The sequence below is a fragment of the Labilithrix sp. genome (assembly GCA_019637155.1).
GTDB lineage: Bacteria > Myxococcota_A > Polyangia > Polyangiales > Polyangiaceae > Labilithrix.
The window spans coordinates 113,427-171,097 of record JAHBWE010000021.1 but is presented as its reverse complement, the minus strand read 5'-3'; the positions used below and the strand labels follow the sequence as shown (position 1 = coordinate 171,097).

Annotated in this window: 52 protein-coding genes (2 of these 52 cut by a window edge); 26 read left to right on the top strand and 26 right to left on the bottom strand. The window is 71.1% G+C overall.

Annotated features, from left to right (window positions below; all coding sequences use genetic code 11):
• The 6 genes in view from KF837_36980 to KF837_36955 are tightly spaced (at most 23 nt apart) and all read left to right on the top strand, a layout consistent with a single transcriptional unit that may run on beyond the window.
• Positions 1–142, top strand: partial view of a hypothetical protein gene (locus tag KF837_36980; protein ID MBX3232978.1) — the end only. Its footprint begins 584 nt before the window's first position; only the last 142 of its 726 coding nucleotides appear in the window; its start codon lies beyond the left edge, outside the window; the stop codon is at positions 140–142.
• Positions 139–531, top strand: a complete 393-nt coding sequence (locus KF837_36975) for a hypothetical protein (protein ID MBX3232977.1) — start codon at positions 139–141, stop codon at positions 529–531. Before KF837_36980 ends, KF837_36975 begins: the two co-directional genes overlap by 4 nt.
• 15 nt (positions 532–546) lie before the next feature.
• Positions 547–2,643: a bifunctional aldolase/short-chain dehydrogenase gene (locus KF837_36970; protein ID MBX3232976.1), complete on the top strand. Its 2,097-nt coding sequence runs from the start codon at positions 547–549 to the stop codon at positions 2,641–2,643.
• A 23-nt stretch (positions 2,644–2,666) separates the two neighbouring features.
• Positions 2,667–4,178: a protein kinase gene (locus KF837_36965; protein ID MBX3232975.1), complete on the top strand. Its 1,512-nt coding sequence runs from the start codon at positions 2,667–2,669 to the stop codon at positions 4,176–4,178.
• Positions 4,175–5,179: a hypothetical protein gene (locus KF837_36960; protein MBX3232974.1), complete on the top strand. Its 1,005-nt coding sequence runs from the start codon at positions 4,175–4,177 to the stop codon at positions 5,177–5,179. Before KF837_36965 ends, KF837_36960 begins: the two co-directional genes overlap by 4 nt.
• A gap of 6 nt (positions 5,180–5,185) precedes the next feature.
• Positions 5,186–6,976, top strand: coding sequence for a hypothetical protein (locus tag KF837_36955; GenBank protein ID MBX3232973.1), 1,791 nt, complete (start codon positions 5,186–5,188; stop codon positions 6,974–6,976).
• Between the two features lie 3 nt (positions 6,977–6,979).
• Here the strand turns inward: KF837_36955 and KF837_36950 are convergent, their stop codons facing one another.
• Genes KF837_36950 through KF837_36935 form a run of 4 tightly spaced genes read right to left on the bottom strand, consistent with a single transcriptional unit; the run spans position 6,980 to position 11,552 of the window.
• On the bottom strand, positions 6,980–8,392 hold the full coding sequence (locus tag KF837_36950; GenBank protein ID MBX3232972.1) for an SUMF1/EgtB/PvdO family nonheme iron enzyme: 1,413 nt from the start codon (positions 8,390–8,392) through the stop codon (positions 6,980–6,982).
• A gap of 44 nt (positions 8,393–8,436) precedes the next feature.
• On the bottom strand, positions 8,437–10,284 hold the full coding sequence (locus tag KF837_36945) for a hypothetical protein (GenBank protein ID MBX3232971.1): 1,848 nt from the start codon (positions 10,282–10,284) through the stop codon (positions 8,437–8,439).
• Positions 10,285–10,293: 9 nt separating this feature from the next.
• Positions 10,294–10,857: a TlpA family protein disulfide reductase gene (locus KF837_36940; GenBank protein MBX3232970.1), complete on the bottom strand. Its 564-nt coding sequence runs from the start codon at positions 10,855–10,857 to the stop codon at positions 10,294–10,296.
• Entirely contained in the window at positions 10,854–11,552 is a 699-nt protein-coding gene (locus KF837_36935) for a hypothetical protein (GenBank protein ID MBX3232969.1), read from the bottom strand. The genes KF837_36940 and KF837_36935 overlap by 4 nt, the downstream gene beginning before the upstream one ends.
• A gap of 123 nt (positions 11,553–11,675) precedes the next feature.
• On the opposite strand from KF837_36935, the gene KF837_36930 reads away from it, so the two are divergent.
• Positions 11,676–12,737 carry a hypothetical protein gene (locus KF837_36930; protein ID MBX3232968.1) on the top strand — a complete coding sequence of 354 codons (1,062 nt, stop codon included), beginning with the start codon at positions 11,676–11,678 and terminating at the stop codon, positions 12,735–12,737.
• On the opposite strand, the gene KF837_36925 is transcribed toward KF837_36930, so the two are convergent.
• The 9 genes from KF837_36925 to KF837_36885 form a co-directional block, all read right to left on the bottom strand.
• A complete protein-coding gene (locus KF837_36925) occupies positions 12,689–13,705 on the bottom strand; it encodes a hypothetical protein (GenBank protein ID MBX3232967.1) in 1,017 nt (338 codons plus the stop codon). The two genes, KF837_36930 and KF837_36925, sit on opposite strands and share 49 nt — an antisense overlap.
• A 25-nt stretch (positions 13,706–13,730) precedes the next feature.
• Positions 13,731–14,372, bottom strand: a complete 642-nt coding sequence (locus KF837_36920) for a hypothetical protein (GenBank protein MBX3232966.1) — start codon at positions 14,370–14,372, stop codon at positions 13,731–13,733.
• Positions 14,372–16,072, bottom strand: a complete 1,701-nt coding sequence (locus KF837_36915) for a hypothetical protein (GenBank protein ID MBX3232965.1) — start codon at positions 16,070–16,072, stop codon at positions 14,372–14,374. Before KF837_36915 ends, KF837_36920 begins: the two co-directional genes overlap by 1 nt.
• A gap of 237 nt (positions 16,073–16,309) precedes the next feature.
• On the bottom strand, positions 16,310–16,942 hold the full coding sequence (locus tag KF837_36910) for a hypothetical protein (GenBank protein MBX3232964.1): 633 nt from the start codon (positions 16,940–16,942) through the stop codon (positions 16,310–16,312).
• 15 nt (positions 16,943–16,957) lie between these two features.
• On the bottom strand, positions 16,958–20,119 hold the full coding sequence (locus KF837_36905; GenBank protein ID MBX3232963.1) for a hypothetical protein: 3,162 nt from the start codon (positions 20,117–20,119) through the stop codon (positions 16,958–16,960).
• Between the two features lie 10 nt (positions 20,120–20,129).
• The gene (locus tag KF837_36900; GenBank protein ID MBX3232962.1) at positions 20,130–21,881 is read right to left on the bottom strand and encodes a TonB C-terminal domain-containing protein; all 1,752 of its coding nucleotides are present in this window, start codon (positions 21,879–21,881) and stop codon (positions 20,130–20,132) included.
• Positions 21,882–22,160: 279 nt separating this feature from the next.
• The gene (locus KF837_36895) at positions 22,161–22,559 is read right to left on the bottom strand and encodes a hypothetical protein (GenBank protein MBX3232961.1); all 399 of its coding nucleotides are present in this window, start codon (positions 22,557–22,559) and stop codon (positions 22,161–22,163) included.
• 40 nt (positions 22,560–22,599) lie between these two features.
• Entirely contained in the window at positions 22,600–23,436 is an 837-nt protein-coding gene (locus KF837_36890) for an ABC transporter ATP-binding protein (protein ID MBX3232960.1), read from the bottom strand.
• Positions 23,433–24,419 carry a zinc ABC transporter substrate-binding protein gene (locus KF837_36885; protein MBX3232959.1) on the bottom strand — a complete coding sequence of 329 codons (987 nt, stop codon included), beginning with the start codon at positions 24,417–24,419 and terminating at the stop codon, positions 23,433–23,435. The genes KF837_36890 and KF837_36885 overlap by 4 nt, the downstream gene beginning before the upstream one ends.
• A 26-nt stretch (positions 24,420–24,445) precedes the next feature.
• Here KF837_36885 and KF837_36880 point away from each other — a divergent pair, with 26 nt between their 5' ends.
• From KF837_36880 to KF837_36855, 6 genes are all read left to right on the top strand, one after another.
• Complete coding sequence (locus KF837_36880; protein MBX3232958.1) at positions 24,446–25,480, top strand: arginine N-succinyltransferase; 1,035 nt, start codon at positions 24,446–24,448, stop codon at positions 25,478–25,480.
• Between the two features lies 1 nt (position 25,481).
• Positions 25,482–26,333, top strand: a complete 852-nt coding sequence (locus KF837_36875) for an alpha/beta fold hydrolase (protein ID MBX3232957.1) — start codon at positions 25,482–25,484, stop codon at positions 26,331–26,333.
• 136 nt (positions 26,334–26,469) lie between these two features.
• Positions 26,470–27,534, top strand: coding sequence for an MBL fold metallo-hydrolase (locus tag KF837_36870; protein ID MBX3232956.1), 1,065 nt, complete (start codon positions 26,470–26,472; stop codon positions 27,532–27,534).
• 54 nt (positions 27,535–27,588) lie between these two features.
• Complete coding sequence (locus tag KF837_36865; GenBank protein MBX3232955.1) at positions 27,589–28,032, top strand: hypothetical protein; 444 nt, start codon at positions 27,589–27,591, stop codon at positions 28,030–28,032.
• 28 nt (positions 28,033–28,060) lie between these two features.
• Positions 28,061–28,594 carry a hypothetical protein gene (locus KF837_36860; GenBank protein MBX3232954.1) on the top strand — a complete coding sequence of 178 codons (534 nt, stop codon included), beginning with the start codon at positions 28,061–28,063 and terminating at the stop codon, positions 28,592–28,594.
• A gap of 73 nt (positions 28,595–28,667) precedes the next feature.
• Entirely contained in the window at positions 28,668–29,951 is a 1,284-nt protein-coding gene (locus tag KF837_36855; GenBank protein MBX3232953.1) for a TlpA family protein disulfide reductase, read from the top strand.
• A gap of 4 nt (positions 29,952–29,955) precedes the next feature.
• On the opposite strand, the gene KF837_36850 is transcribed toward KF837_36855, so the two are convergent.
• From KF837_36850 to KF837_36840, 3 genes are all read right to left on the bottom strand, one after another.
• Positions 29,956–32,595 (bottom strand): hypothetical protein, encoded by a 2,640-nt coding sequence (locus tag KF837_36850; protein ID MBX3232952.1) that lies wholly within the window; start codon positions 32,593–32,595, stop codon positions 29,956–29,958.
• Positions 32,596–32,680: 85 nt separating this feature from the next.
• Positions 32,681–33,067 (bottom strand): response regulator, encoded by a 387-nt coding sequence (locus tag KF837_36845; GenBank protein ID MBX3232951.1) that lies wholly within the window; start codon positions 33,065–33,067, stop codon positions 32,681–32,683.
• A gap of 113 nt (positions 33,068–33,180) precedes the next feature.
• Positions 33,181–34,521 (bottom strand): sigma-54-dependent Fis family transcriptional regulator, encoded by a 1,341-nt coding sequence (locus KF837_36840; protein ID MBX3232950.1) that lies wholly within the window; start codon positions 34,519–34,521, stop codon positions 33,181–33,183.
• 105 nt (positions 34,522–34,626) lie between these two features.
• Between KF837_36840 and KF837_36835 the strand changes: the two genes are divergently transcribed.
• On the top strand, positions 34,627–35,637 hold the full coding sequence (locus KF837_36835) for a HAMP domain-containing histidine kinase (GenBank protein MBX3232949.1): 1,011 nt from the start codon (positions 34,627–34,629) through the stop codon (positions 35,635–35,637).
• Here the strand turns inward: KF837_36835 and KF837_36830 are convergent.
• From KF837_36830 to KF837_36800, 7 genes are all read right to left on the bottom strand, one after another.
• The gene (locus KF837_36830) at positions 35,574–37,115 is read right to left on the bottom strand and encodes a hypothetical protein (GenBank protein MBX3232948.1); all 1,542 of its coding nucleotides are present in this window, start codon (positions 37,113–37,115) and stop codon (positions 35,574–35,576) included. The two genes, KF837_36835 and KF837_36830, sit on opposite strands and share 64 nt — an antisense overlap.
• Positions 37,116–37,146: 31 nt before the next feature.
• Positions 37,147–37,533 carry a response regulator gene (locus KF837_36825; protein ID MBX3232947.1) on the bottom strand — a complete coding sequence of 129 codons (387 nt, stop codon included), beginning with the start codon at positions 37,531–37,533 and terminating at the stop codon, positions 37,147–37,149.
• A 4-nt stretch (positions 37,534–37,537) separates the two neighbouring features.
• On the bottom strand, positions 37,538–39,025 hold the full coding sequence (locus KF837_36820; protein ID MBX3232946.1) for an AAA family ATPase: 1,488 nt from the start codon (positions 39,023–39,025) through the stop codon (positions 37,538–37,540).
• Positions 39,026–39,181: 156 nt separating this feature from the next.
• A complete protein-coding gene (locus KF837_36815) occupies positions 39,182–39,652 on the bottom strand; it encodes a helix-turn-helix domain-containing protein (GenBank protein MBX3232945.1) in 471 nt (156 codons plus the stop codon).
• Positions 39,649–39,984 carry a hypothetical protein gene (locus KF837_36810; GenBank protein MBX3232944.1) on the bottom strand — a complete coding sequence of 112 codons (336 nt, stop codon included), beginning with the start codon at positions 39,982–39,984 and terminating at the stop codon, positions 39,649–39,651. The genes KF837_36815 and KF837_36810 overlap by 4 nt, the downstream gene beginning before the upstream one ends.
• A 98-nt stretch (positions 39,985–40,082) precedes the next feature.
• Positions 40,083–41,798 (bottom strand): response regulator, encoded by a 1,716-nt coding sequence (locus KF837_36805; GenBank protein MBX3232943.1) that lies wholly within the window; start codon positions 41,796–41,798, stop codon positions 40,083–40,085.
• Positions 41,795–42,145: a hypothetical protein gene (locus tag KF837_36800; protein ID MBX3232942.1), complete on the bottom strand. Its 351-nt coding sequence runs from the start codon at positions 42,143–42,145 to the stop codon at positions 41,795–41,797. Before KF837_36800 ends, KF837_36805 begins: the two co-directional genes overlap by 4 nt.
• 295 nt (positions 42,146–42,440) lie before the next feature.
• On the opposite strand from KF837_36800, the gene KF837_36795 reads away from it, so the two are divergent.
• The 3 genes from KF837_36795 to KF837_36785 all read left to right on the top strand — a co-directional run bounded on the left by KF837_36795 (position 42,441) and on the right by KF837_36785 (position 45,086).
• On the top strand, positions 42,441–42,653 hold the full coding sequence (locus KF837_36795; GenBank protein ID MBX3232941.1) for a hypothetical protein: 213 nt from the start codon (positions 42,441–42,443) through the stop codon (positions 42,651–42,653).
• A 40-nt stretch (positions 42,654–42,693) separates the two neighbouring features.
• Positions 42,694–43,401: an SDR family NAD(P)-dependent oxidoreductase gene (locus KF837_36790; protein MBX3232940.1), complete on the top strand. Its 708-nt coding sequence runs from the start codon at positions 42,694–42,696 to the stop codon at positions 43,399–43,401.
• 131 nt (positions 43,402–43,532) lie between these two features.
• Positions 43,533–45,086 (top strand): hypothetical protein, encoded by a 1,554-nt coding sequence (locus KF837_36785; protein ID MBX3232939.1) that lies wholly within the window; start codon positions 43,533–43,535, stop codon positions 45,084–45,086.
• Between the two features lie 90 nt (positions 45,087–45,176).
• On the opposite strand, the gene KF837_36780 is transcribed toward KF837_36785, so the two are convergent.
• Positions 45,177–45,539: a GFA family protein gene (locus KF837_36780; protein MBX3232938.1), complete on the bottom strand. Its 363-nt coding sequence runs from the start codon at positions 45,537–45,539 to the stop codon at positions 45,177–45,179.
• 49 nt (positions 45,540–45,588) lie between these two features.
• On the opposite strand from KF837_36780, the gene KF837_36775 reads away from it, so the two are divergent.
• Positions 45,589–46,386 carry an AraC family transcriptional regulator gene (locus KF837_36775; protein ID MBX3232937.1) on the top strand — a complete coding sequence of 266 codons (798 nt, stop codon included), beginning with the start codon at positions 45,589–45,591 and terminating at the stop codon, positions 46,384–46,386.
• Here KF837_36775 and KF837_36770 read toward each other — a convergent pair.
• Positions 46,370–47,311, bottom strand: a complete 942-nt coding sequence (locus tag KF837_36770) for an endonuclease/exonuclease/phosphatase family protein (GenBank protein ID MBX3232936.1) — start codon at positions 47,309–47,311, stop codon at positions 46,370–46,372. The two genes, KF837_36775 and KF837_36770, sit on opposite strands and share 17 nt — an antisense overlap.
• 32 nt (positions 47,312–47,343) lie before the next feature.
• On the opposite strand from KF837_36770, the gene KF837_36765 reads away from it, so the two are divergent.
• The 7 genes from KF837_36765 (at position 47,344) to KF837_36735 (ending at position 56,473) form a co-directional block, all read left to right on the top strand.
• The gene (locus KF837_36765) at positions 47,344–48,786 is read left to right on the top strand and encodes a serine/threonine protein kinase (GenBank protein MBX3232935.1); all 1,443 of its coding nucleotides are present in this window, start codon (positions 47,344–47,346) and stop codon (positions 48,784–48,786) included.
• Positions 48,787–48,790: 4 nt separating this feature from the next.
• On the top strand, positions 48,791–49,858 hold the full coding sequence (locus KF837_36760) for a hypothetical protein (protein MBX3232934.1): 1,068 nt from the start codon (positions 48,791–48,793) through the stop codon (positions 49,856–49,858).
• The gene (locus KF837_36755; GenBank protein MBX3232933.1) at positions 49,858–50,700 is read left to right on the top strand and encodes a hypothetical protein; all 843 of its coding nucleotides are present in this window, start codon (positions 49,858–49,860) and stop codon (positions 50,698–50,700) included. The genes KF837_36760 and KF837_36755 overlap by 1 nt, the downstream gene beginning before the upstream one ends.
• A gap of 39 nt (positions 50,701–50,739) precedes the next feature.
• Positions 50,740–52,176 carry a PQQ-dependent sugar dehydrogenase gene (locus KF837_36750; protein ID MBX3232932.1) on the top strand — a complete coding sequence of 479 codons (1,437 nt, stop codon included), beginning with the start codon at positions 50,740–50,742 and terminating at the stop codon, positions 52,174–52,176.
• Positions 52,177–52,281: 105 nt separating this feature from the next.
• Positions 52,282–54,258 carry a threonine--tRNA ligase gene (gene thrS / locus KF837_36745; protein MBX3232931.1) on the top strand — a complete coding sequence of 659 codons (1,977 nt, stop codon included), beginning with the start codon at positions 52,282–52,284 and terminating at the stop codon, positions 54,256–54,258.
• Between the two features lie 125 nt (positions 54,259–54,383).
• Positions 54,384–55,730, top strand: a complete 1,347-nt coding sequence (locus KF837_36740) for an AAA family ATPase (GenBank protein MBX3232930.1) — start codon at positions 54,384–54,386, stop codon at positions 55,728–55,730.
• The gene (locus tag KF837_36735; protein MBX3232929.1) at positions 55,727–56,473 is read left to right on the top strand and encodes a hypothetical protein; all 747 of its coding nucleotides are present in this window, start codon (positions 55,727–55,729) and stop codon (positions 56,471–56,473) included. Before KF837_36740 ends, KF837_36735 begins: the two co-directional genes overlap by 4 nt.
• A 2-nt stretch (positions 56,474–56,475) precedes the next feature.
• On the opposite strand, the gene KF837_36730 is transcribed toward KF837_36735, so the two are convergent.
• Entirely contained in the window at positions 56,476–57,435 is a 960-nt protein-coding gene (locus KF837_36730) for an FHA domain-containing protein (protein ID MBX3232928.1), read from the bottom strand.
• A gap of 143 nt (positions 57,436–57,578) precedes the next feature.
• Here KF837_36730 and infC point away from each other — a divergent pair, with 143 nt between their 5' ends.
• On the top strand, positions 57,579–57,671 hold the beginning of the coding sequence (gene infC, locus KF837_36725) for a translation initiation factor IF-3 (protein MBX3232927.1). The gene runs 609 nt beyond the window's last position; the window shows 93 of its 702 coding nt (coding positions 1–93); it begins with the start codon at positions 57,579–57,581; its stop codon lies beyond the right edge, outside the window.

Here is a 57,671-nt window from a genome sequence, read left to right as displayed (position 1 = left end):
GACCGTGACGCCCGACAACGTCGCGCGCATCGAGTCCGTGTCGGACGGCGTCGCGAAGCTCGTCGCGGTCGAGGCCGGCAAGGCCACCCTCGCCGTCGACGCCGGCGGCTTCAACCCGCAGCTGGAGGTCACCGTCGAATGAAACGCCTCGCCTCGCTCTTGCTTACCGCCGCCGTCGCCGCGCTCGCGGCCGGGTGCGACTCGTATCAGCGCACCGACGTCACCGCGGTCGTGAGCTCCATTCAAGGGACCAGCTTCAGCTCGACCGACGCCGTGACGCCCACGAGCGTCCGCATCACCGAGGGCAACATCGTGAAGGCCCACGTCGTCATCTACGACGACGACGACGAGCCGATGCCCCTCACGATGCGCTCGACCCGGCCCGACATCATCGAAGTCGCAGCGGTCCAGTCGCGCGACGACTACACGTTCACCGGGCTCCAGGTGGGAGAGGCCACGATCGAGCTCATCTCCGACGGGGACGTCGTCAACGTCCTCAACGCAACCGTCGTCGCTCAGCCCGCGCCGTAGTAGAACCTCCGGCCGATGAAGAGCCGGTGGGACGACGAGGCGGCCGCGCGCGCGGTGCGGGAACGAGGGGCCGGCGTCAGCGAGGAGCTCGCGCTCCGGACGTACAGCGCGCGGCTCCTCGGCGCGGACGCTGCGCTCGTCCTGCACGGCGGCGGCAACACGAGCGTGAAGGCCGAGGCCACGACCGCGCTCGGCGAGAGCGTGAGCGTGCTCCACGTGAAAGGGTCGGGCTGGGACCTCGCCACGATCGAGCCGCCCGGACACCCCGCCGTGCGGATGGAGCCGCTCATGAAGCTCCTCGCGCGCGAGTCGATGACCGACGAGCAGATGGTCAACGAGCTGCGGCTCGCGCTGCTCGACGCCGGGGCGCCGACGCCGAGCGTGGAGACGCTGCTGCACGCGGCGCTCCCCGCCAAGTTCATCGACCATACCCACGCCGACGCGCTCCTCGCGATCGTCGATCAGGACGACGCGCGGGCGCGGTGCGACGTGCTCTTCGGGGACAAGCTGCTCTTCATCCCCTACGTCATGCCCGGGTTCGGGCTCGCGCGGGCGTGCAAGGTCGCGTGGGACGCGGCGGTGAAGGAGGGGCGCGCGCCGACCGTGATGGTGCTCGAGCGGCACGGCATCTTCACCTTCGGCGACACCGCGAAGGAGAGCTACGAGCGCATGATCGAAGCGGTCACGCGCTGCGAGGAGCGCGCGCCGCTCCTGCCCGTGACGAGCACGAGCACGAGCACGAGCGAGAGCAAGAGCGAGAACGAGAGCGACGGCGCGCTGACGGAGGCCGAGCTCGCCCGCTGCGTCGTCGCGGTGCGCGGCGCGCTCGCCGCCGCCGCGAAAGACGAGCCCGAGCGCGGGCCCATCGTCGCGCTCCGGAGCTCGCCCGCCATCCTCGCGTTCCTCGATCGGCCCGACGCGCACGCGCTCACGCAGCGCGGGTGCGCCACGCCCGATCACGTGATCCGCACGAAGCCGTGGCCGCTCCACCTCCGCGGGCCGGCGGACGATCCGGAGGCCGCGATCGCCGCCTACGCCGCGCGCTACGACGCGTACTTCGACGACGTCACCAAGCGCCGCGGGCTGAGCCGCAAGAAGCTCGATCCGTGGCCGCGGATCGTGCTCGTGCCCAAGGTCGGGATCCTCGGGGTGGGGAAGACGAAGAAGGACGCCGAGATCGCGGCCGACGTCTACGAGCACACCCTCGACGTGATCGCGCGCGCCGAGAACGTCGGCGCCTACGCGCCGGTCGGGCTCGATGACCTCTTCGACGTCGAATACTGGAGCCTCGAGCAGGCGAAGCTGAAGCCGTCGGCCGACCTGCCGCTCGCGCGCACCGTCGCGCTCGTCACCGGCGCCGCGTCGGGGATCGGGCGCGCCACCGCGGCGTGTTTCGTCGAGCTCGGCGCGCACGTGGTGCTGTGCGATCGCGACGAGGGCGCGCTCGCCGACGCGGTGAAGAGCATCGGCAAGAAGGCGCAGACGGCGGCGGTGCGCTGCGACGTCACGAGCGAGAGCGACGTCGCGCACGCGTTCGCGGTCGCCGCGCTCACGTTCGGCGGCGTCGACTGCGTCGTGAGCAACGCCGGCATGGCGGCGGAGGGACGGCTCGACACGAAGGAAGGGGAGGGCGCGCTGCGAGCCTCGCTCGACGTGAACCTCCTCGCGCACGTCCACGTCGCGCGCGCCGCGGCGGAGACGATGAAGCTCCAACGTCGCGGCGGATCCGTCTCCTTCAACGCGAGCAAGAGCGCCTTCAACCAGGGACCCGGGTTCGGGCCCTACGCCGTCGCCAAGGCGGCGCTCGTGTCGCTCATGCGGCAATACGCGGTCGACCTCGCCGGGAGCGGGATCCGGTCCAACGCCGTCAACGCCGATCGCATCCGGACCAACATCTTCCTCCAGGCCGAGCCCGGCGCCCCGCCGCTGGTCGAGCTCCGCGCCAAGGCGCGCGGCATCACGGTGGACGAGTATTTCCGCTCGAACCTCCTCCAGCGGGAGGTCCTCGCCCGGGACGTCGCGGAGGCGTTCGCCTATCTCGCTCGTGCTCGCGCCACCACCGGGTGCGTCGTCACCGTCGACGGCGGAAATGCCGCGGCATTTCCCCGTTAGAGCCTGTAAAATCGGGAGGCCGGATGGCCGCCACCGCCCAGCTCCCGATCGCGCCCGTGCAAGAGGGCGAAGTCCTCGCCGCGAAATATCGCATCGAGAAGGTGATCGGCGTGGGCGGGATGGGCATCGTCGTCTCGGCGATGCACCTCGAAGAGGAGCGGCGCGTCGCGCTCAAGTTCCTCTTGCCGCAGGCGCAGGCGAGCGACGAGCTCATCGGCCGCTTCATGCGCGAGGCGAAGGCGTCGGTGAAGCTGAAGGGGCCGCACGTCGCGAAGACGCTCGACGTCGGCCGGATGGACGACGGGCGCGCGTACATCGTGATGGAGCTCCTCGAGGGCAAGGACCTCGGCGCCGAGATCAAGGCCGCGGCGGGCGGACCGTTCCCGATCTCGGACGTGGTGAGCTGGATCCTCCAGGCCTGCGAGGGCCTCGCCGAGGCGCACGCGATCGGGATCGTGCACCGCGATCTCAAGCCCGCGAACCTGTTCCTCACGCGCGGTGACGGGGCGGAGGTGGTGAAGGTGCTCGACTTCGGCATCTCGAAGTCGATCGATCCGAGCTCGAGCGACATGCTCTCGCTCACGAAGACGGAGATGCTCCTCGGCTCGCCGCTCTACATGGCGCCGGAGCAGATGCGGTCGTCCAAGTACGTCGACGAGCGATCCGACATCTGGGCGCTCGGCGCGATCTCGTACGAGCTCCTCTCCGGTCACGTCCCGTTCGAGGCCGACACCTTGATGGACCTCTGCTTCAAGGTCGCGCAGGAGGGCTGCGTCCCGGTCCACGAGCACCGCCCCGAGATCCCGCGCGCGCTGAGCGACGTCGTGATGCGCTGCCTCGAGAAGGAGGCGGACGCGCGCTGGAACGACATCGGCGAGCTCGCGAACGCGCTCGAGCCGTTCGCGCGCGAGCGCGACAAGGGCTCCGCCGCGCGCACCGTCGCGACGCTCGCCTCGGGCTCGCGCCCTCCGCGCCCTCCGCGCCCGAAGAGCGAGTCGAAGCTGCCGGTGCATCCGGCGAAGGCGGTGACCGTCAGCGGCAAGCGCGCGGTCGTGAAGCAGGACGAGCAGGTCATCACCGGCAGCGCGAAGACGGAGCGCGCGCCGAACGTCGGTGACGACGAGCTGAGCCCGGACACGATCCCGGCCTCCTCGGCGTGGGGCGCGACGAGCTCGCGCGCGCACCCGGCGAAGAAGAGCTGGCGCGCGCCGATCGCGATCGGCGGCCTCGCCACGCTCGTGATGATCGTCTCGTTCGTGCTCACGCGCGGATCGACGCCGCCGCCGCTCACCGCGGGGCCGGCGCCGGAGGCGATCGTCGTGCAGCCGCTCCCGCCGCCGACGGTCGTGCCCGAGATCCCGCCGCCCGCGGAGAGCACGCTCGTCTCGACGCCGCCCGCGCCCGCGACGCCGCTCGCGCCCGTGACGACGACCGCGCCCGTGACCGCGATCGCGGCCACGCCGAAGCCCAAGCCGAAGGCCTCGGCGTCCGCGACGCCGACCGATCCGTCCGGGTTCATCAAGGTCCGCGAATGAAGCGCGCCGCGTCGTTCGTCGTCGCCGGCGTGCTCTGCTTCGCGACCGCGACCGTGACCCCGACCGCGGCCCGCGCCGACGAGCCGCCGCCGAGCGAGCCTCCGGTCAAGGCCGACAACCGCGCGCGCGCGCAGCAGCTCTTCGACAGCGCGCTCGCCGACGCGGAGGCGGGCGACTTCGCGCACGCGTGCCCGAAGTTCCTCGCGAGCCAGGAGGCCGACCCGAAGGCGAGCACGCTCCTGAACCTCGCCAACTGCTACGAGAAGAACGGGCAGACCGCGAGCGCGTGGGGCGCGTTCCGCGAAGCGGAGGTGCTCGCGCGGAAGGGGCAGAAGAGCGACTGGGAGGCGACCGCGCGCGCGCGCGCGGAGGCGCTCGAGCCGAAGCTCCTTCGCCTCACGATCGCCGTGAGCGACTGGGCGAAGGTGCCGGGGCTCGTCGTCACGCGCGACGGCGCGAAGCTCGCGCCCGGCGAGTGGGGCGTCGCGATCCCGGTCGACCCCGGCGAGCACGTCGTCGGCGCCGGCGCGGACGGCTACATCTCGATCGAGAAGAAGCTCTCGGTCGACGAGGGCGACGCGACCTTCGAGCTGCCGTTGCTCGAGAAGCTCCCGCCGCCGCCGGAGCCGCCGCGTCCGGTGACGGCGCTGCCTCCCGGCTTCGGCCAGCTCAAGAAGCCTCCGCCGGCGAAGTGGTCGCCGATGGAGATCGCCGGCGTCGCGACGAGCGCCGCGGGCGCGGTCGGCCTCACGGTCGGCGGCCTCTTCGCGCTCTTCGCCGCGAGCACCTACAACGCGGCGACGGCGTCGTGCCGCGTCGACGGGATCCGCGGCTGCCCGCGCAGCTCGATCGAGGAGGCCGACACCGCCTACGGCTACGCGACGGTCTCCACCGTGACGATGATCGCCGGCGGCGCCCTCCTCGCCGGCGGCCTCGCGCTCGTCCTCTTCTCGCCGAGCGACAAGAAGCTCGCCCGCGCGCCCGGCGTCATCACGTGGTGAGCCGTGATGAGCCGCTCCGTCCTCGTCTCCTCCCTCGCGCTCGCCGTCGTCGTCGCGTGCGGGAGCGACGATCCGCCGCCTCCTCCCCCCGCGCAGGCGAGCGGCGTTTGTATCGACGGGGAGCCCGTCGCGGTGTATCCGGCCGGGCCGTATGCGCTCGAGACGGACGGGGTGGTGCCGCCGGGGCTCACGTTCGAAGGGGTCGACGGGCCGGTCGCGCTCGACTCGTTCTACGAGCCGTGCGCGCCGCGGTCGCGCGTCCTCGTCGTGCGGACGAGCGGGGCGTGGTGCGGGACGTGTCAGTGGCACGTCGCGCATACGAAGGCGCTCCTCGAGGAGCCGCGCTTCGCGGAGCGGCTCGTGCTCCTCGATCTCCTCGTCGCCGATCGGGACAACGACGCGCCGGACACGGAGGCGCTCGTCGACTGGCGCTCCAAGATCGACGCGCCGCGGCTCGTCGCGAAAGACCCCGCGTTCACGTTCGGGCCCGCGCTCGCGACGCGGTTGCCGCTGCCGGTCTACGTCTTCATCGACACGCGCACGATGAAGATCCTGCGCAGCGCGGGCGATCCGCCGCCGGACGCGCTGTTCGCGCGCGTCGCGTCGTCGATCGCGGACGTCGACGGCGCCGAGCCGGTGCCGGCGCCGCGCACGCCGCTCGTCGACGGGCTGTTCCACGCCGAGCAGATGGACCTCATCCGCGGGATGCAGTGGAAGGGCGAGCGCCCGCCGCCCGATCCCACGAACGCCTACGAGGACGATCCCGGCGCCGCGTCGCTCGGGCACACGCTCTTCGAGGACCCCACCCTCTCCCCCAACGCGAAGACGTCGTGCGCGACGTGCCACATGGAAGGGCTCGGCTTCACCGACGGCTTGCCGCAGTCCGAGGGCGTCGCGAAGGTCGATCGCAACACGCCCGGCGTCGCGCTCGCGGCCTATTCGCGCTGGCAGTTCTGGGACGGGCGCGCCGACACGCTGTGGATGCAGGCGCTCCTTCCGTTCGAGGACGCGCGCGAGCACGGGTCGAGCCGCCTCTTCATCGCGCACCGCATCGCCGAGTCGTACGCGACCAAGTACGACGCGGTGTTCGGCGCGAAGTACCCGCTCCCCGCGGCCGCGATCGCGGCGTTGCCGCCGGAGGGAAAGCCCGGCGACGCCGCGTACGACGCGCTCTCCGACGCGGACAAGGAGCGCGTGACGCGCGTCTTCGTCAACGTCGGCAAGGCGCTCGCTGCGTTCGAGCGCTCGCTCTCGGTCGGGACCAACTCGTTCGACGCGTACGCCGGCGGCGACCTCGCCGCGCTGAGCAAGCAGCAGAAGGACGGGCTCCACATGTTCTTCGAGAGCGGCTGCGCGCAGTGTCACTACGGCCCGCGCCTCACCGACGACGCGTTCCACGTCCTCCGCTTCCCGACCGGACGCCAGGACGACGCCGCCGACCTCGGGCGCGCCGACGGCGTGAAGAAGCTCGCCGGCGCGGAGTTCCTCGCGTCGTCGAAGTGGAGCGACGCGCCCTCGGCGGCGAAGAAGGTCCCGGCCGAGAGCGCGGCGATGCTCGGCTCCTTCAAGACGCCCCCGCTCCGCGGCCTCCCCGGCTCCGCGCCCTTCGGCCACGGCGGCACCTTCCCCGATCTCCTCGAGGTCGCGGCGCACTACTCCACCCGCGGCCTCCCTCACGCCGATCCGCGCGCGATCGGCACGACGGAGCAGTGGGTCCCGACCTTCGATCAAAGCTCGGTGACGCTCCTCCCGAGCTTCCTCGAGACCCTCACCGCGCCGGTGCTGATCCCGCCGTGAGCGCTAGTCGGGGTTGCGCGCGCAGCGGCCGCCGAGCGAGCGATAGGTGCGGAGCAGCGGGTACGCCGTGTAGTAGTCGATCTCGCCCTCGGTCGGCGAGTTCGACAGCATGTACGCGTTGTCCCAGGCGCCGCCGCGGATCGAGCGCGCGCCGCCGCGCCACCAGCTCACGCCGCCGGCCGTCTTGTTGTGGAAGTCGGGCTTGCGCTCCGGATCCATGTCGACCTTCGGGTCGAACTCGGTCGGCTTCGGGAAGTCGACGTTCGCGCAGTCCTTGCACGTGCCGGGCTGGATCGGCCCCTCGTCGAGCATCCACTCGAACATGTTGCCCGCGAGATCGAGCTGCCCCCACTTGCCCGCGCCGTCGGGGCGGCGGCCGACCGGCATGATGTGCTGCGCGTTGCCGAGGACCTCGTCGAACGTGTTCGCGCCCCACGTCAGGCCGTAGTTGTCCTCGAAGACGTTCTTGCCGTTGCCGATGCGCGTGTCCCACAGCCGCGCCGCCATGTACTTCTTGCCCGCCGTGAACGTCGGGACGAACGACACGTTCTGGAGGTCGCCGATCGGGGCGAGATCGCCGTCCTCCATGTTGCCCCACGGGAAGCGGCGCTGCTCGCTGCCGCCCGCCGCGGCGTAGCCGAACTCGGCGTCGGTCGGGAGGCGGCCGCCGTCCCAGATGCAGAACGCGAAGAGCACCTGCCACGGGATGCAGTTGATCGGCTTCCGATCGAGCGCCTCCTTCGTGTTCTCGGCGCGGACGTCCTCGTCCTCCGTCGTGTCCTTGATCTCCTTCTCGAGCTGCGCCGTCCACCACGTTAGCGCGCCCTGCTCGTAGATGTTCGTCCCGAACTGGCAGGCGAGGTTGCCCTCGACGCTGTCCTCGCGGCTGAACATGCGATCGACCTCGGCGCGGCTCGTCGGGAGGAAGCGGTTCCACTCCGTGCGCCAGCCGCTGTTCGGGATCTTCGGGTGCGCGCCCGCGCCGGCGGGAGGAGAGCTCGAGCGGAGGTTGCCCTTCATCTCGTCGACCCACGCGCGGAAGCGGCCCGCGGTGACGAGGAACGTGTCGAGCTGGAAGGTCGAGACCGTCGCCGGGAACTTCGGGTTGTTGAAGCGGTTGTACGAGCCGCCCTGGACCACGCGCGTCTCGCAGCAGTCCGTGTTGCCGAGCGCCTTGTCGTCGCCCGCGACGCCGCCACACTTGTTGTCGGTGCCGGGGTTCGACTTCGCGCAGCTCCGCGACTTGCCGCGTCGGCTGTCACCGCTCAGGTCGATGACGGTGCCGCCCTTGCCCTCCGTCGGAGGGAAGTTCGGACCAGCGGCGTTCGGATCGGCCGTCGTGGTCGTATCCGAGCCGCAGGCGGAGGCGAGGAAGAAGGCGGCGATGAGGGGAGCCGCACATCGCAAGCGAAGCACGCTTAAGAGGTAGCAGAGGGCCCACCCGATGGCACGGACACGGCTCAGAAACGAAGGGTGAGCTCGGCCCTGACGCCGCTGAACGCTGGGAAAATACGACAGATCCCGCTGATGCATCGCAATCCGCCACGATTTTGGCCGGCGTAGAGACGGATGTTGGACTCGCTCGTGAAGCGGTAGAGCACGCTCCCGTTGATGTAGTAGGTCGGCAGGCCGACGAGCGTCGTGTACTCGACGCCCTGCGAGACGACCCACTTCGGCGCGACCTTCAGCACCGTCTGATGCTCCCCCTGCCACCAAGGCTCGCCCTTGGTCGGGCCGCGGATGTTCTCTCCGTCCTGGACGCGGTAGCGATGGCGGCCCGCGAATTCGACCGAGTACGGACCCTTGATGTACTTCGTGAACGAGTACTGCGCCGCGAGCTCGCGGTAGTAGGGCGTGCCGTTGTCGATGACGTCGTGGCGCGCGACGACGTTCGCGAAGAGCGCCGACTTGTCGTCGTCGAAGCGCGCCTCCACCCCGAGCGTGCCGTCGTGGATGAAGTTCGTCGTGTTGACCGCGGGCTGCCCCGTGCTCTTGCCCCAGCGGTCGCACTCGCCGCCGAAGATCTCCGACTTCGAGACCGAGTACGCGTAGGCGCCGTAGGCGAGGAACGTCGGCGTGAAGCGATAGTCGAAGCGATCGCGCGCGCTGTTCACGCAGACGTTGTAGTTGCCGAACATCGAGTCCGCGATGATCGGCTCCGCGGTCGGCGGGATCGAGTAGGCGATGTTCGAGAACGCGGCCGCGCGCGTGACGTTCACGCTCCCCGCGAGCGGGTAGTAGTTGCGGTAGCTCTTCACCTCGAGCGTGTTCGCGATCGGTCCCCCCGTGTTCACGAGCGACGCGTAGAGCGCGTTGCCGTCGATGTGCGCGGCGCGGACGCGCTCCGGCTCGCGCCGCTGGAACGCGCCCTCGAGGTAGAAGTTGCCGTGGCCCCAGAAGCTCGGGACCTCGATGCTCTGTCCGATGTTCGTCGTGTTGCGGGCGGCGATGACGGGGCCGATCGTGGACGGGAGATCGTCGAGCCAAGCCTCGCGGTCGGTCTCGTTGCAGGTGCCGATCGGGCGATCGAGCAGGTTGGTGTCGATGTTCCCGTTCGCGTCGTAGCGGTAGGGCGCGCACTTCGTCATCCGCACGAGGCGGGTCGAGAGGATGACGGGGAGGCCGCGGCCGGCGGAGATCTCCGCGCCGACGATGCGATCGGAGCCGAAGAGCGGCTGCGGCGGGGTGGGGGCGAAGCCGCCGAGCTCCGGGATCGTCTTCGACGGGAAGAGCGCGCGGCCGGTCGGCTCGTCGACGCGCGCGGGGTTGGCGAGGCCGGCGACGAGCGTGACGCCGAACGGATCCTTCTGGACCGTGACCTTGCCGCCGAAGATCGTGGTGTCGATGCCGAGCTCGTCGACCTTGCGGACCGAGAGCGTGAGGCCGCGGCCGAACTGGACGTAGCTGTCGCCGGCGGTGACCTCGACGCCGGCGTTCTTGTACGAGAGCCACAGCTTCGCCGGGTAGATCGCGTCGCGGTAGCGCGTCGAGCCGTCGGTGACGAGGAGCTGGCGCCGGTCCGGGTTGTCGCGGTTGTCCTCCGGGCGGAGCGCGTAATAAGAGGAGTCGATGCGCGCGCCGAGCGTGAACTTGTTCCACCCGAGGACGAGGTTCAGGCGGTTCAGCCACGCGAAGTAGCCCTGGTTCTCCGACTGCTCGCCCGCGCGCGCGGAGAAGCGCTGCGCGACGATCGAGGTCTCGGTGACGTCGAGCTTCACCGGCGCGCCGAAGGCCTTCGGCAGATCGACCGCGCGCGCGTCCCCCGCGGCGAGGAGGATCGCCAGGCCGACGAGGCTGCCGCGTTTCACGACGGCGGTTTACTTGGGTGCGCTCGAAGCGTCGAGGACCTTCGCGACGTCGCGGGCGAGGTACTCCTCGTCGCCGGGGTTGTAGCCCTCGCGGATGGCGGCGATCTTCCCGCTCTTGTCGATCAGCACCGAGAGCGGCGCCGACTTCTTCGGGTTGTAGATCTGGGCGACGTGCGAGTCCTCGTCGAGGAGGACGGAGAAGTTCAGCTGGTTCCGCTTCGCGAAGGCGGGGACGTTGGCGACCGTCTCGGGGCCGTCCATCGCGACGCCGAAGAGGATGAAGCCCTTGTCCTTGTTCGCCTCGTAGAGCTTCCGGAGGTGCGGGAACTCCGCGACGCACGGCTCGCACCACGTCTGCCAGAAGTTGAGGAGGATGGCTTGCTTCCCGAGGTAGGTCGAGAGCTTCACCGTGTTGCCGTCGATGTCGCGCGCGGAGAAGTCGGACGCGGTCGCGCCGGTGTCCGACGACTGCGCGCCGGCGGTGGTGGCGCCCGCGCCGGTGGCTTGCTCCCCGCCGCACGCGGCGACGAGGAGGGCGAGGACGGCGCCGGTGGATGCGAGTCGCTTGATCACTGGGAGAGCTTGGCGAGCGACTTGTCGATCTCCTCGAGGAGCTTGTCGCCGGTGGTGGCGCCGCCCGTGCTCGAGTGGAGGATCTTCATCGTGCGCGCGTCGATGTCGGCGTTCCACGGCAGCGCCGAGCGATCGTAGAAGACGCCGAGGTTCTTGTTGTTCGGATCGAGGACGTGCGTGAACGGCGAGTCGAAGTCCTTGATCCAGTTCTTGAGGTCGGTCTCGTTCGAGGGCGTGCCGGGGGTCGGGCCCTCCGCGAGGCTCACGATCCAGACGACCTTGCGGTTCTTCAGCTCGGCCTCGATCGGGAGGAGCGCGGTCGTCTCCGCGCGGCACACCGAGCACCAGCTGCCGGCGGCCTGGAGGTGGATCATCTTGTAGGTCTCGCCGCTCGGATCGTAGAACTGCGCGAGCGAGATCGGCTTGAGGCCGGCGCCTTGCTCCGCGTCCGGGTAGCCGACGAACTTGTAGTTCTGGATGACGGTGCCCTCTTGGCGACCGATGCCCGTGGTCGGGTACTTGTCGCCCTTCGGGTTCGTGTCCGGCGCCGAGTTGGCCGCGCCGACGCCGTCGCCCGTGACGCCTCCGCCCTGGTCGCCGCTCGTGGAGCCGGCGCCCGTCGCGGGGGTCTCGTCCGACGAGCACGCCGCGAGGACGAGGAGAGTGGAAGCGGTGAGGACGGAGACGAGCTTCATGGAGACCACCTCGAGAGGGCTTTTACCCGCCGTCGGTTCGCCGTCAAGGACTTGCCGACCAGCCTTCCTATGGTGCGCTTCGCTTGCGAGTGAGGCAAGGCAGGGGTACACCGCTTAATGGCCGTGTTTCGAAGCTTCCTTGTCCTCTCGGTGGCGGCCGGTGTCGTCCTCGCCGTCGCCGCGTGCGGTGACAAGACGACCGTCGTCATGGCCGCGGCCGCGTGCGACTCGGCGAAGTGTTTGCCCGGGAACACGTGCCTCCCGTTCGCGGGAGAGACGAAGTGCCGGAAGACCTGCGGCTCCAACGACGAGCCCGAGACGAGCTGTCCGCTCGGGTACATCTGCATGGACACCGATCCCGGCGCCGGCGTCCCGCCGTTCTGCGTGCAGAACACCGCCGGGTTCGGCGACGGCGACACCCGCACGCCGGTGACCCCGCAAGCGGACGGGCAGTGGGGCACGCCTTGCCAGGCGAACCTCGGCGTCGAGAACCCGGCGTGCGACACCGCGCAGGGCTTCTACTGCTACGCCACGTCGCCGAGCGACGGCAACGCGTATTGCACGACCTACGGCTGCGAGTCGAACACCGACTGCGGCGCGGGCTTCGGCTGCGAGTCGATCAACAACTACCCGAACGCGAACACGGCGAAGCGAAGGCAACACGGCGCCTCCGCGACGCAGAAGGCCTGCGTCCGGCGCGCGTACTGCTCCGAGTGCGCGAGCGACATCGACTGCCCCGCGCTCGCGGGCGTGAAGCAGTACTGCATCCCCGACGCGAGCGATCGGTGGTTCTGCACGCCGGAGTGCACCTCGACGCAGGGCTGCCCGAACGAGGCGGCGTGCCGGACGTTGCAGTTCGGTGATGAGGCGGTCAAGGTCTGCTACCCGCGCTCGCAGCTGTGCATCGGCGACGGCGAGCTCTGCTCTCCGTGCCGCTCCGACCTCGACTGCGGCGAGGACGGGGTCTGCACGAAGGGGGAGTACACGACGGAGCGCTTCTGCGCGAAGGCGGCGCCGGGCGGAGACTGCGCGCAGTGTCCGAAGTCGATCCCCGGCTTGCCCAAGCGCGGGATCGGCTGCTCGCGCGCGGAGAGCGACAAGCTGCCGAAGGACTACTGCACCGGCCTCGTGTCGCTTCAGGGCAGGGAAGGCTCGGACATCGGCTGCTGGACGCCCGATCGCTGACGCTCCACCGTCGCGAGCGCGAGGAGCGCCCACTCTGCGCCCGCGGTCGCGAGCAGCGCGTGGAGCGGCACGTCGAGGACGCCGCTCGAGAGGAGGACGAGCCCGATCGGCGCGGTGACGAGCGGCGGCTCCTCGCGGAGGAAGAGGAGCACGAGCGCGAGGAAGATCGAGGCGGGGACGAGGAAGACCGCGATCGATCCGAGCACGTACGGCGCGGGCGTCACCGCCGCGGCGGCGGGGAGCGACGTGCGCAGCACCGACTCGAAGGCGGAGGGCGAGTCGGCCCCGCGCGCGGCGAGCCACGTGACGAGGAACGCGGCGAGGATCGCGGCGTTCGCGAGGACGCGGCCGCGCCAGCGCGAGCGCGTGCCGATCCACCCCGCGGCGACGAGCGCGGCGAGCGCCTGGGTGCCGACCGCGATCGTCGCGAGCACGCGCGCGACGTCGTGGAGGCCCATGCTCCCGCGCTCGAACGAGGCGGCCGACGTCTCCCACGCGAGCGCGCGGCAGAGCCCGCCGAACGCGAGGAGCGCGAGCACGCCGCCGATCGCGCGCGTGCGCGGCGCGCGGAACACGGTGAGCCCCGCGACGACGACGGCGAAGCTCGTGATGACCGCGAGCGCGAGCGAAGGCAAGGTGGGGAGTCGCTCCACCACCGCCGGCGACGCGAGCGCGACGACGAGGCCGGAGACCGCGACGACGCTCCCCCTCGTCGCGACGTGCACCGTCTTCGCGCGCGCGAGCTCGAAGGAGGCGGCGCAGATCAGCGCGACGAGGAGCCCCGCGAGCGTGTACGCGAGCGTGCCCGCGATCGTCTCGACGAGGACGACCTCTCGCTCTCCGAAGATCCCGCGCGCTCCCGGCGCGATCACGACGCCGGCGAGCTTCGCCGCGATCGCGACCGCCGACGTCATGACGAGGGCGCTGGCGGCAAGGCCGACCTCGGCGCGTTGATCCGCTTCGTCCAACGGGGGAAGCGTAACGGCCCGTGCTTCAGGGGGCGAGGAAGATCGGCAGCTCCTTCGTGTGGCAACCGCCGCTGTTGCACGCGCCGGTCGCGATCGCGCCGTTCATCTTCTGGACGCCGGCGGCGTCGCGGATGGCGACGCGCGAGCCGCCGGGGATCTGGGCGGCGCCCTTGAACCAGAAGTTGCCGGAGGAGTCGGTCGTGGCGAGCGCGATCTCGGCGCCCTTGTCGTCGATGACGCGGACCTCGACGCCGGCGGCGCCCTGCGTGTTCGTCCGCGAGCGCTGGACGGTGCCGCCGAACACGAACGTCGGCGCGCCCTTGCCTGGGGCGTGGCACGACATGCACGATTTGCCCGCGTTCGACGATCCGAGGTGGTGATCGGACGACTCCGTGCCCGGCCGGTTCCCCGCGAACGCGGGGGCGCCCTCGAACACGTCCTTCGGCGCGGGCGGCGGGGTCGGGTCGGGCGTCGTGTCGGTGGGGCTCACGTCGGTCTCGACGACGTCGTCGTCCTCGTCGCTCGCGTCGTCTTCGTCGTCGTCTTCCCTCACTTCGGACTCGTCCGTACCCACGGAGCGATCACGCTTCGCCTTGACGTTGACCGACGGCATCTCGCAGGCGAAGGCGAAGGCGGCGAGGACGAAGAGGAGGAGGAGGCGCGTCACTAGAAGTCTCCGACCGGCGAGCACGAGCTCGCGCCTTCGAGCGAGTTGAGGAGGTACGCGCGGGCGGGGCTGCGCCAGAGGTGGTTCATCGTCGCCTCCGCGACCGGCATGTCGTTCCCGATGCATGCACCCTGCAGCGATTTCGCGCCTTCCGCCTTGAAGTCCTCGTAGGTGAGGAAGCCATAGTCGCCGACCTGCGACGTGTGGCACGTGCGGCAGAACTGCTTGTAGACCTCGCGGTACATCGTCTTTCCTTCCTGCGTCGACGCCCAGCCGGAGGGGATCCAATCGAGGTTGGACTTCGTCCCTTCGACCTCCGCTTCGTCGCCGTACAGGCCGTTGATGAACTGGAGGGTGCCCGGGGGAGGGCCCGCGTTCCGCACGAGCACGTTGAGCTTGCGGAACTCGTCTTCCTGGTCCTCGTACGTGAAGCCGGGTTCGTTCGAGAAGAGGAACGCCTCCGGATCGTAGGGGAGGAACGACGCGCCGATGACGACGCTGTTCCGGCGGTCGTAGATGCCTCCGTGGCAGTTGAGGCAGTTGTTCGGGATCGCGTCGTTCGAGGTGAACGTGTCGAGCCCCGCGCGGTTCGCGAGCTCGCCCTGCGCGTCGTAGACGATGAACTGCACGTCGTTCGGCGCGCCGTTGAACTTCGTGCCGAACTTCACCATGCACACGGCGGCGAAGCTGTTCACGTTGTCGATCGCGTCGCGCATGGCCTGGTCGGGGTCGCCGCTGAAGTCGGGCGTCCCGTCGTCGAGGACGCCGTAGTTCCGCGTGATGCAGGCGGTGCCTTGCTCGCCGTCCTCCACGAAGCTCCGGCAGTGGATCTCGCGGCCGATCGCGAGGTCGCCGTTGTTGTAGTAGAGCGCGGACGCCTGATCGCCGTCGCCGTCGAACAGATCGTCCGCGTTGAACCCGAAGCGGTCGGCGAAGTCGGCGAGCGTCGGCGGCGCGGCGATCGCGTCGTAGTAGGCGACCGTCTCTTCTTCTTCGATGTAGCCCTTGCGGCTCAGGTAGTTCGGGAAGAAGTCGTCGCCCGGCTTCGGGAACGACGACACGAGCGAGGCCGCCTTCGTCGAGGAGCCGAGCTTCGCGCCGAGCTCCGGGCTGAAGGGGCTCTTGCAGGTCTTGAGGACCGTCTTCCAGGACTTCTCACCGACGCGCGCGGCGCAGTCACCCGCGCTCACGTCGTAGAAGGGGAGGAGCGTCCGCTCGCCGTTGCCGACGGCGACGGTGCGGAAGCGAACGAGGCCGCCGGAGGGCCACTCGGCGCCGGACGACGGGACGGCGCGGACCTCCCAGCGGAAGATCGGGTCGGCGTCGTTGAACGTGGTCTCCGTCGTCGCGGTGGCGGCGGTCGCGATCGTGACCCAGTTGCCGTTGGCGACGGACGCGCCGGCGGCGAGGACCTGCACCTCGACGGTCTGACCGGGCTCGGTGGTGAAGCCGCTGAAGGTGACGGCGAGACCGCTCGGGGCGCGGTCGGTGAAGAACGTGCCGTCCGCGGGCTCGATCGCGATCGCGGGCGGGACGCGCTTCGGCTCCTTCTTCGTCGACACGAGCGTGCGCGAGCGGTTCTCGAGGTTCGAGGTCCGCTCGTCCTTCTCCTCGATGGGGGCGACGATCGGGTCGCAACCGAACCAGCAGAGCGTCGCCAGCATGAGCGAGAGGAGCTGGATCGCCGTTGCCGTTCGCATCGAACGTTTCCACAGCAGCTGCTGTACCAGCGGCGCGTTGTCCATGCTCAGCGGACAATTTCGCCCAGCCGCGCTTGTTCGACGTGGATCGGAGCATCGCCATGAGCGGATTCTTACGGTGTCTGCGCACGATTCGATCATGATCGAACGGCGGCCTTCCGATCGTCCTACATCGTCTCCCTCGCTCGACGCGGGATCTCGGCACCGGACACGGTCGTGGCCGGTGTCGCCGGAGCGTTACGTGACGTCGGTGATGCCGTGCCGGCGCGCGAACTCGGTCGCCTCGGCCTCGCTCGCGAACGTGCGCAGCACGTCGTAGGCGCACCACACCGCGCGGCCGTCGCGCGTGGTCTTCGTCGTCGGCCGCGCGCGATCGCCGTACGGGCACAGATCGAGCAGCGCGAGGGACGAGGGGCGGAGCGCCGCCTCCGCGCATCGCTCGCAGCGAGCGCTCCCGCGCGCGCAGTGCATCGGCGTCAGCGCGCGGATCGCCAGACACTCGGGCCCGCGCACCGACCGGGCGCGCAGCGCGGGCGAGGGGGTCACGGGCTCGTGCACGGCGCGCACGAGGAACGTGTCGTCGGACGCGAAGCGCCCCGCGAGCCAGAGGTGGCACGGGCTCGCGTCGTCGAAGAGGTGGCGCAGGCGCTCGGCGAGCGGCACGCCCAGCGCCATGTCGTCGAGGCGGCAGGTCTTCGGCGGCGGCGCGTCGTGCACGCCGACGGCTCCGACGCGCGGCGGTGTTCGCCACACCGTGAAGGGGAGCATCACCGCTCGTTGCTGCTGCGCGAGCCACGCGGCGAGCTCCTCTTCGTTCTGGACCTCCGGCCCGTCGCCGAACACCGGCGGCACGGCGTCTTGCTTGCGCATGTCCCGGTCGTACCATCATCGCTGCTCGCGGAGGGCGGCGAGGTCGCCGGCGTCGGCGAGCTCGCGATCGTCGTCGTCGTCTTCTTCTTCGAGCTCGGGGGTGGCGACGCGGATCGGCGGAGCGACCTCGACGCGGGCGCGGACGGCGAGCTCGGCGTAGCCCGTGGTCTGCAGCATCTCGGCGCGCGCGGCGGCGGAGGCGGCGATGGTCTTCCGCGCGCGTGAGGCGTGCTTGGCGTCCGCCTTCGCGATCGCGGCGAGCTCGTCGTGCGTCAGCACGCGAGCGGCGGGGACGACCTGGGCGTCGGAGCGGACCTCGCGCCCCGCGAGGCCCGCCTCGACGCGATCGAGCGCGAAGTCGAGCGGGCGGAGGAGCGTCTCTTTCCGCGCGCGCGCGATCTGCTTGCGGCGCCGCGCGATCGCCTTCCTCGCGGCGTCGGGATCGGCGAAGACGAGGCGCGCGAGCGCGCTCCGCGCGGCGCCGCGGAGGCGGGGGCCGCGGCGGAGGAGCGGGAGCGGCGGGATCCAGTCGAACCACCGCGCGTGCCCGCGCGCGATGAAGTCGAGCCACGCCGCGATCTCGACGAGCCTCTTCCCCGCCGCGCTCTCGAGCGTGACGCCGGGCGGGCCGCGCTCGGCGTCGGTGAAGGCGCGGAGGAGCGGCATCCGCCGGAGGAGCTCCGCGCGCGACGCGCGGACGTGCGGCGCGATCGCGCGTTGCTCGTGGGCGAGGTCGGCGACGACGGCGGCGGCGAGGACGTCCTCGATCCCGCCCGCGAGCTTCGGCGTGCGCGCGCCGTACGCGCCGCCGCGCTCGAGGAGGGCGAGCTTCGTCGCGAACGGGAGCGCGTGGACGAGGGCCGCGTACGTCGCGTCGTCGCGCACGAACGAGGCGCGGTGGAGGTCCTCCGCGCCGGCGACGACCTCGGTGATCGCGCCGCGCGCGAACGTGCGGCGGACCTCGATCGTGCCGAGCCGCACGCGGCGCGCCCACGCGATCTCGTCCTTCACCTCCGGCGCGAAGCGCCACACGACGACCCAGCGGCGATCGGGGTAGCGGCGCCGCAAGCGCTCGGCGACGTCCTCCGCGCGCGCCTCGAGCTGGGCCTCGCTCGGCGTCGCCCACGGCGACAGGTACCAGCGGTGGACCTCGAAGCTCATCCCCGCCGGCGAAGGGACGGCGAGCTCGTCGAGCGGCGGCTTCGGGCCTATGTACAATACATGCGTGTCGGCGCGCGTCACCGCGTGCACGGTCTCTTTGCCGATGAGCGCGCTCGCGTGCCGCGTCCCGACGGCCGTGTCCATCACGTCGTCGAGGACGACCACGGCGCGGTAGGCGCGCTCGCGCGCCGCGACCTCCGTGAGCACGCTCATCCCACCCTCGAGCGACGCGTCCCAGATCGACATCGAGAGCCCGAGGTCGCGGTGGACGGCGCGCCACGCCTCGACCTCCTCGTCCGTCGTCCGGTTGTTGGTGACGAGGAGCACGTCGGCGTCGCCCTCGTCCTTGGGCTGGCCGACGCGGATCGTGAGCTCCTGCAGCTGGATCGGCCGCGTCGTCGAGGGCGCGCCGACGTGCCCGAGCTCCGCGCTCGCGACGAGGCGCACGCACGCGTACGGTCGCGCGTGCGGCGCGATCGCGATCGTCCCCTCGAACGTCGCGGTCTTCTTCGGCCCGATCGCGGGGACGTCGACCTCGTAGCCGTCGCGCAGCGATCGCCGCGTCCCGGACGGATCGACGAAGAGGACGTCGTCCTCGCCGAGCTCGCCGCCCTCGAGCCGCAGGCGCACGCCGACCGCGCGGCCGGCCTCGCCCTCGAGGCCGAACGTCTTCTCCGACGCGTTCGTGATCGACCAGCGGACGCGCGCGGCCTGCCCCGGCGAGAGCGAGAAGAGGCTCCTCACCGGCGACAGCTCGATCGGGAAGCGCACCACGATGCGCCCCATCTCGTCCGTCGCCGGCGACGCGAACGCGCCGAAGCTCCGGCGCACGCTCGGCAGCTCGCACACGAGGCGGATCGTCTCCGGCGCGGCGAGCGGTCCGCCCGTCGCCTGCGGGCGGAAGAGGCGGAGGGCGAGCTCGAGCTCCCGATCAGTGAAGAGGTGGCGCTGCCCGGGCGCGAGCGATCGCGGCAAGACGAGGCGCGTGTCCTTCGGCGCGATCCAGCCGTCGTCGATCACGCGCACGATCACGTCGTGGTGCGCGGGGAGCGGCATCCCGCCGGTGTTCTCGACCTCGAGGTCGCCGACGAACACCTGCTCCTCCGGCTCGTAGATCCCGTCGTCGTTCGCGTTGCGATGACGGAACGACACGAGCCGCACGTCGTAGCGCGAGTCCGCGCGGCTGACGCGCCCTCTGTCGTCGCTCACCTCGACGAGGAAGGTCCCGGCCGCGCCGCGCGCGCCGTCGCGCAGCGCGGCCGTCCCCGCGAACCCGCTCCGTCCGCTCGGTCCGGTGGAGCCGCCCGGGTTCGAGTGGAACTTGGTGCGCGACTGCGATCTCCCCTCCGCGTCGACGTAGGTCTCGGTGGTGGTCCACGAGTACGAGCTGCCGCCGCGTCCGCCCCTCCCGCCCGAGCCGCCGGGGCCGTTGCGACCGGCCCTGCCGCCGCTGCCGCCGCGGACGTCGTGCGCGATCAGCATCAAGAGGTGCGTGTCGCGGTCGTGAACGCGAACGGTGACGTCGCCGCCTCTCCCCCCGTTCGCGCCGTGGCTGCCGTTGCCGCCGTGTCCGCCGTCGCCGCCGGGCCCGCCGTTGCTCCCGGACGAGAAGCGCGTCGCGTCCGATCCCGGCAGCCCGGTCGCGCCGTCGCCGCCGCGTCCGCCGTCGCCGCCGTCGCCGCCGTCACCGCCGAGCGCGACGAGCTCGATCATGCCGGGGCGGTCGAACGCGATCTCGACGTCGATCGGCGCGGACGCGCGCGACCGCGCCGAGACCTCGCCCTTGACGTGCGCGATCCCGTCGCGCGTGTCGCTCGAGAGCGCGACGACGATCTTCCCGCCGTTCGCGCCCGGCGCGGCGGAGCTCGCGTCGCTGCCGGGCGCGCCGCTCCCCGGCGCGCCGTCCCGTCCCCGCGCGCCGTTCGCGCCGTCGTGGCCGGCCGCGTCGAGGCGGAGGAGCCTCGTCGCCGCCGAGGTCGCCGGCGCTGTCTCGTCGGCGGAGCGGCGATAGGGCACGGATCGGGCGTCAGCCGGCGGTGAGCGGGCGCGAGAGCGGCGGGAGCTCGAGCCTGCCTTCGCGTGTACCTTGCACGTTGACCGGCGGCGGCGCGCCGCGCTCGCGCGTGGGGGAGTTGGGGCTGCCGGGGGGCTCCGGCTCCGGGCTCTGCGGCTTGGCGGGGGTGTTCAGCATGAAGGGGCGCGCGTGCATCGTGGAGCACGCGAAGACCTCGTCGCGGTGGAACTCCCAGTGGAGGTACACGTTGCCGTCCGGGCTCACGATCGCGCCCGGGGCGGGGCCGAAGGGCTGCGCGCGGTTCACGCTGTCGAGCGCCGCGATGTCGAACGCGGTGATGCCGCTCGTCTTCACGATGCCCATCTTCACGATGCGCCCCTCCTTCGGGCTCACCACGATCTCGAGGCGCGTCACCATCTTCGGGTTGTTCATCGGGTGCGTCTTCGGCAGCGAGTCGAGCGAGCCGAGGAAGTTGTCCGCGAAGATGGGGTGGATGCGGTTGTGGATCGTGTTGAGGTACGAGGCGAACGGCACCGCCGCGGTGTTGAGCGAGGTCTGGTTCCCCGGCTTCACGCTCGACACGTAGTTCTCGATCGCGTTGCGCCAGCGCTCGAAGCTCGACGCGGTCCACGATCCGCGATGTTCGCTCTTGCGCCGCTCGCCGTCCGCCTCGCGCTCCTTGCGGAGCTGATCGGCGCCCACCGCCGCGACGACGCCGTTCTGGGAGAGGTTCAAGTTGAGCTGGCCCGGCGCGGCCTGGCCGCCGAGCCCGAGCCACTTCGTGCTCGGCTGGTTCTGCGCGATCGGCTGCTTCTGGTTCGTCGTGCCGGGGACGCCCGTGCTCGGATCGTTCGTCGCGCCCGGACGCATCGGGTTCACGATCCAGGTGCCGTTCGAGCCGCCTTGCGCGACCTCCGGGCTGTCGGTCGGGGGCGCGCCGGGGACGAGCTGCGGCTGCGGCTGGTTCTGCGAGGTCTGCCCCGGCGTGCGGCCGTCGCCGCCCGCGCGCGGTATGGCTTCGGACGGCGGGAGGCTCGCGGCGGCGACCGGGCCCATCGGGCGATCGATCGGCTTGTTGTCGTGCTGGATGTCGAACTCGGTGCCCTTCTCGCCCGGCGCCTTGTTCTGCTCGCCCTTGTGCTCCTCGCTCTCGGCGATCTTCGTCTTCTCGCTGTCGCCGACGCGATCCTTCGGGCCCGCGAGCTTGTTCGCGCCCGGGGTGGGGTTCGGATCGTCCTCGTCGTGTGAGGTCTGCGTCGCGACGCTCTCCTCTTGGACCTTGTTCGCCTCGTCCGCGATGAACTTCGCGTTGGGGTTGTCCTCTTGCTTCTTGTCGGCGACGTGCTGCTTCACGGCGATGCGGTTGTCTTGCTTCAGCGGGGTCTGATCCAGCTTCTTGAGCGGGTCTTCCTCCTGCACCGCGATCTTCACCGGCGCCGGCGGCGGCGGCTCGGGCTTCTTCACCTCCGGCTTCGGCGGCTCCGGCTTCTTCTCGTCCGGCTTCTTCTCTTCCTTCTTCGCCTCGAGCTTCGGCTCCTCCGGCTTCGGCTCTTCCTCCTCCGCCTTGCCGTCCTCGTTCGTGATGATGTCGACGGTCTGGTCCCGCGTCGCGGCGGCGCCGCGGGCGCGCGCGCCCATCCCGAGGAGGTAGCTCGAGTCCTCGTAGTGCTCCGCGATCGTCCCTCCGCCCTCGGCGAACAGGAAGTGCGCGCACACGGCGGCGCAGATCCAGAGGATGATCGGGGTTTCGGGACTGCGCGTCATGACGGAAGCCCGTTTAAGCTAGCACCCGACCGCTGAGCCTTCCATGCGCGCGGTCTTCCCGTGATCCCGTGGTCCAACGTGGCGAAAGGGCTTACTGGGGTGCAGGGGCTTCGCCCCTGCACCCCACCCCGCGAACACGGCCCTCGCGCTTTGCGCTCGGGTTGCTTCGCAACCGCTGTCGCGGCCGCTTTCGCGGGGCCCCGGGGGTGGGACGCGAAGGCCCTGCACGCCACCCCGCGAACATGGGCCTCGCTGTTGTGGTTGCTTTCGGGGGCGGGGTCAGTCGGCTTCGCCGGCGCCGACGAGGCCGGTTCCGCCGTCTTGGCTTGGGCTGTGACTCTCGCCGACACCTGCGGATCCTGCGGAGAAACAGCCGATCCGTGAGGGGCGTGTCGTCATCGCGGCGCCGATCGCGCCGCCGGTGACGCCGATCTCCTCGTCGAGCTCGGCCTCGAGCTTCGCGTCCTCGATGTCGTTCTCGACCAGCGCCTCACCCGTCGCCGCACCTGCGACCGCGCCGATCACCGCGCCTGCGATCAAGCCCGGCGGGCCTGCGATCGCGCCTGCGGCCGCGCCGGCTGCGGCGCCGACGAGCGTGCCCGTCGCGACGACGGCGGTCTCCCTGCGGTGTGGAAGCCCAGCTTCGGACGGGGTCGGGGTGCTGAGGGGAGCGGCCATGCTCCTTTGCACGCAAGACTCGGGCCTCGCTTGGTCGGCCTCAGTCGCCGTCCATTTGCAGCGCTTTGTGGTCGCCCGAGAGCTGGATGGCGGTGAGCTCCTGGTCGCCGGAGAGCTCCGACCACAGCCCCCACGCCTTGACCGTGCGCTCGAGGTAGACGACGCGCTCCGCACATCGTGCGATCGCCTGCAGGTTGTGCGTGACGAGGATCGCCGCGATCGAGTCGGACGCGCTGATCTCCGCCATCAGATCGATGATCGCGGCGCGGCCGCCGACGTCGACGCCGGCGGTGGGCTCGTCGAGGACGAGGAGCTCGGGCTTCGTCGCGAGCGCGCGCGCGAGGAACACGCGCTGCGTCTCACCGCCGGAGAGGTCCCGCATCTGCGCGTTGGCGTACGCCTCGGCGCCGGTGCGCTTCAGCATCGCGATCGCGATGTCCTTCTCCTCGCTCGAGATCTTCATCGGCCAGCGGCCGCGCAGGTTCGCGACGATGACCTCCATCGGCGACGCGGGGAAGTCGCGATCGAACGCCTTCCGCTGCGGGACGTAGCCGATCTTGGAGCGCCCCTTCTCGACCGGCAGCCCCGCGATGCGGATCGTCCCGCTGTCCGGCTCGAGCAGGCCGAGGATGCACTTGAGGAGCGTGCTCTTGCCGGCGCCGTTGGGGCCGGAGAGGCAGAGGAACTCGCCGATCGGGACGTGGAACGAGACGTCCTCGAGGACGATCTTGTCGCCGAAGCGCTTGTTCACGCCGCTGATGTCGAGCACGCGCGTCGCGTCGTCGGGCGGGAGCGTGCCGCGGAAGGGCGTGACGCGCGACGGGCGCCGCGACGCCGGGCCGAGGCCGCGCGAGCCGGGGGCGACGCTCCCGCTCACTTGAGGTACTTCTCGAGCTGCGCGACGTCGAAGCGGATCATCTTCTCGTAGCTGTCGGTCTCCGGTCCGCCGCCGACGGGATCGAGGACCCCGAGCGGGATCTTCGCCTCCTCCGCGAGGATCTTCGCCGGCCGCGGATCGAGCTGCGGCTCGCTGTAGAGGGCCGGGACCTTTTTGTCCTTAATCGCGGTGAGCACCTTTTGTACGTATTCGCCGGTAGGCTCCGAGCCGGGGTAGGGCTCGATGACGGCGATGATGTTCAGCTTGTACCGCTCCGCGAAGTAGCCGAAGGAGCCGTGGAACGTGACGAAGCCCTTCTTCGAGAGCTTCTTGAGGCGCTCCGCCGCCTCGCGATCGACCTCGACGAGCGACTTGTCGAGCTCGGTCGCGCGCGCGCGGTAGGCGAGGGCGTGCGCGGTGTCGACGCGCCCGAGCTCCTCCGCGATCGCGCGGACGATGAGCTGCGCGCGCTGCGGATCGAGCCACACGTGCGGATCGGGGGCGCCCTTCTTCTCGTGCTCGTGGTGCTCCTCGTGCTCGTCGTGATGCTCTTCGTGGTGCCCGCCGTCGGCGTGCTCGTCCTCGTCGTGATCGTCGTGGTCCTCCGCGCCGATCGGGTCGTCCTTGATCGTGAGGATGGGGACGCGATCGCCGACCTTGAGGATGCGCGCGTCGGGCGCGGCGTCCTTCATCAGCTTCTCCATCCACGGATCGAGGCCGAGGCCGACCATGACCCCGAGCTTCGACGCCGCCGCGGCCTCGACGTCCCGCGGCGTCGGGTCGAAGTGGTGCTCGTTCCGGCCCGGCTGGAGCAAGAGGCTCACGTCGGCGTCGGGGCCCGCGACGCGCCGGACCAGGTCGTAGATCGGAAAGATGGAAACCGCCACTTTCAGGCGATCCGAGCCGCCGCTCTTCTGGCAGCCCTTGCAGCCTTGGAGTCCGATCGCAGAGAGCAGGAGGATGACGAATGCAAGCCGTCGCACGGGAAGGCAACGTATCATGCTCGCGAATGGAGCCGCTCTACGAGATCCGCGGCGCCACGCTCGGCGACGAAGAACAGATCCTCGCGATCGCGCGGCACCTCAACACCGTCAACCTCCCGCACGAACGAGAGGGCGTGCAGCAGATCCTCGAGAGCTCGCAGCAGAGCTTCGAGGGCGTCCTCGAGCCGAATCGCCGCCAGTACGTGTTCGTCCTCGTCGATCGGGCGAAGGACAGGATCATCGGCACGTCGATGATCTTCGGACAGCTCGGGCGGAAGGATGCGCCTTACATCTATCTCGACGTCACCGACGAGGAGCGCTACTCGGCGACGCTCGACAAGCACTTCAAGCACACCGTCCTCAGCATCGGGTACTCGTACGACGGGCCGACCGAGATCGGCGGCCTCGTCCTCCACCCCGACTACCGCCGGGTGCCGGAGCGGCTCGGCACCTTCCTCTCGTACGTGCGCTTCCTCTTCTTGAAGATGCACCGCGAGGCGTTCCGCGACGAGGTGCTCGCGGAGCTGCTCCCGCCGCTCGAGGCCGACGGCACGAGCCACCTCTGGGACGCGCTCGGCCGCCACTTCATGGACATGAGCTACGAGGAGGCGGACAAGCTCTCGCGCCGGAACAAGGAGTTCATCCGCGGGCTCTTCCCGGAGGGCAGCATCTACGCGTCGCTCCTCCCGAAGGAGGCGCAGGCGGTCATCGGCAAGGTCGGCGCGCAGACGCGCGGGGTCGAGAAGCTCCTCCGCCGGATCGGCTTCCGCTACGCCGAGCGCGTCGATCCCTTCGACGGCGGCCCCCACTTCACCGCGCCGACGGACGAGATCACGCTCGTGAAGGCGACGCAGCACCTCAACATCCGCCAGCTCCTCCCGCCGGGCACGCGCGTCGGGCGGCGCGGCCTCGTCGCGGTCGAGATGAAGGACCCGCCGTGGTTCCGCGCGGTGCTCTCGCCGCTCACGTCGGTCGAAGACGGCGCCGCGGTCGGCGGCGGCGAGGCGAAGACCCTCGGCGTCCAGCTCGGCGACGAGGTCTGGGTCCTGCCGCTCGACTGACGTGTACGGCTCCGGCTTCCAGCCGCCTGCCGGCTACGACGAGATCGAGGTGCGCGCGTCGGACGGCGTGGTCCTCCGCGCGAACGCGTTCGAGCCGCCCGACGGCGTGGAGCCGCGCGCCTCGGTCGTCCTCGCGCACGCGATGTTCGCGCGGCGCTCGTCGCTCCGCGGGCTCGCGCGCGCGCTCGCGGCCGACGGCTGGCGCGCGGTGACGTTCGACTTCCGCGGGCACGGCGACAGCACGCCGTCGCGCACGTACCGCTACGACGACCTCGTCGCGGTGGATCTCCCCGCGGTGGTGGAGTGCGTGCGGGCGCGGGCGGAGCACCCGGTCGTCGTGCTCGGTCATTCGCTGGGCGCGCACGTCGCGGTCGCGGCGCAGGGGACGGGGCGCACGAGCGCCGACGCGATCGTGATGCTCGGCGGCAACGTGTGGCTCCGCGCGCTCGAGCCGAGCGCGGCGCGATGGGCGGCGAAGCGCGCGCTCGCCCGCGCGACGCTGGAGGTGGCGGATCGCGCCGGCGTCTTTCCCGCGCGCGCGCTCCGCCTCGGCACCGACGACGCGAGCGCGCCGTACCTCCACGATCTCTTACGCGGCGTGACGAGCGGGACGTGGGCGAGCGCGCGCGGTGACGACTACCTCGCCGCCGCGGTGGACGTGAAGGTGCCGGTCGCGGCGGTGGTGGGGGCGCGCGATCGGATCATGTGTCATCCGGCGTGCGGCGAGCGCTTCGCGCGCCGTTGCGGCGGCCCGGTGAGCGTCTTCACCGCCCCGTGCGGACACATGGCGCTCCGCCACGAGCACGCGCTCGCGCGCGCGGCGCTCGCGTGGGTGCTTCAGGCGCGGGGGTAGCGCCGTCGTTTTGCCGTTACGGACCTGAATGGGCTCACGTCCGGCGCGAACGCGATCCGCTCTCGGAGGAGTGGGAGCTCCTCGCGCCGGGCGACGGCACCGTGACGGCGACGCGCGGTGCGGTATCGTCGATCGGATGCGATTCGCTCCTCCGGGTGCGCTCCTCTTCGTCGCCGCGTTCGTTGGGGCGTGCGCCGAGACGACGTCGGGGCCGCCGGTGACGCCGACGACGTCGGGGGGGCCGCCGCCTCCGGCGCCGGTGGGGGACGCGTCCGCGGCGGCGTGCGGCGACGGAGCTCCGCTCACGGTTCGCTTTTACGACAGCGGGCAGGCGCTCGCGGTCCTCCTCACGTTGCCCGATGGGCGGCAGGTCCTCGTCGACGCGGGGGAGAGCCCGCGCCGTCCCTGCGCCGGATGCAAGGCGTGGCACGAGCGCGTGATGAGCGGGCTTCGTCGCGACGTCGGCGCGCGCGGGCTCGACGCGCTGTGGATCACGCATCAGCACTCCGATCACGTCGGCGGCGCGGAGGCCGTCCTCACGACGTTCAAGACCGCGCTCTACGTCGACAACGGGCTCGACCTCGACAAGACGGCCGTGATCCGCGACGCACGCGCGGCCGCCGCCGCGACCGACGCCACGATCCACGTCGTCGATCCGGAGCGCCCCGCGAGCCCGATCGCGGAGGGGGGAAGCGTGAGGTTTACACCCATCCTCCCGAGCAAGTGGACCGCGGGCTGCCCGCGCGATCCCAACGAGTGCTCCATCGGACTCCGCGTCGACTACTGCAAGTCGTCGCTCCTCTTCACCGGCGACGCGCCGGTCGAAGAGGAGGACGCGTGGGACCTTCGCGGTGAGGTGACGCTCCTTCAGGTCGGCCATCACGGAAGCGAGACGTCGACCGGCCCCTCCTTCCTCGAGAGGGCCCGGCCGAAGTACGCCGTCATCTCGGCCGCGAAGCAGAACGAGGGGACGAACGACGGCTACTGCCATCCGTCGGCGGCCGTCGTCGAGGAGCTGACGGCGGCGATGGGAGGGCCTGGTGCGAAGACGGTGCGCGCCTTCGACGCGACCAACACGTGCGTCCGCGGCGGGACCGACAACTGGCGCGACGTCCCCGCGAGCGACTCCCTCTGGGTGACCGCGCGCGACGGCGACGTCGTCCTCCGGACGATCGGCGACGGCACCTTCACGCGCGAGTGACTGCGACCATGCTCCCATTGAGCCAGATCGCGCCTCGTGCGTTACCTTTGCGTCATGCGCTCGCTCGGCGTGCTCGCCGCCCTCCTCACGTTCCTCTCCTTCCTCTCCGGCTGCGCGAAGGAGCTCGGCCGCGTGCCCTTCTCCGCCCCCGGCGCGGGCGAGACCACGATGACGCTCGCCGCCGGCGAGGTGGGCGTCTGGACCGACCTCGACATCGAATGGGAAGGTCCCGCCGCGCTGGCGTACCAGGTCGATCTCTTCCAGAACGGGACCTGCGTCGTGAGCACGGTCTGCAACCCGCTCGGGAAGCACCGGGTCCGAATGGGATGGGTCTCGAGCGACGTCGGCGAGTCTCACTCCTGGCGCGGGAACGGCAAGATGGGATGCGAGGTCTCGCTCGCGCAAGCAGGGCCGACCACGGTGAAGGTCAATCTCGCGTGGGGAACGACACCGGCGAAGCACACGCTGCGAAAGGCCGATCTCGTCCTCAAGCAGTAGCTCTGCGATCTGGGATAGATTCGGCGTCGTGAAAGCCTCGCTCGCGCTCGCCGCCCTCGTCACCTTCGCCGGCCCCGCGGACCTCTGCAGCAAGACGGAGGAGACGTCGACGGCGGCGCCGGTGGTCTCGGCCCCAACGGCGACGACCCCGACGGCGACGACCCCAACGACCCCGGCCGCCGCTGCGCCAGCGCCGGCGCCCGGGCCCGCCCCCGTCGCGGCGCCCGCCGGCGGCGCGGCGCCGAAGGCCGCGACGACGGCGATCCCAGGGCTCCCCACGAACATCCCGGGGCTCCCCACGAACATCCCGACGGCTCCAGCGGCGCCGGCCAACCCCGGCAGCTACTCCGTCGTGCCGGGCCAGACCTGCAAGAACGGCGGCTGCACGCAGGCATGCGCCGCGGGCCAGGAGTGCAACCTCCAGTGCTCGGGCGGCGGCTGCAACCAGTCCTGCGCCGCAGGCTCCAAGTGCCAGATGACATGCTCGGGCGGCGGCTGCATCCAAGCCTGCGCCGCCGGCGCGAGCTGCACTAAGGGCTGCTCCGGCAAGGGCTGCACCTGACGCACCTCAGGGAGCCGGACAGGCGGCGCGATACTTTTCAGCGAGCGGTTCGCTATGCTCGGGAGCCATCCGGATGAGACCTCTCTTCGTTCTCTTGCCGCTCCTCGCCGCTTGCGCGACCCACGCCGCGCCCGCGTCCGCGCCCGTGCCTGCGAAGGCGAGCGCTGCGCCGGCCGGTCCGCGTGTCTACGCCGGACAGCTTCGCCTCGTGGAGGTGGAGAAGATGCCGCTGAGGATGGCGCCGGCGCGCGCGGCCGACATCGCCTCGCTCCCCGCGCCGCTCGAGCCGGGCCAGCGCGCGTTCGCCGGCATCCTTCCTCTCCGCAAGGCCCTGTCGAAGCTCGTCCTCGTCGAGTCGGCGTCCGGCGCGTTCCTCTACTTGAAGGCCGGGCTCGAGGGCCCCTTCGCCGCCGGCGATCGTCACCCGTTCGCGGCGCCGCCGGCGGAGTCTCCGCAGTCGTACGAGGCAGGGGACGAGGTCGTGGCGATCGACCGGCCGCTCTCCCCCGGCGGGTTCATCGACAAGTTCGCCCTGCGCGTGGTGCGTAGCCTCGCGCGCGAGGAGGCGCTGCGCCGCAAAGGCGGGATGAAGCCGGAGTCGCGCTTCCTCTTCAGCAGCACGTACATGGCCGAAGGGACGCTCGACGTCGCAGGGAGACCGACCCTCGTTCGTTACGCCGTTGACTTCATTGAAAGCGGTAAAGTCGATGACGGCTACGTCGCGCTGGACACGAACGGCGACGGCAAGCTCGATCCGCTCTCGAGTCGGGAGACCGCGATCAAGAGCTCCGACGCGCACGTCCCGGTGTTCCGCGTCGGCACGACCTACCTCGCGCCGAAGTCGTACGACGAGAGCAAGGGGACGTTCGCGTTCGAGGAGCGCCCGAGCTCGGACTACAAGCTCTTCGAGCTGGCCGTCGGCGCCCCGCTGCCGGACTTCTCGTTCCTCGACGTCGCGGGCAAGCGCCATCGGATCTCGGAGCGGAGAGGGCGGTACGTCCTCCTCCACTTCTGGACGAGCTACTGCCATCCCTGCGCGGCGGAGGCCGATCACCTGAAGGAGATCGACGCGAAGTACCGCCCGCGCGGCCTCGACATCATCGGCCTCGATCCGGAGGAGGACCTCGCGGCCGCGAACGGGTTCCTCGAGGCGCACCCCGCGTCGTGGACGGAGGCCGTCGCCGCCACGCCCGGCAACGCGGACGTCTCCCTCCTCGTGACCGAGCGCTTCGGGATCCGGTCGTACCCCAACGCGATCGTCGTCGATCCGGCCGGCAACGTGCTCGCGTTCTCCGAACGTGAGCCGCTGAACCGCGCCCAGGTCCTCTCCGTCCTCGAGGAGAAGCTCGGAAAGTAGGCGCTCAGCGGCGGGTGACCGGGAGCGGCGTGACCTCCACCGCGATCTCCTCGACGATCGGCGCGATCGCGATGCGGCGGAGGGGGCAGTCGGCGGGGCCGCCGTCGAGGACCATCGCCGAGGACGTCACGTTCGGATCGGTGACGGTGCCGTCCTTCGCGAAGGCCTTCATCGACCACGTCGCGCCGGGCGCCTCGCCTTCGCCGAAGGCGAGCGCGGAGACCAGCGCGCCGCCGTCCGTCGTCAGGCGGAGCGCGGGGAACGACGACGAACGGCCCGCGAGCGCATAGCGCTTCGCCCACGCCGCGCGGCCGGAGGCGTCGAGGCCGACGAGCGCCACGCCCGGCACCGCCGCCGCTCCTTCACCCGTGAGCTCCACCGTCGACGCGGCCATGACGAAGCCGGTCGTGGGCAGCTCCGCGATCGCGCCCGCGACGAAGTTCGGGCTGTCGCCGCTCATGCCGGGGTACGTCACGAAGCCGACGCCGCCGTCCTCGTGGATCCGCGCGACGAAGGCGCGAGCCTGCGCGAAGCTGCCGCCCGCGACGGTGAGGCCGTTCGAGGCGGCGGCCACGAGCGACGTCGGCGACGTGTTGAACGACTCGGCGCAGCCCGCGTACGCGTCGATCGCGACGATGTTCGCCTGGTCGTCGAGGCGCGCGACGAACATCCCGTCGTCGCTGGTGGTGGAGAGGACACCGGTGACCGCGAGCTGCGATGTCGTCGTGCGCGTGGACGCGGCGGGGCCGAAGTGGCCCGCGCCTTCGAGCGTCCAGAGCCGCGCGTCCGTCACGTCGCCCGCCGCGTCGACGTGGACGACGAACGCCTTGCCCTGGCTGAGGCACTCGCCGAGCACCGAGAAGCCGGCGCCCGCGCCCGTGTCCGCCGCGAGCAGGCGCGGGGACGGCGTGGCGCACAGATCGTACGGGAGCGCGTAGGAGCGCGCCCTCTTCACGCCGCCCGACTGTCCGAGCGTGAGGAGATCGAACGACGAGCCGATCGCGCCGGTCGCGAGCAGGGCGATCGAGGCGTCGCGCGCGGGCGCGGTGCGGACGACGGTGAGGGGCGTCTCCTCTTCGCCCGCGACGAACGCGGCGCGCCAGATCACGGCGCCGTCGTCGTTCATCTTCACGAGCGAGCGCGCGTCGTTGCCCGCGACGAGCCACCGCCCGTCGATCGCGCGATCGAGATCGGAGAACACCGTCCCCGTCTGCGACGGTCCCACGTTCGTGGTCGACGCGAGCGTGCCGTCCGTGACCCGCGACCACGGGGTGAAGGCCGGCTCGCGGAGCGCCGGCGCGTCCGGTCCGCTCCCGGGCGGCAGGTGCGACGCGCCCGGCGGCGGGTCCTTGCACGCGCCGCTCGCGACGACCTCGTCGATCGCCGCGAGCGGCGACGTCTTCCAGTCGACGAGCTTCAGGTGTCCGAGGAACGGGAGCGCCGGCGTGGTGATGCGCACGCCGATGACGTTCTCGAGCCCCGCGCGGAGCTCCCAGCACGGCGTCTTCGACGGGTTGGCCTCGAGCGCGAGTGTCCCCTCCGCCGTCGCGTACGGCCCGATCGTCCCGTAGAGCGGCATCGTGAGGCGCACGCCGGCGTTCGCCTTCGCGTGGGCGTGGAGACCGACGGTGGGCTCCTCGACGGTGAAGCCCTTGTCCTTGATCGTGGGAGGCGAGAAAGTCGGGTTGCCCGCCGTTTTCGATGACACCGTCACCGAGCTGGTGAGGGTCATGTGCCCCGCCACGCCGGCGCGGAAGGACGCGCTCGCGCCGCCCTCGACCTTCGCGATCACCTCGAGCCGCGGCAAGAAGACGAGCGGGCCGAGCACGAGCGGCGTCAGCGGCACGACCGCGACGTCGAATTCCTTCTCGAAGGCGAGGGAGGCTTGCCCGACGAGGCGGAGGTCCGACGCGACGCTCGGATCGACGGTGAACGTCACCTTCACCTCGGGCATGAGGTCGGTGATCGAGCAGCTCGGCTTCTTCCCGCGCACGATCTTCGCGAGGCTCGCGACGCACTCGCGCACGACGGAGGGGAGCTCCTTGATCGCGCCCCAGTCGATGTCGAGGGAGAGGTCGTAGGTGAGGGCGCCCTTGAAGTAGCCCTCGATCCGGAGCTGATCGTCGGTCGTCTTCGTGTCGCCGTCGCCGTCGTAGAGGACGACGTCCACCGGCGTCTGCCGCTCCGACGTGCCGCCGACCCCGAGCGGCTCGAGCGAGGTGACGATCTTCGGCTCGCCGTCGTCGAGCGAGACCGGCCGCGCGACGCGCGCGTGGAGCTTCTGGTACGCGAGCTGCGGCGGCGCGCCGGCGGTGTCGAGCGTGAGCGTCTCGCCGCTCCGCGCGACGTCGGTGACGACGCGCAGGAACCCGTGCGGCGTCGACGGGGAGACGCCGGCCACCATCACGGTCCCGACCGCGACGTCGGCGAGGCTCGCCGGCGCGCGCGTGAAGACGAGCTTCCCGTCCTCCGCGTCCGGCTGGAGCGACGACAGGTCCTCCGTCGTGAGCATCTTCGTCGACGCGAACGGGACCGCCTCGATCTCGTCGGCGGGGAGCGCGGGCGCGTCTTGGGGCTTCGAGTCGGAGCCGCAGGCGACGAGGGTCGAGAAGAGGACGAGGAGAAGAGGAGCGAGCTTCGGCATGAGATCCCGGCCGGTCGGCCGCGATCACGATAGCGTTCCGCGAATTCGCCCGCCCGCCTGTCGCCCAAACAGGTGACCGCCCCGCTCAGCGGGGCCGGCGAGAGAGCCCGGCGACGAGGCGCGTGAGCGTCGGCAGGTCGAACGGCTTCTGGAGGTACGCGCAGATCTCCGCGTGCAAGAGAGGCGGCACGTCGCGGTGCGATTGCGAGGTCGTGAGGAGGACCGGCAAGCGCTCGTCGGCGCGGCGGAGCGCGGACACGATGCTCGCCCCGCCGGCGAGGACGAGGAGCTCCGTGACGACGATGTCGGGCGGATCGCGGTAGACCGCGGCGAGCCCCTCCGACGCGGTCGGCGCGGTCCTCACCGTCGCGCCGTCCGCCGTGAGCCACCTCGCGACGGCCTCGCGGAGGTCGTCGTACGGCTCGAGGAGGAGGACCTCGACGCCGCAGAGGAGAGCGGTCTCGTCGATCACGCCGCCCCCAACGCAAGCGGCATGCTCGCTCCGCGGCGCGCTGGCACGCCGTGAATCGGCATCGTGTCGCATCGATCGGCCCACCCGTTCGCGCGGCGTCGTGCCGCGAGGCGTCAGCGCCGCTTTCGCAAGACGCCCCACGCCGCGAGCTGTCGCTCGAGCGTCTTCCGATCGATGCCGAGGAGCCGCGCCGATCCGCGGAGGTTGTAGCCCGTCGCCGCGAGCACGCGCATCGCGTGACGGCGGAGCAGCGCGTCGGCGGTGACGAGACCCGCGGTCGGATCCGCGGCGCGCGCGTCGGGCGGACGCTGCACCGCGGGAGGAAGGTCCTGGAGCGCGATCGAGCGCGGGCCCGCGAGCGCGGCCGCGTGCAGCGCCGCGTTCTCGAGCTCGCGCGCGTTGCCGGGCCAGTCATGAGTGCACAATGCACGCATCGCCTCGTCGGAGAACGTCGCGTGCACGCCGTGCCGCGCGAGGACCTCCGCCGCGAGGGAGGGGATCTCCTCCTTGCGATCGCGCAGCGGCGGCACGTCGACGACGATCGCCGCGAGGCGATAGAAGAGATCGCTCCGGAAGCCGCGCGACGCGGCGTCGAGCGCGGCGCTGCCCGACGCGATCGTCCGGAAGTCGACGTCGATCGCGATGTCGCCTCCGATCGGCCGCACGCGCCGCTCGTCGAGGACGCGGAGCAGCTTGGCCTGGACCCCGGCGCCGAGGTCGTCGACGCCCTCGAGGAAGAGCGTCCCGCCGTGCGCGTCGGCGATGAGCCCGCGCCGCTCGTCGCGCGCGCCGGTGAACGCGCCGCGCGCGTGGCCGAAGAGCTCCGCGAGGGCGATGCCGTCGGTCAACGTCGCGCAGTCGACGACGACGAAGGCGCCGGCCGCGCGCGAGCTCCGGTCGTGGAGCGCGCGCGCGAGCGCCGACTTCCCGACCCCGGTCTCCCCGCGCACGAGCACGTTCGCCTCCGACGCGGCGACGCGATCGAACACGCTCGCGAGCTGCTGCATCGCGGTGCTCCGCGCCTCGAGCGTCCGATCGAACGACGTCCGCGCGCGAACGAGCGGCGCGCGCGCGTCACGCCACGCGAACGCGCGCTCGAGCGCGGACGAGACGCCGGGGCGCGTCAGCGGCTTCGCGATGAAGTCGAGCGCGCCGGCGTGCATCGCCTCGCGCACGGAGCCGATGCACGCCTCGGCGGAGAAGACGATGACGGGGATGTCCGGCCGGGTCGCGGTCGCGCGCTCGCACACCTGCGCGCCGTCGAGCTTCGGCATGACGAGGTCGGTCATGACGACGTCGAACTCGGCCTCGGCGAGGCGATCGAGCGCGGCGGGCGGATCGCTGAAGAACTCGAACGCGATCTCGTGCGGCGCGAGCAAGAACTGGAAGAGGCCGTGAGCCTCGGGCTCGTCGTCGACGACGAGGACGCGGCGTTCGGACGGCTCACGAGGCACGACGGAGCAAGAGTGATACAGCGCCGCTGCGATTTCAACTCCCGCGGCCGGCGGCGCGGCCGGCGACGCGGCCCGCGACTGGCGCGGAGCGCGGAGAAGACCTAAATGACGAGACAGATGCCGATGGGCGATGACGCGGAGCTCTTGGCGATCGCTCGTGGCCTCGTCCCGCTCGTCGCGGACGGCTGCACGATCGACGTCCTCGTCGACGACGCCGCGCTCTGTGTCGCGGCGGTGCACGTCGACGAGGCGACCGAGCGCGCGCTCGATCGCCGGCCGCGGAGCGACGCGAGACACCTCGTCGTCCGGACGCTGCGCGGCGCGCGCGTCGAGCTGTCGCTCTGGGATCGCGCCGACCGCGGGCCGCTCGCCGACGCGCTCGTCGAGACCTCCGCCGAACGCGCCGCCGCGCACGTCGCGCTCCGCCGCCTCGAGCGGCAGCGCGTCGACGCGGAGGCCTCCCGCAGCGCGCTCGTCGCGATGCTCGGGCACGCGATGCGCGGCTCGCTCCAGGGGCTCACGCTCGGCCTCGACCTCGTCGAGACGCGGCTCAAGGACAGCGCCGACGAGGTCCCGCGCGAGTGGCTGATCCATCGCTGCGCGGTCCTCGCCGAGTCGGCGGAGCGGCTCCGCGAGGTGGCCGATCGCCTCCTCGAAGCGCCGATCCCGCCCGATCGGATCGTCGCCCTCGCGACCGAGCCGTGCGAGCTCGGCGAGATCGTGGAGCGCGCGTCGCGCCGCCTGCGCGAGGAGAGCGCCGGCGCCGTCGTGCGCGTCCGCCAGCGCGGGCCGGAGCTCGGCGCGTGGGACCCGCTTCACCTCGAGACGATCGTCGCGAACCTCGTGACCGACGCGCTGAAGCTCGGCGGCGGAAGGCCGGTCGACGTCGCGCTCGACGGCGACGAGGAGGAGGTCCGGATCACGGTGCGCGGCGCGGCGAGCGGCGCCCGGCGCGCGGCGGCGCCCGACGTCGGTCACTGGATCGTGAAGAAGCTCGTCGACGCGCACGGCGGCGCGATCGAGGCGGCGCGCGACGACGGAGGCGCGACCTTCTACGTGACGCTCCCGCGCTGGCCCGACGCGGAGGGCGCCGCCTCTTCGTGCGACGATCCCTGAGGCTCGCGAAGCGGGAGGTGGACGGCGAAGGACGCGCCGCGGCCGGGGCCGAGGCTCTCCACGTCCACCGTCCCGCCGTGGAGCTCGACGATGTGCCGGACGATCGAGAGCCCGATGCCGAGCCCGCCGTACGCGCGGGTCGTCGAGCTGTCGGCCTGACGGAACCGATCGAAGACGTGGGGGAGGAACTCGGGATCGATCCCGACCCCTTCGTCGGAGACGACGAGGCGCGCGACGCTGTCCCTCCGCTCGAGCGAGAAGGCGACCTTGCCCCCCGCCGGCGTGAACTTCACCGCGTTCGCGAGCAGGTTCCAGAACACCTGCTGGATGCGCGTCGCGTCCGCGATCGTCCAGCACGCGTCGGGCATCACGCCGGCCTCGAGGAAGAGGCCCTTCGCCGCGATCGCGGTCGCGGCGTGGTCGAGCGCCTTCCGCGCGATCGCCGCGAGGTCCACCGGCGCGAGCGACATGCGGAGGTCGCCGTTCGCGATGCTCGAGGCCTCGAGGATGTCGTCGATGAGGCGGACCTGCGCGTCGACGTTCCGCGCGATGACCTCGCACGCCGCGCGGACGCGCTCCGGCGCCACCGCGTCCTCGGTGAGGAGCAGCTGGCACCATCCAAGGGCGGCGTGGAGCGGCGTCCGAAGCTCGTGCGAGACGATCGTGAGGAAGTTCTCCTTCACGCGCTGCGCCGCCTCCGCCACCCGGTGCGCGGCCGCGAGCTCGGCGGTGAGGCGATCGCGCTCCTCGTCGGCGCGACGTCGCGGCGTGAGATCGAGGACGGTGCCGATGACGGAGCGGGCCGCGCCGTCGTCGCCGTTGCGGATCCAGCGGAGCGCGATCGCGCGCTCGGCGACGTGGACGTCGACCTTCGCGCCGTCGGGGAAGGCCGCGTCGAAGGCGGCGCGGTCTTCGTCGCCGAGGAGCGCGCGCAGCTCGTCGAGGGTCCGCGGCGCGCCGACGAGCGCGCGCCACGTGTCGTCGCCGTGGAGGACGTCGCGGCGCGCGTCGTACTCCCACGTCCCGAGGCCGGACGTGTCGAGCACGAGGCGGAGGCGATCTGCGAGCACGGCGCGCTCGCGCTCCACCGCCACGCGCTGCTCGTGGAGCGCGACGTAGAACGCGACCTTCGCGCGCACGACGTCCGGATCGAAGGGCTCGAAGAGGACGTCGGCCGCTCCGCTCGCGTAGCCCCGCGCGACGTCGGCGCGATCGGTGAGGAGCACGATCGGCCGGAGTCGTTCCCCCGCGATCTGCGCCGCCGTCTCGAAGCCGGCGCCGATGCCTTCGAGATCGAGGAGGACGACGGCCGGCTCGATCAGCGAGGCGAGCGCGATCGCCTCGCTCTCCGTTCGCGCCGACACGACCGGCCGGCCCAACCCTTCGATCGCCGCCTCTAGCGCGAGGAGGTTCGCCCGCCGGCCCCCGCCGAGGAGGATCGGCGCGGCGGCGACGTCATCTCGTTCGACCGTGTTCACGTCCCACCTCCCAGCAACAAGCGCGCCGCGGTCATGGCGTCGACCGGCGGAGCGCGAGCGAGTGCGCGAGGACCGTGCGCAAGGTGGCGGCGGTGAACGGCTTGACGAGGAGCGCGTCGTGCGGCGGCGCGTCGTGCGGGACGCCGTTGGGGGCCGCGGTCATGAGGATGACGGGCAACGCGGCGAGCTCGGGGCGCGCGCGCAGCTCGCGCAGCGTCTCGAGCCCGTCGAGGATCGGCATCATCACGTCGAGGAGGACGAGGTCGACGCTCGTGCTCGCGAGGACCTCCAGCGCCTGCCGTCCGTCGGCCGCGGTGTGGACCGTGTGGCCGTCCCAGCGAAGGACCTCGGCGAGCGTGTCCAGGGTCGGGAATTCGTCGTCGACGACGAGGAGGGTGGCGCAGATCGAGCTCGTCAACGGTCTACTCGCGTTTCGGCCGTCGCCTCGGCATCGTCGCCGGCCGCTCTTTCGGGATCGCGCCGCTGCCGTCGCCGCGGAGGCGGCGCGCCTCCGGCGTGTCGAACGGCGCGACGAGGAACATGCCCTCCCGCGTCACCGCGAGCTCCCACGCGCGGTTGTCGTGGGGCGTGTCGCGCGTCTTCATGATCGAGAGCTGGTGCACGAGCTGGGCGTGGAGCAGGACCCGGCGCAGGAGGACGATGTTGTCGAAGGTCGCGGAGACGTTCGGCGTCGAGACGCTGACGTCCTTCACGTAGAGCTCGCGCGTCTCGTCGGTGACGAGCGTGGTCACCCCCGCGCGCGAGAGGAGCTCCGCCGCCGCGGCGAGCATCCCCGCGAGGCGCTCCGGGTGCACCGCGGTGCGGAGCCCGGCGAAGCCGTCGATGAAGAGGCGGCGCACGCGCTCCCGCTCGACGATCGCGAGGAGGTCGGCCATCACCTGATCGAGCAGCGCCTCGGAGGGCTGCTCCCAGTGGACGACGAGGTCGCCGGCGGCGGCGTGCTCGGAGAGGCGCATCCCGAGCCGGTCGCCCTTGCGCAGCAGCACCTGCGATCGCTCGTGGAACCCGAAGTGGAGCGCCTTGTCGCCGCTCGCCGCGCCGGCGGCGAGGAAGTGGAGGCCGAGGATGGTCTTGCCCGCGCCGGACGGACCGAGGAGCAACGTCGTCGAGCCTCGCGCGACGCCGCCGGAGAAGAGGTCGTCGAGCCCCGCCACGCCGAAGGGGACGCGCCCGTCCTGGACCGGCGCCGTCGCCCCGGGCGCGTCCGGCTCGATCGCCTCGAGGCGCGGGTACACGACGACGCCGTCGCTCGTGACGCGGAAGACGTGCGTCCCGTCGATGTGGCCGCCGCCGCGGAGCTTCCGGACGGTGAGCTCGCGCACGCGCCGGAGCTCTGCGCGCGTGCTCGCGAGCTCGAAGACGCCGTCGGCGGTCGCGTGGTCCGCGTCGCCGCTCGTCACGAGCAGCGCCGTGCAGTCGAGCGCGACGAGCGACGCCTGGAGCTCGACGAGGAACGCGCGGTGCTCGAGCGGAGCAGCGCGGAGGTCCTCCGCGGACGGGAGCCCGTCGAGGACGAGGAGCGACGCGTCGCGATCGCGGATCATCCCGCGGAGCGCGCCGGTGAGCGCGTCGAGGCCGCCGGCGCGGAAGGCGGGGTAAGCGTCGAGGTAGACGAGCTCGCGGCCGACGCGCGCGCCGTCGAAGAACGCGAACGAGCGCAGCTGGTGGAGGAGGCGCTCGTGCGGCTCGACGAGGAACGTCGCGTAGACCGCGCGGGCGCCGCGCGCGACGGAGTGGAACGCGATCTGGCTCGCGAGGGTCGTCTTTCCGACGCCGGCTCTCCCGGCGACGACGTGGAGGCCGCCGCGCAGGAGCCCGCCTCCGAGGACGCGATCGAGCCCTGCGACTCCGGTCTCGAGGCGGTCGTGCGGCACAAGAGGAGGGCTCATCGCGCGTGGGTGCGTGCACGGTCCGCGCCTGCGCTCGCCGCCGCCCGTTCGCGGACGACCTCGCGTCGAGGTGAGCGATCGCGTGTCGCGTGAGGTGCAGAGACGCGGCGAACGGCCCGGTTCGGCGCGCGCGACGAGCACGCGCAGGGACAAACGCTACATCTTGGTCGCGGCCTGCGGCTGCACGACCAGCGTGACGGGCGACGCGGGGCGCGCGTCGCGCGCGAGGACGCCGAGCCGATCGAGCGTCGACGTTGGGCGGCCCGCGCGCTCGAGGACGAGCGTCCCCACCGTGATCCACGCCGGTCCGTCGACCGCGCGCTGCCCGTTCTCCCAGCGCGAGATCGTCTCCGCGCTGACGCCGAGGAGCTCCGCGAGCGTCGCGGCGGCGAGCCCGATCGCCTTCCGCAGGAAGCGGAAGGTCTCGCCGTCGGCGGGCCCGCGCATCGCGAGATCGCACGCGATCGCGAGGTCGAACCGCTCGAGGAGCCGGCCGTCGACGAACGACGCTCGGCAGCGACGACAGACCGGCGCGGTGACGGTCGCGCGGAAGCGGCGCCCCCCCGCGACGGCGGAGAGGCGCTGGGGTCCGGCCTTCAGATCGCCGCCGCATTCGCATCGCTTCATCGAGGTGCCTTCTTCATTGTCGCGCGTACGTCCACGATCGTCACCATCCGTGCGCGCACGGCGACTCGAACGACGAGCGGCTCGCCGTCGATCCCGGCGCCGTGGACGAGCCACTCGTTCGCCTTCGCGTCCGCGCACACCGCCGACGCGGGCGCGCGGAGCGCCGCAGCGAGATCGGCGAACACGTGACCGCGCTTCGCGATCGCGCGCGACCAAACGCGGTAGCGACCGGTGGCCGCGCAGGCGCGCACGAGCGCGAGCACGGCGGCCGGATCGCGCGCGCGATCGCCGATGACACGGAGCTTTGCCTTCGAACGTTGACGAAACGTCAAGCGACCTCTCCTTCGAACGAGTTCGAGGGAGCAACTTAAGTCCATGCTCGGGTTCGTCACCTGTGCGCGGCAGGATGCTCGATCGTGGCATTGTCGAGTCAAGCCCTTGACACCGCGACGGTGCGCAGCGCGGAGACGGCGCGGAGCGCGAGCCCAGCCACGACGATGAGGAGCTCGGCGGGCTCGGCCGGCTTGGTCAGGCACATCTGAAAGCCGGCGCGGAGCGCGCGCGTTCGATCCTCCAGCCGCGAGTAGGCGGTGAGCGCCACCGCGGGCGTGCCTCCGCCCTCCTCCGGCGGCAGCTCGCGCACGCGGCGGATGAGCGTGTAGCCGTCCTCGATCGGCATCGCGAGATCGGACACGATGACGTCGGGGGTCTCGTGTCGAACGCGCGTCAGCGCCTCCTCCGCCGTCGCGGCCGTGATCGCGGTCGCGCCCGCCTCCTCGAAGAGCGAGACGACGAGCTCGCGCGCATCGGGTTGATCGTCGACGACGAGGATCCGGAGGCCGTCGAGCCGCGGCGGCGCGTAGCCTTGCGCGTACGCGCGCGCGGCCGGCGTCCGCTCGCCGATCGACGTCACCGGGAGCGTGACGACGAACCGCGAGCCGCGGCCGACGCCCTCGCTGTAGGCCTGGACGCGGCCGCCGTGCAGCTCGACGAGGTGGCGGACGATCGCGAGGCCGAGCCCGAGGCCGCCGCTGGTGCGCGCGGCGCCCGGCGCCTGCCGGAAGCGATCGAAGACGTAGGGCAGCACGTCGGGGCGGATGCCGGCGCCGGTGTCCGCGACCGTGAGCGCGATCGTGCGATCGACGCGCTGGAGCGAGACGCGGACATGGCCCTCCGCCGGCGTGAACTTCACCGCGTTGCCGAGGAGGTTCGTCACGACCTGCAAGAGCCGATCGGCGTCGCCGACGATCGGACCGCAGTCGCGATCGATGTTGGTGTGGAGGCGGACGTTCTTGCTCTCGGCGAGGGGACGGATCGAGTCGATCGCGCCGGCGACGAGCGACGCCGGATCGACCGAGCGGACGTCGAGGCGGATCCGTCCGGTGATGATGCGCGAGACGTCGAGGAGGTCGTCGATGAGCTGGCTCTGCGCCTTCGCGTTGCGCTCGATCGTGTCGATCGCGCGCGCGGTCTTGGCCGCGTCGAGGGAGCCGTCTCGCAGGAGCCGCGCCCAGCCGAGGACCGCGTTGAGCGGCGTGCGGAGCTCGTGCGAGACGACGGCGAGGAAATCGTCCTTCGCCCGGTTCGCCTCCTCCGCCCGCGCGCGTTCGCGCTGCGCGGTCTTGAGCGCCTCGGCGTGGGAGAGCGTGCTCGCGATGCGCCGCGCGACGTCCTCCGCGAGCCGGAGGTCGGACGGGTCGTAGGCGCGGGCGTGGTCGACGCGTCCGAACGTGATCGCGCCGAACGTCTTGTCGCGCGCCGAGAGCGGCGCCGTCATCCAGGAGACGGTCGCGAGCTCGCGCAGCGCCGCGAGCGCGCGCGCGTCGGCGCTCATCGCCGCGATCATGTCGTCGGTCGCGGCCATGACGAGCTCCGGCTGGCCGCTCGCGATCACGCGCGCGACGCCGTACGGCCCCGCCGGCGCGAACGGCAGGCGGCGCAGCTCGCGGAGGAGCTGGACGTGGCTCGGATCGACGTGCGCCGCGGCGGCGAGCTCGTCGGGGAGATCGATCGTGCACCAGTCGGCGAGGGAAGGGACGGCGAGGCGGGCGACCTCCTCGAGCGACGGCGCCGGCTCGGCGAGGACGGCGCTCGCCGCGACGAAGAAGCGGAGGACCTCCGCGGGCTGATCGCCGATGCGCGTCACGGCGTGACGTTGCGGAGGACGAGGACGAGGTCGCAGACGTAGTCTTCCGCGCCGAGGACGGTCGGGCGGCTGTAGTCGGCGGGCGCCTCGGCGGTGATGATGACGGTGAGGCCGCGGTCCTCGAGCGCGTTGACGAGGAAGAAGACGAGGCTGCGTACGATCGTCTCCGGCGGGCGCGGGTTGAAGAGCGCCGAGATCGAGTCGAGGACGACGACCTCGGCCCCGATCCGGCGCACGAGGTCGAGCGCTCCGCGCGCGACGAGCTCGCTCACGCCGAGGCCGAACGCGTCGCCGGTGAGGACGAGGTCGCCCGGTCGCCGTCCACGATCAGGATCTTCATCGCCCACCTCGATCTCGACCGTAGTCGTCGCGTCGAGGTTCGTCGAGCCCGAACTTGACGTTTCGTCAAGCCAGTCGCTGGGCCGAATTCTGCGCCGGGACGCATTCCTTGCGCCGCGCGGGCGGGTGGATCTGCCTATAAAATAGGGAGATCGTGGACCTGCGGCAGGAGGCCCCGAACTTGCGCGGGGTGGGAGGTGCCATGAAGCGCCGAACCCTCTGACCGCCATCCGCGGCGAGCTCGCGCGTTGCGACTTCGACGTCCCGCGCCCGCCGGACGGCCGCACGCTCGATCCGAACAAGGTGAACGTCGAGGTCGTGGGACCCGACGCGACGCGGACGGTCCTCCCGCATCGTCAGGGCTGCGAGGACGGGATCGGCTGGCGCTGGGACGCGGCGGCGGGGCCGAAGAAGGTCCTGCTCTGCCCGTCGACGTGCGACACGGTGAAGGTCCAGAACGGCGGCCGCGTCGAGATCGAGCTCGCGTGCGTCGATCGGCCCGACGCCATCCACTGACCGTCGTCGCGCGGGGCGCGAGCGCGTATGCTCCTCGCCCATGTCGCGGATCGTGGCGATCACGGGTGGGGCGGGTGCGCTCGGGGGTGAGCTCGCGAGGCTCTTGGCGGGGCGCGGGGACAAGGTCGCGCTCTTCGACACGGAGCGGGGGCGGGAGCGGGCGACCGCGCTCGCGAAGGAGATCGACGGCTTCGTCCACGTGAGCTCGTTCCGCTCGGCGGAGGACTGGGCCGCCGCGCTCGCGGCGACGACGGTGGCGCTCGGCGGCGTGCCGACCGCGGCCGCGCTCGTCGCCGGCGGCTGGGCCGGCGGCGCGCCCGTCCACGAAGCGAAGGACGAAGAGGCGTGGACGTCGATGATGTCCGCGAACGCCGACAGCGTGTACCGCGCGCTCCACGCGCTGTTGCCGGGGATGGTCGCGGCGAAGGGTGGGAGCGTCGTCGTCGTCGGGTCGCGCGCGGCGACGCGCCCGTGGACGAGCGGCGGCTCGGCGGCGTACGCGGCGTCGAAGGCGGCCGTCGTCGCGCTCGCGCAGACGGTCGCGGCGGAGGTGCTCGAGCACGGCGTGCGCGTGAACGCGGTCCTGCCGAGCACGATGGACACCCCCGCGAACCGCGCCGCGATGCCGGACGCGGACGCGACGAAGTGGGTCTCGCTCGCGTCCGCCGCGGGCGTCATCGCGTTCCTCCTCTCCGACGACGCGCGCGACGTGAGCGGCGCCGCGCTCCCCGTCTACGGCCGCGCGTAGCCGCGCTGGCCTGGGGGCGTCGGCGCGGCCGGCGTCGCGATCGACGAATTTCCCTGCTCTCGCTTAACGGGCCGGCGCCGGGGACGTTCCTTCTCCTCGTCGAAACGGTAGCGCAGCGGTCTCGATGGGAGATGGCGCCCTGCCGGCGTGCTGGAGAGAGAGCTCAAGAGATGAAGAAGATCCATTGGAACGCGGGACTCATGACGATGGTGGCTGCCGGTTTGATCGCGTGCAGCTCCGACAGCGAAGAGTCCGCGGTCTCCGGCGCGAAGACCGTCGGTGCGATGACGGTCGACACCCGCGGCGATCTGCCGGCATGCGGTGCGGCGAACAACTTCTCCGTCGCGTACATCGCGGACGAGAAGAAGTTCGTGGCGTGCAACGACAACGAGTGGCAAGAGGTCACCCTCGCCGCGGGCCCCAAGGGCGACAAGGGCGACAAGGGAGACAAGGGCGACCACGGCGACGCCGGAGCGCCGGGCCCGCAAGGCGCACAGGGCGCACAGGGCGCACAGGGGGAGAAGGGCGACAAAGGCGACAAGGGGGACGCGGGCGCGCCGGGTGCGACGGGTGCAACCGGGGCGCAGGGCGCCGACGGCAAGGACGGCGCGGATGGCAAGGACGGCGCCAACGGCCAGGACGGCGCCAACGGCGCGGACGGCGCCAACGGCTACAACGGCGCGAACGGCAGGGATGGCATCGACGGCGCCAACGGCGCGGACGGCAGGGATGGCATCGACGGCGCCAACGGCGTCGACGGCAAGGACGGCATCGATGGCGCCAACGGCGCGGATGGCAAGGACGGCACCAACGGCGTCGACGGCAAGGACGGCGTCAACGGTGCGGATGGCAAGGACGGCGTCGACGGCAAGGACGGCATCGACGGTGCCAACGGCGCGGACGGCACCAACGGCGTCGATGGCAAGGACGGCAAGGACGGCATCGACGGTGCCAACGGCGCCGACGGCAAGGACGGCATCGACGGCGTCAACGGCGTCGACGGCAAGGACGGCAAGGACGGCGTCGATGGGGCGAAGGGGGACGTTGGAGCGAGCTCGCTCGTCGTCGTGACCGATGAGCCGGCGGGGGCGAACTGTCCGGCGGGTGGCAAGAAGCTCGTCGTCGGGACCGATCTCGACGGCAACACCTTCCTGGTCGGCAACGAGATCTCGTACACGGGCTACATCTGCAGCGCGTCCCGCGCCCGCGTCGCCTTCGTGACCTCCACCACCTACCGCGGCAACCTCGGCGGCCTCGAAGGCGCCGACGCGAAGTGCCAGGCGCTCGCCGACGCGACGCCCGCCCTCTCCGGCAAGCTGTTCTACGCGTGGCTCGCCACGAGCCACACGGACGCTCCGCTCCACCGCTTCTCGAAGGACGGCCACTTCGTGCGCATGGACGGCAAGTTCGTCGCGTACTCGTGGGCCGACCTCTCCGACGGCAGCATCCAGAACGCGCTCTCGATCACCGAGAAGTCGACGTCCGCGAGCGGCTCCGCGTGGTCGAACATCGCGAAGGCGAGCCTCGACACGGACACTACCAACAGCTGCAGCACGTGGAGCTCGAACAGCTCCTCGCAGCAGGGTCAGATCGGGACCATCACGTCGAAGAACGCGGCGTGGACCGACGCGCAGGCCACCAACGCCTGCAATCAGTACCGCGCGCTCTACTGCTTCGAGCAGTGATCGCCCGGCGCGACGTCCGACCTCGACGACGCGCGTGAGACCCCGGCGGAGAGCGGCAAACCCCGCTCTCCGCCGTCTCGCATTTGGGGCTCAGAGCGACGCGCCGTCGAACGTCTGCACCGGGATCGCGGCCCAGTCGAAGTCGGCGAGGCAGCGGAGGTTGATGCCTACCATCACGCTGCCGTCCGGTCCGTTGCCGCGCGAGAACGAGCGGACGCCGCACGTCGTGCAGAAGAGGTGATGCGTGCTCTTGCGCGCGAACTGGTAGTCGCCGAGCGCGTCCTCGCCGGAGAGCAGCTGGAACGAGGACGCGGGCGCGAACGCGAGGAGCCAGCCCGCGCGCGAGCAGATGGAGCAGTTGCAGGAGACCGCCTCCGCCGGCGGCGGCATCGTGACCTCGTAGCTCACCGCGCCGCAGTGGCAGCTGCCGCGGTACGTCTTGTCTTCGCTCATGACGCGATTGTCGATCGGCCCCTCCCGCTGCGTATTGTAGAAACACGACATGCGCGCGACCGGCGGACTCCTCGACCCGTTCGCGGCGCGACGGCACTTCACGCTGACGCGGCGCGCGCCCTCTCCCGCGCTCGCGCCGTACGTGGACCGCTACTGGATCGTGCGCTGGGACCTCGCCGCGCCCTATACGCAGGAGACGCTCCCTCATCCGCAGATCAACCTCGTGCTCGGCACCCACCGCCCCGGGCTCCACGGCGTCTGCACGACGCGCTTCGCCGCCGACCTCACCGGGCGCGGCTGGGGCCTCGGCACGAAGTTCAAGTCCGGCGCGTTCCGCGCGTTCTGGCCGTCGCCGCTGCGCGAGCTCACCGATCGCGGCCTCTCCGTCGCCGACGCCTTCGGCGCGGAGGGCGCTGCCCTCGTCGCCGCCGCCTCCGCCGCGACGAGCGACGAGGAACGCATCGCGCTCGTGGAGCGCTTCCTCCTCCTCCGCGCGGGCCCCGTCGACGACGACGCGCTCCTCGCCGAGCGCGCCGTCTCGCTCGCGACGGCGGACGCGTCGATCGCGCGCGTCGCGGACCTCGCCGCGCGGATCGGCGTCTCCGTCCGCAAGCTGGAGCGGACGTTCCGCTCCCACGTCGGCGTGTCGCCCGGATGGGTCATTCGCCGCTTCCGCGTGCAAGAGGCGGCCGAGCGCGTCGCGCACGGCGTCGCGATCGACTGGCCCGCGCTCGCCTCCGACCTCGGGTATTTCGATCAGGCGCACTTCATTCGCGAGTTCAAATCGCAAATTGGATGCACGCCCGGCGACTACGCCAGACGGGTGAGGGTCACGGCTGCAACGTGAACGTCCCGACGATGGGGACGTGATCGGAGAGGCCGCGCCAGACGCCGTTCTTTTGCCCGAACTTGTGGGTGCCGTCGAAGTGGAGCCAGCGGAGGCCGGGGCCGCAGAAGACGTGGTCGAGGTGCATGCGGAGGTTCATGAAGCCCGCCGTCGGCCACCTCACGAGCGTCTCGTCGTCCCACTCGTGGTACTCGCCGAACGCGTCGCGGTAGCCGCACTCGCGGAGGTGGCGGTACACCGGCGAGCCCGGGAGCGCGTTGAAGTCGCCGACGAGGACCCAGCGCTCGCTCTTCTTCTCCTTCTTGATGAAGTCGCAGAGCGTCTTCGCCTCCTCGAGCTGGTTCGGACCCCAGCCCATCCGGCGCGGCTCGAACCAGAACTCGCGCGAGAACGTCGTCGGCAGCGAGAGGTGGGTGTTGAAGACGTCGAGGTCGACGCCCGATTTGTGCACGACGCGGAGGTGGGCGCAGATGCGCGTCTGCTTCACGCGGCGCACCGCGTGGAGGCGGCTCCGCCGGAACGTGATGTCGTGCGGGCTCCCCGCGTTGTGATGCGCGATCTGGAAATCGCGCTTCGCGATGACGGCGAGGCCGGTCGTGTAATACGAGGCCGTCTGCGTGACGCGGTATTGATGCGCCGGGAAGTAATACGCCTCGTAGGTGTCGCGCTTGCCGGCGGCGACGAGCGCGCCGTGCAGCATCTGCATCAAACGCTCGAGCTGCGTCTCGCCGTTCGTCGCGCGATGGATGACGTTCGAGCGGAACGACGTCGTCTCGACCTCTTGCAGACAGATCACGTCCGCGAGCGGGTCGAGCGCCGCGAGCGCGTTCGCGATCCGCACCATCGCGCCGCCGGTGCTGGCGAGACCACGTGTCCCATGGCCGAAGTACCGCACGTTGTACGTGACGAGACGGACAGGGTGCATGCCCGACCAGCATACCTGTTAGCATGGGGGCCGTGACGACGGCCGCGCAGGCGCGCCTCTCAGCCGGACAGCAGATCACGAAGGGGGTCTCCCTCGTGAGCCCGCTCTCGTCCGGCGGCATGGGCGCGGTCTGGCTCGCCGATCATCAAGGCCTGAAGACGCGCGTCGTCGTGAAGTTCATGCTCGACGACCTCGGGCAGAGCGAAGGGGCACGGAGCCGCTTCTCGCGCGAAGCTGCCGCTGCGGCGCAGGTGAAGAGCCCCCACGTCGTACAGATGCTCGATCACGGCATGAGCGACGACGGCGTGCCCTTCATCGTGATGGAGCACCTCGAGGGGCACGACCTCGGCGACGAGATCGAGCGCAGCGGCCCGCTCGATCCGGCGAAGGTCGTCGCGATCGTCATCCAGGTCGCGAAGGCGCTCGCGAAGGTGCACGCCGCGGGCCTGCTCCACCGCGACATCAAGCCGGACAACATCTTCCTCGTCGACGGCGAGGAGGAGGTGTTCGTGAAGCTCCTCGACTTCGGGATCGCGAAGAGCTCCGTCGTCGATCCGGACTCGCCGACGCTCGACAACGAGACGAAGACCGGTCAGATCGTCGGCACGCCGTTCTACATGAGCCCGGAGCAGGTCACCGCGCAGAAGGTGATCGACCTGCGGAGCGACCTCTGGGCGCTCGGCGTCGTCGCGTTCGAGGCGCTCACCGGCCAGCGGCCGTACGACGGGCCTTCGTTCGGCGCGCTCGCGGTGAAGATCGCGACGGGCCAGCCGCCGAAGCCCTCCGACGTCAACCCCGCGCTCCCCGCCGCGGTCGACGCGTGGTTCGCGCGCGCGTGCGCTCCGGCGCCGGCCGATCGGTTCGGGAGCGCGAAGGAGCTCGCCGACGGGCTGCGCGCCGCGTTCGAGGGCGTCGTCTCGATGCCGATGTCCGCGTCGTCGGACTCGGGCGCGCGCGACAAGCCGAGCTCCGTCCCGAGCGGCGTGAACAGCGCGCTCGGCTTCGCGAAGACCGCGCTCGACGACTCCGGCGCCTCCGGTCGCCGCGACGGCGCGCTCGCGCGGAGCGAGGCCGGCGTGTCGGTCGGCGCCGGCGGCGGCAGGGCGCGCTCGCCGCTCCTCCTCTTCGTGATCGGCGGGCTCGTCGTCGCGGTCGGCGCGGTCGGCTTCGTCGTCTCGCGCAAACAAGCCGACGCCGGCCCGCCCCTCACGCCGAGCGTCGAGCCCGACGTCACGGTCTCCTCGCCGCCGCCGCCACCCCCTCCTCCTTCCGCCGTCGCGCCCGTCGTCACCGACACGCCGCCCGCCGCCGTCGAGGTCGACGCCGGCGCCCCCGCCCCCGCGGTCCCGTCGATCCGGCCCGTCGCGCCGGCGGTCGGGCCGAGGCCGAAGCCGCCGCCGATCGCCGATCCGCCGCCCGCGCCGGCCCCCCCGCCGAAGCCGTCTGCCAAGCCGAACGACGATCCTCTATTCTGAGCGAGTGAGAGCACCCGCCATCGCCGCCGCGCTCGCCGTCGTGCTCGCGTCCGGCGTCGCGCACGCCGCGGATCCGCCACCGCCACCCGCGCCGGCGCCCGCGCCCGAGGCGCGGCGCGAGCCCACCGCCGGCGACCTCACCACCGCGCGGACCGCGCTGCGCGACGGCCTCGCGCTGCGCGAGAAGGGCGACAACGCGGGCGCGCTCGCGCGGCTCTCCACCGCGTGGGACCTCGTGCAGACGCCGATCACCGGCTTCGAGCTCGCGAAGACGCACATGCTCCTCGGCAACGTGCTGCAGGCGCGCGAGCTCTTCGGCAAGGTCGTGCGCCTGCCGCCCTCGCTCGAGGAGTCGCCGCGCTCCGCCGCCGCGCGCGAAGAGTCCGCGCGCCTCGCGAACGAGCTCGAGCCGCGCATCCCTTCGCTCCGCATCAAGCTCACGCTCCCGCCCGACGCGACCGCGGTCGTCCGCATCGACGACGAGACGATCTCGATGAAGAGCAACGAGGAGGTGCGCGCGGTCGACCCCGGGCCGCACGACGTCGTCGCGAAGGCGGGCGACGGGCCCGAGCAGACGGTCCACGTCGAGGTCGCCGAGGCGGAGGTGAAGGACGTCGTGCTGACGCCGCAGTGGATCGCGCCGAAGCCGCCGCCGCTGACGGGCCCCGGCGGTCAGGTCGTCTACGTGCGCACGACGAACCCGCTCACGTTCGTCGGCTTCGGCATCGCCGCGGGCGGCCTCGTCGTCGCCACGATCGGAGCCATCGTCATGATCGACGCGAACTCGTCGGCGGACGACCTGTGCGGCCCGAACTACTGCCCGCCGCGGACCAAGACGGGGCCCACCGGCAGCGTCCTCCCGGGGCGCGAGACCGCGATCGTCGACGACCGGTTCGAGGGGGCGTGGACCCGCTTCCAGGCCGCGCGCGTCGCCATGATCGCGGGCATCGTGACGACGGTCGTCTTCGGCGGCATCGGCAGCGTCTTCGCGACGCGCCCGCTGAAGGAGAAGGTCGTCGCCGTGACGCCGGTCGTCTCGCCGAACGGCGCCGGGCTGGCCGGGACGTTCTGATGCTCGCGCGCCGCCTCTTCGTGATCTGGGCCGCCTGCGCGGTCCTCGTTTCGATGAGCACCGTGTTCGGCAACGCGTCGTGCGCGTCGTTCCCCGACGGCGAGTGTCGCGGCGATCGCACGAACGTGCTCGTGAGCAACGAAGCGGGGCCGGATCCGGATCCGTGCACGCGCTGCCTGCAGGAGAAGTGCTGCGAGCCGGTCGGCGCCTGCCTCGAGGGTGACGCGTCGTGCGCCGACGAGGTGAAGGACGCGCAGGCGTGCGTGATGCTGAGGAGCCAGAGCGCCGAGCCCGAATGCAAGGCCGCCCTCGTATCGCCCGCGAGCCGCCAGCTCTATCAATGCATGCGCAGCGGGTGCGGAGGCGACTGCCGCGTCCCGACCTGCGATCTCGATCCCGCCGTGACGTTGATCGTCACACCCGAATGCGACCGCTGCATCGGCGGCGCCTGCTGCGAGCAGATCCAATCGTGCTACGGCAACCGCCAGTGCAAGCTGTTCCTCGAGTGCATCACGACGAAGTGCCCGAACACCTTCGCGTCGTCGATCCAGGGCGCCGCGCGCACGCCGCCGGGCTTCCTCGAGGACACGCTCGAGACGGTGTGCAAGACCGATTCCCCACCTCCGCTCGAGGCGCGGGCGTCGCCGTGTTTCCAGCGCTGCCTCGACGAGTTCGCGCCGCTCGGCGCCAACTCGAACCCCGACGACCGTGTGGCGCGGTGCCGTGCGTTCGATCTCTTCACGTGCTCCGCGCGCAAGGGCTGCGGCGACAAGTGCGAGCTCGACGTCCGGCGCGAGCTCGGCGTCTACGAAGAAGACCTCGACGCCGGACCGTCGCCGTAGGCGCTGGCATTCCGCGGCGGCGGGGCTACGTTGAAGCCCATGGCTTTTCGTCGCGTGGCCCTGCCGCTCTGCGCGCTCTTCTCCTCGTTCGCCGCGTGCGGAGGAGACGACACGACGCCGGCGGCGTCGTCGCTCGACGGCGGTCCCGGGGACGTCCCGCCGGGGCCCGACGGCGGACCGCAGACGACCTTCCCGAAAGGTGAGGGCGATCCTTGCCGCGGCGAGCCGCTCGGCGACGACGCGTTCGTCGCGGACGGTCTCTGCGTGCGCCTCGTCGCGAACGAGAAGGTGAGCCACCTCCGTCAGATCACGTTCGCGCCGAACGGCGACATCCTCGGCGCGCTCTCGAGCGGACGCATCGTCCTCATGCACGACGCCGACGGGGACGGCCGCTTTTCCGCGAGCGAGATCACGACCTGGGGCGAGGCGGGCGGCGACACGAACAACGCGTTCATCGACGTCGCCGGCAACTACGTCTACGCCGGCTCGCCGACCGGCGTGAAGCGCTTCGCCTGGGATCCCGCGGCGCCGCAGGGTGGACCGGCGGAGGACGTCGTCGTCAACCAGCCCGGCGGCGGCCACGCGATGCGCACGGCGAAGGTCTACGACGGCTTCCTCTACGTCGACTCGGGCTCCTCCGGGAACCAGTCGCACGACGATCAGGTGAAGGGCGAGTACGACGGCAAGCGCTCGCTCATCAAGCGGTTCGATCTCTCGAAGCTCGTCGCCGGCACGCCGTTCGACTGGAACAAGGACGGCGAGAACGTCTCGCTCGGGCTCCGGAACCCGAACGGCTTCGCGCGCAACGAGACGACGGGGAAGATCTACGCCGTCGTCAACGGCCTCGACAACCAATCGTACAAGGGCGCCGACGTCCACCAGGACAACCCCGGCGAGCAGGTCGCGGAGGTCGCGGCCGGGAAGAATTACGGCTACCCGTTCTGCTTCACCGCGCAGCGCGTGGTCGTCGGCGGCGCGCTCGACGCGCCGGCGGGCACGCAGCTCATGGCCGGCTTCGTGAACCAGCCCGATCGCGACGACGCGTGGTGCGCGGCGAATTCGCAGAAGCCGACGACCTTCGTCCAGGCGCACGCGGCGCCGCTCGACATCACGTTCTTCGACAAGCAGCCGTCGGGCGCGCTGCCGGAGAGGTGGCGCGGCGGCGCGTTCATCGCGCTCCACGGCTCGTGGAACCGCGACGCGTCCACCGGCCACAAGGTCGTGTGGCAGCCGTTCCATCCGGACGGCTCGTCGCCGATGCCGGCGTCGACGAAGGACGAGACGACGTGGCCGCACGAGGTCGTGTTCGGCGGCGCCGAGGGCGGCAAGCCGAAGGACGGCCGCTGGCAGTGGCGCACGGACGCGAACGCGGACTCGCCGCGTCCGTCGGGCGTCGCGGTCTCGCCGATCGACGGCGCGCTCTACGTCGCGACGGACTCTCCGGGCGCGCTCTACCGCGTCGGCCTGACGCGTTAGCGCCGGTCCGGGATCGTTCCCGCGGCCGGCGCTTCGCGAGCCACGAAGCGGCGCCGCCCTGCGCGGCCGCCAAGCGTTCACCTTTAATGATATTCGAGACACGCCATGGAAAAGCGCATCCCCGCGGGGGATCTGGTCAAGCAGAAGGGACAGCTCGCACCCGACGTCATCGCGATCAAGACGTCCGACACGCGCCTCGGCAAGAACGGGATCGTCGATCTCTTCACGCCGATCCCGGAGGACACGGCGTTCTCCGTCATTCGCGAGAACGACAAGGAAGGCCTCGACGTCATCCGTCACTCCACCGCGCACGTCATGGCCGACGCCGTGCAGCGCCTCTTCCCGGGGACGAAGGTCACGATCGGCCCCGCGATCGAGGACGGCTTCTATTACGACTTCGACAAGGCGGGCGGCGGCTCCTTCACCGAGGAGGACCTCGCGAAGATCGAGCAGACGATGATGGAGGTCGTCGCGAAGGACACGCCGTTCCGCCGCGAGGTCGTCTCCCGCAACGACGCGCTCGCGCTGTTCGAGCGGATGGGTGAGACGTTCAAGTGCGAGATCATCCGCTCCATCCCGGAGGACGAGGAGATCAGCCTCTACAAGCACGGCCCCGCCGGCACGAAGGAGGAGTGGGTCGACGTCTGCGAGGGCCCGCACGTGCCTTCGACGGGGAAGCTCCGCGCGGTGAAGCTCACGAGCGTGGCGGGCGCGTACTGGCGCGGCGACGAGCGCAACCCGATGCTCCAGCGCATCTACGGCACGGCGTTCCCGACGAAGGAGGCCCTCGAAGAGCACCTGAAGCTCATCGAGGAGGCGAAGGCGCGCGACCACCGCAAGCTCGGGAAGGAGCTCGATCTCTTCTTCTTCGATCCGGTGTCGCCCGCGATGCCGTTCCTGCTCCCGCGCGGCGCGTTCGTCTACAACCGCCTCGTCCAGTACCTGCGCGATCTCTACGTGCACTACGGCTACGAGGAGGTGATCACGCCGCAGGCGTTCGATCCGAAGCTGTTTCGCACGAGCGGCCACCTCGGCAACTACAACGAGAACATGTACCGCCTCTGGACGGAGGACGTGATCGAGGAGGCGCTCGCGGCGAAGGACCCGACCCCCGAGAGCGTCGCGAAGGCGCTCCAGGAATCGTCGTTTGCGCTAAAACCGATGAATTGCCCTTCGCACTGCGTCATCTACGGGGTGCGGAAGCGGAGCTACCGCGAGCTCCCGTGGCGCGTGGCCGACTTCGGTCGGCTGCATCGTTACGAGCGCGGCGGCGTCGTGCACGGTCTGTCGCGTGTGCGCACGTTCTGCCAGGACGACGCGCACATCTTCTGCACGCGGGAGCAGGTGCCGAGCGAGATCGAGCGCTTCCTCAAGATGTTCTACGCGATCTACAAGGCGTTCTCGCTCACCAAGATCGACATCCGTCTCGCGACGCGCCCGGACAAGCGCATCGGCGCGGACGAGGACTGGGACATGAGCGAGAAGGCGCTCGCGGAGGGGCTCGAGCGCGCGGGCCTGCCGTTCACGTTCTCGCCGGGCGAGGGCGCGTTCTACGGCCCGAAGCTCGAGTTCCACGTGCAAGATGCATTGAAGCGGAGCTGGCAGCTCGGCACGATGCAGTACGACCCGAACCTGCCCGAGCGCTTCGAGCTCGAGTACACGGGCGAGGACGGCAAGGCGCACCGCCCGGTGATGCTCCACCGCGCCATCTTCGGCACGTTCGAGCGTTTCCTGTCCGTGTACCTCGAGCACATCGGCGGGAACTTCCCGACGTGGCTCGCGCCGTCGCAGGTTATCGTCCTCACCGTGAGCGACAAGAGCGAGGCCTACGGGCGCTCGGTCCTCGAGGAGCTCAAGGCGCAGGGCCACCGCGCGGAGGCAGACTTCAGCGGCGACAAGCTCGGCGCGAAGATCCGCACCGCGCGCACGATGCGCCACCCATACATGCTCGTCGTCGGCCCGAAGGACGCCGAAGCCGGCACCGTCTCGGTCCGCGCCCGCGACGCCGGCGACCTCGGCGCGATGCCCCGCGCCGACTTCCTCGCGAAGCTCGCCGCGGAGAGCAGCCCTCCCACGGAGTGACTCCTCGGAGCGGTGAGGGGGACGCCGCCCGAAACCCATCCGCCGGGAGTCTGCCGCTGGTTCAGTGCGCGGCCGCCAGCGGAAGATCGAGTACGATGCCGAACGAATGATGCTGGACGATCGCCATGCTTGAGCGCCTTCACCTTCGAGAGGTTGGGCCCGCTCCTGAGCTCGAGATCGACTTCGCGCAGCGGCTCAACGTGCTCACCGGCGACAACGGGCTCGGCAAGACGTTCTTGCTCGACCTTGGGTGGTGGGCGCTCACCCGAACATGGCCTGACGTCGATCACCAGGCGTGGCCGCGGCCGGGCGATGCCACGAGCACTCCGAGCATCGCCTACAGCATTCGAGGAGCTGGCAAGTCCTCGATGTTCGAGAGCAAGTACTCGTGGAAGGAGCAGGCCTGGCCTCAGAAGGGCCATCGGCCCCCGAAGCCAGGGATGGTCGTCTACATGCGAGTCGACGGCAGCTTCGCCGTGTGGGATCCCGCGCGGAACTACTACCGCGAGGCGCCTACCGTCGGCGTGAGCGCGCCCGATCGACTCCCAGCGTTCTTCTTCGACCGAGAGCAGGTCTGGAAGGGCATAGGGCCGATCGAGAAATCCGTTTGCGAGGGGCTCGAGCGCGACTGGCTGACGTGGCAGAGCCAGAAGGACGCCGCGTTCGACGATCTGTGCACGGCGCTCCGGCGCCTCTCGCACGACTCGGGGGAGATCCTGCAGCCGGGAAAGCCGATGCGGATGCGACTCGAGGACCGGCGCGACACCCCGACGCTGATGCTCTCCTACGGCCTCACGCCGGTGCCGCTCGCGTCTGCTGGGATCAAGCGAATGCTCGCGCTCGCCTACTTGCTCGTGTGGGCATGGCGCGAGCACAAGGAAGCGACGCGCATCACGCGACAGGAGCCGACCGATCGAATCGTGCTCCTCCTCGACGAGATCGAGGCGCACCTCCACCCGCGCTGGCAGCGTGCTCTCTTGCCGTCCGTCCTCGACGTGGTCAACGCGCTCGCCGCGGAGGTCGATGTCCAGCTCGTCGTGGCCACACACTCCCCGATGGTGCTCGCCTCGCTCGAGACCTCGTTCGACGAGTCGACCGATCGTCTCCACCATCTCGTGCTCGACCACACGCCGAAGGGGCACCGCGCGCGCGTAGAGACGATCCCCTGGGCGAAGCAAGGCGACGTCACGAACTGGTTGGTCTCTCACATCTTCGGCCTGAAGCAGGCACGCTCGATCGAAGCCGAGCGCGCCATCGAAGCGGCGGAGGCGCTGATGCGCGGAGCGCCGGACGAAGCACCGCCGAAGCTGCGCTCTGCGGCGTCGATCGACGCCGAGCTGCGTCGGGTCCTTGCAGGCCACGATCCGTTCTGGCCTCGATGGATCATCGAGCATCCGGAGCTGCACCCGGGCCCGAAACAGGCGAAGCGCAAGCGCAGCGGCGCGAAGAAGAAGGGAACCTCGCGCGCGTGATCCCGGTGAAGCGCTCTCCGGCGCCAAAGAAGCACGCGAGCATGGTGGCGAAGCCCGGGAATGCCTGGCTCGAGAAAAATGCCGCGAGCCGGACGCGGCCGCCTGGGCACTGGCGGCTCGTCCGCGCGGAGTTGGCGGAGGCTTTCGGTCACCGCTGCGGGTACTCGGCGATGTACGAGCCGGTCGGGACGGTCGATCACTATCTCTCGATCGAAGGCGGGGCCCGTCACCTTGCGTACGACTGGTCGAACTATCGCTACGCGGCCGGTTGGGTAAACTCCTCGAAAGGTACGCTCGACGACCTTGTCCTCGATCCGTTCGACGTGCGGCCGGGGTGGTTCGAGATGCTGTTGCCATCGCTTCAGGTCGTCATGACCGACCGCATCCCTGTGCGATTTCGGTCGAAGGCAACCGTGGTCCTCGAGCGCCTGCAGATCGGGCACGGCGAGCAGGTCATCCGGATGCGCCAAGCGTGGCTCACGAAGTACCGGGAAGGCAAGGCGTCGCTGGAGTTGCTCGACGACTGGGCGCCGCTCCTCGCGGAGGCGCTCCGCAAGGAGAGCGCGACGACGCGGCATGCGTTGCCGAAGGCGGCGCACAAGAGGACCGCCAAGAGGGCTCGATCCGCCGCGAAGGGGCATGGGCGCAAGGCGAGGTGTCGCCGCCGCGAACGTCGCTCGGCAATGAAGACGGGCGACGTTGGGCGGCGCGAATGCGCGTCGAAGGCGGCCTGCAAGTCGTAGCATCACCGCGGGGGCCGCGGCATCGAGGGGACGAGGCTTCGGCCGCGGGCTTCGCCGCCGCGTAGGGCGGCGCCTTCGATCGCGACGGCGGCGTGGTTTGCGATCGCGCGGAGGAGGGCGAGGTCGTCGGGCTTGTAGAGCTCGGAGTGCGAGAGGGAGTCGACGTAGATGACGCCGATCGTGCCGCCGCCGGGGTTGATCGGGACGCACATCGCGGCGCGGACGTCGGCGTCGCGCGCGGCGTCGCCGGGGAGGCGGCGGTCGCGCGAGACGTCGGCGAACGACGCGGGGCTGCCGTGGTCGACGACGAAGTCGACGACGCGCTGGCTGTACGGGTAGCGCGTGCTGTGCGTGAAGGACTTCACGACGCGGGGGTGCATGTCGAGGGTCTGGTCGTCGAGGGCGAGCAGGGCGCAGCGGTCGACCGTGATCGCCTGCACCGCGAGCGTGACGAGCTCCTCGAGGACACGATCGATCGAGAGCTCGCTGACGCAGAGCTCGCTCGCGCGGATGAGGAGGAACAGCTTGTCCTTGTAGTTGTTGCGGTCGCCGTCGTTGCCGGAGGACACCTTCGTGTGCCCGAAGTCCGGCAGCTTGGCCATGGGGGAGGGGAGGGTCGCGACGGCGCGGTCGTCGCGTCCCACCGGCACGAGCTTGGTGGCCGGGCTCCGGAAGGTGGCGCCCTCGACGAGGAAGGTGATGTCGCCGCAGCGGAACGTGTCGCCCTCGCTGACCTCGCAGCGCGCGACGCGCCGGCCGTTGTGGAACACCCCGTTCTTGCTCTGAAGATCGGTCACCGTCACGCGGCGCCCGTCGAACTCGATGCGGGCGTGTTTCCGCGAGAGGCTCTTGTGGAGGCAGAAGATCTGGTTGTCCTTGGTGCGCCCGATCGTCACAGGCGCTCCCCCCTTCGCGGTCGGCGCGACCGGGAAGATCTGCTCCTCCGGGAGCCCGGGGTTCATCACCAGAGTGAGCACTGCACCCCTCAGCGTACGCCATTTTTCCCGCCCGCGGCGCTTGACCGCCTCATCCGGGACGACGAGACTGGGCGCTCTTCCCTTTCCGCTTTTCAACTCATTCAGGAGGTCACGGTCAACTCATGTCGATGGGTCGCCCCCGTTTCGATCCGCGCCAACCGCAGCGCCAGTTCCAGATTCGCGTCAACCACCGCATCCGTGTGCCGGAAGTCCGCGTCATC

Excerpts from the sequence above, each read along its gene's own strand:
- KF837_36975 (MBX3232977.1), top strand. The coding sequence starts at position 139 with ATGAAACGCCTCGCCTCGCTCTTGCTTACCGCCGCCGTCGCCGCGCTC.
- KF837_36970 (MBX3232976.1), top strand. The coding sequence starts at position 547 with ATGAAGAGCCGGTGGGACGACGAGGCGGCCGCGCGCGCGGTGCGGGAA.
- KF837_36965 (MBX3232975.1), top strand. The coding sequence starts at position 2,667 with ATGGCCGCCACCGCCCAGCTCCCGATCGCGCCCGTGCAAGAGGGCGAA.
- KF837_36960 (MBX3232974.1), top strand. The coding sequence starts at position 4,175 with ATGAAGCGCGCCGCGTCGTTCGTCGTCGCCGGCGTGCTCTGCTTCGCG.
- KF837_36955 (MBX3232973.1), top strand. The coding sequence starts at position 5,186 with ATGAGCCGCTCCGTCCTCGTCTCCTCCCTCGCGCTCGCCGTCGTCGTC.
- KF837_36935 (MBX3232969.1), bottom strand. The coding sequence starts at position 11,552 with ATGAAGCTCGTCTCCGTCCTCACCGCTTCCACTCTCCTCGTCCTCGCG.
- KF837_36915 (MBX3232965.1), bottom strand. The coding sequence starts at position 16,072 with ATGCGAACGGCAACGGCGATCCAGCTCCTCTCGCTCATGCTGGCGACG.
- KF837_36910 (MBX3232964.1), bottom strand. The coding sequence starts at position 16,942 with ATGCGCAAGCAAGACGCCGTGCCGCCGGTGTTCGGCGACGGGCCGGAG.
- KF837_36900 (MBX3232962.1), bottom strand. The coding sequence starts at position 21,881 with ATGACGCGCAGTCCCGAAACCCCGATCATCCTCTGGATCTGCGCCGCC.
- KF837_36895 (MBX3232961.1), bottom strand. The coding sequence starts at position 22,559 with ATGGCCGCTCCCCTCAGCACCCCGACCCCGTCCGAAGCTGGGCTTCCA.
- KF837_36880 (MBX3232958.1), top strand. The coding sequence starts at position 24,446 with ATGGAGCCGCTCTACGAGATCCGCGGCGCCACGCTCGGCGACGAAGAA.
- KF837_36870 (MBX3232956.1), top strand. The coding sequence starts at position 26,470 with ATGCGATTCGCTCCTCCGGGTGCGCTCCTCTTCGTCGCCGCGTTCGTT.
- KF837_36865 (MBX3232955.1), top strand. The coding sequence starts at position 27,589 with ATGCGCTCGCTCGGCGTGCTCGCCGCCCTCCTCACGTTCCTCTCCTTC.
- KF837_36855 (MBX3232953.1), top strand. The coding sequence starts at position 28,668 with ATGAGACCTCTCTTCGTTCTCTTGCCGCTCCTCGCCGCTTGCGCGACC.
- KF837_36850 (MBX3232952.1), bottom strand. The coding sequence starts at position 32,595 with ATGCCGAAGCTCGCTCCTCTTCTCCTCGTCCTCTTCTCGACCCTCGTC.
- KF837_36835 (MBX3232949.1), top strand. The coding sequence starts at position 34,627 with ATGACGAGACAGATGCCGATGGGCGATGACGCGGAGCTCTTGGCGATC.
- KF837_36820 (MBX3232946.1), bottom strand. The coding sequence starts at position 39,025 with ATGAGCCCTCCTCTTGTGCCGCACGACCGCCTCGAGACCGGAGTCGCA.
- KF837_36815 (MBX3232945.1), bottom strand. The coding sequence starts at position 39,652 with ATGAAGCGATGCGAATGCGGCGGCGATCTGAAGGCCGGACCCCAGCGC.
- KF837_36790 (MBX3232940.1), top strand. The coding sequence starts at position 42,694 with ATGTCGCGGATCGTGGCGATCACGGGTGGGGCGGGTGCGCTCGGGGGT.
- KF837_36785 (MBX3232939.1), top strand. The coding sequence starts at position 43,533 with ATGGCGCCCTGCCGGCGTGCTGGAGAGAGAGCTCAAGAGATGAAGAAG.
- KF837_36780 (MBX3232938.1), bottom strand. The coding sequence starts at position 45,539 with ATGAGCGAAGACAAGACGTACCGCGGCAGCTGCCACTGCGGCGCGGTG.
- KF837_36775 (MBX3232937.1), top strand. The coding sequence starts at position 45,589 with ATGCGCGCGACCGGCGGACTCCTCGACCCGTTCGCGGCGCGACGGCAC.
- KF837_36770 (MBX3232936.1), bottom strand. The coding sequence starts at position 47,311 with ATGCACCCTGTCCGTCTCGTCACGTACAACGTGCGGTACTTCGGCCAT.
- KF837_36755 (MBX3232933.1), top strand. The coding sequence starts at position 49,858 with ATGCTCGCGCGCCGCCTCTTCGTGATCTGGGCCGCCTGCGCGGTCCTC.
- KF837_36750 (MBX3232932.1), top strand. The coding sequence starts at position 50,740 with ATGGCTTTTCGTCGCGTGGCCCTGCCGCTCTGCGCGCTCTTCTCCTCG.
- thrS (MBX3232931.1), top strand. The coding sequence starts at position 52,282 with ATGGAAAAGCGCATCCCCGCGGGGGATCTGGTCAAGCAGAAGGGACAG.
- KF837_36740 (MBX3232930.1), top strand. The coding sequence starts at position 54,384 with ATGCTTGAGCGCCTTCACCTTCGAGAGGTTGGGCCCGCTCCTGAGCTC.
- KF837_36730 (MBX3232928.1), bottom strand. The coding sequence starts at position 57,435 with ATGAACCCCGGGCTCCCGGAGGAGCAGATCTTCCCGGTCGCGCCGACC.